At 58.9% G+C, this 55,777-nt stretch carries 52 protein-coding genes, 2 pseudogenes and 1 other annotated feature (1 of these 55 running past the window's edge); of the genes and pseudogenes, 35 read left to right on the forward strand and 19 right to left on the reverse strand.

Annotated elements, in window-relative coordinates:
* The first annotated feature begins 58 nt into the window (after positions 1-58).
* The 4 genes from CKW35_RS17675 to CKW35_RS17690 all read left to right on the forward strand — a co-directional run bounded on the left by CKW35_RS17675 (position 59) and on the right by CKW35_RS17690 (position 1,741).
* Positions 59-352, forward strand: a complete 294-nt coding sequence (locus CKW35_RS17675) for a DUF6555 family protein (protein WP_028697823.1) — start codon at positions 59-61, stop codon at positions 350-352.
* Between the two features lie 212 nt (positions 353-564).
* Complete coding sequence (locus CKW35_RS17680) at positions 565-789, forward strand: DUF2188 domain-containing protein (protein WP_028697822.1); 225 nt, start codon at positions 565-567, stop codon at positions 787-789.
* Positions 786-1,220: a DNA methylase gene (locus CKW35_RS17685; protein WP_028697821.1), complete on the forward strand. Its 435-nt coding sequence runs from the start codon at positions 786-788 to the stop codon at positions 1,218-1,220. Before CKW35_RS17680 ends, CKW35_RS17685 begins: the two co-directional genes overlap by 4 nt.
* A gap of 83 nt (positions 1,221-1,303) precedes the next feature.
* The gene (locus CKW35_RS17690) at positions 1,304-1,741 is read left to right on the forward strand and encodes a response regulator (protein WP_095116504.1); all 438 of its coding nucleotides are present in this window, start codon (positions 1,304-1,306) and stop codon (positions 1,739-1,741) included.
* Here the strand turns inward: CKW35_RS17690 and CKW35_RS17695 are convergent.
* The gene (locus tag CKW35_RS17695) at positions 1,738-2,154 is read right to left on the reverse strand and encodes a low affinity iron permease family protein (protein WP_028697819.1); all 417 of its coding nucleotides are present in this window, start codon (positions 2,152-2,154) and stop codon (positions 1,738-1,740) included. The two genes, CKW35_RS17690 and CKW35_RS17695, sit on opposite strands and share 4 nt — an antisense overlap.
* Positions 2,155-2,319: 165 nt before the next feature.
* On the opposite strand from CKW35_RS17695, the gene CKW35_RS17700 reads away from it, so the two are divergent.
* Complete coding sequence (locus CKW35_RS17700) at positions 2,320-3,654, forward strand: sodium:proton antiporter (protein ID WP_028697818.1); 1,335 nt, start codon at positions 2,320-2,322, stop codon at positions 3,652-3,654.
* A 15-nt stretch (positions 3,655-3,669) separates the two neighbouring features.
* On the opposite strand, the gene CKW35_RS17705 is transcribed toward CKW35_RS17700, so the two are convergent.
* Positions 3,670-4,050 (reverse strand): response regulator, encoded by a 381-nt coding sequence (locus CKW35_RS17705; protein ID WP_028697817.1) that lies wholly within the window; start codon positions 4,048-4,050, stop codon positions 3,670-3,672.
* 142 nt (positions 4,051-4,192) lie between these two features.
* Here CKW35_RS17705 and CKW35_RS17710 point away from each other — a divergent pair, with 142 nt between their 5' ends.
* Together CKW35_RS17710 and CKW35_RS17715 are read left to right on the forward strand one after the other, a co-directional pair.
* Positions 4,193-5,173 (forward strand): IS5-like element ISPa41 family transposase, encoded by a 981-nt coding sequence (locus CKW35_RS17710; RefSeq protein ID WP_014003920.1) that lies wholly within the window; start codon positions 4,193-4,195, stop codon positions 5,171-5,173.
* A 232-nt stretch (positions 5,174-5,405) separates the two neighbouring features.
* Positions 5,406-6,959, forward strand: coding sequence for a sensor histidine kinase (locus tag CKW35_RS17715; RefSeq protein WP_028697816.1), 1,554 nt, complete (start codon positions 5,406-5,408; stop codon positions 6,957-6,959).
* Positions 6,960-7,335: 376 nt separating this feature from the next.
* Here the strand turns inward: CKW35_RS17715 and CKW35_RS17720 are convergent, their stop codons facing one another.
* Positions 7,336-7,620: a general stress protein gene (locus tag CKW35_RS17720; RefSeq protein WP_028699941.1), complete on the reverse strand. Its 285-nt coding sequence runs from the start codon at positions 7,618-7,620 to the stop codon at positions 7,336-7,338.
* A 136-nt stretch (positions 7,621-7,756) separates the two neighbouring features.
* A complete protein-coding gene (locus tag CKW35_RS17725; RefSeq protein WP_009681427.1) occupies positions 7,757-8,209 on the reverse strand; it encodes a response regulator in 453 nt (150 codons plus the stop codon).
* 267 nt (positions 8,210-8,476) lie between these two features.
* Here CKW35_RS17725 and CKW35_RS17730 point away from each other — a divergent pair, with 267 nt between their 5' ends.
* On the forward strand, positions 8,477-8,755 hold the full coding sequence (locus CKW35_RS17730) for a hypothetical protein (protein WP_028697813.1): 279 nt from the start codon (positions 8,477-8,479) through the stop codon (positions 8,753-8,755).
* Between the two features lie 57 nt (positions 8,756-8,812).
* Here the strand turns inward: CKW35_RS17730 and CKW35_RS17735 are convergent, their stop codons facing one another.
* The 3 genes from CKW35_RS17735 to CKW35_RS17745 are packed head-to-tail and all read right to left on the reverse strand — an operon-like array spanning position 8,813 to position 11,620.
* On the reverse strand, positions 8,813-10,138 hold the full coding sequence (locus CKW35_RS17735; protein ID WP_028699940.1) for an SDR family oxidoreductase: 1,326 nt from the start codon (positions 10,136-10,138) through the stop codon (positions 8,813-8,815).
* A gap of 32 nt (positions 10,139-10,170) precedes the next feature.
* Complete coding sequence (locus CKW35_RS17740; RefSeq protein ID WP_028697811.1) at positions 10,171-10,404, reverse strand: PLDc N-terminal domain-containing protein; 234 nt, start codon at positions 10,402-10,404, stop codon at positions 10,171-10,173.
* 13 nt (positions 10,405-10,417) lie between these two features.
* Positions 10,418-11,620, reverse strand: coding sequence for a zinc-dependent alcohol dehydrogenase (locus CKW35_RS17745; RefSeq protein WP_028697810.1), 1,203 nt, complete (start codon positions 11,618-11,620; stop codon positions 10,418-10,420).
* Positions 11,621-11,826: 206 nt separating this feature from the next.
* Between CKW35_RS17745 and CKW35_RS17750 the strand changes: the two genes are divergently transcribed.
* Complete coding sequence (locus tag CKW35_RS17750; protein ID WP_028699939.1) at positions 11,827-12,135, forward strand: hypothetical protein; 309 nt, start codon at positions 11,827-11,829, stop codon at positions 12,133-12,135.
* A 1-nt stretch (position 12,136) separates the two neighbouring features.
* Here CKW35_RS17750 and CKW35_RS17755 read toward each other — a convergent pair.
* Positions 12,137-12,436 (reverse strand): annotated as a pseudogene (locus CKW35_RS17755) (integrase core domain-containing protein); the annotation flags it as partial.
* A 61-nt stretch (positions 12,437-12,497) separates the two neighbouring features.
* Here CKW35_RS17755 and CKW35_RS17760 point away from each other — a divergent pair.
* A complete protein-coding gene (locus CKW35_RS17760) occupies positions 12,498-13,874 on the forward strand; it encodes an IS30 family transposase (protein ID WP_081259058.1) in 1,377 nt (458 codons plus the stop codon).
* 7 nt (positions 13,875-13,881) lie between these two features.
* Here CKW35_RS17760 and CKW35_RS17765 read toward each other — a convergent pair.
* Positions 13,882-14,810 (reverse strand): annotated as a pseudogene (locus CKW35_RS17765) (IS3 family transposase); the annotation flags it as partial.
* Positions 14,416-14,532, reverse strand: a sequence feature (AL1L pseudoknot). It overlaps the preceding pseudogene by 117 nt.
* Before the next feature lie 181 nt (positions 14,811-14,991).
* Here CKW35_RS17765 and CKW35_RS17770 point away from each other — a divergent pair.
* Positions 14,992-15,846, forward strand: coding sequence for a hypothetical protein (locus tag CKW35_RS17770; protein ID WP_049275214.1), 855 nt, complete (start codon positions 14,992-14,994; stop codon positions 15,844-15,846).
* Between the two features lie 155 nt (positions 15,847-16,001).
* On the opposite strand, the gene CKW35_RS17775 is transcribed toward CKW35_RS17770, so the two are convergent.
* Positions 16,002-17,123 carry a YiiX/YebB-like N1pC/P60 family cysteine hydrolase gene (locus tag CKW35_RS17775; RefSeq protein WP_028699936.1) on the reverse strand — a complete coding sequence of 374 codons (1,122 nt, stop codon included), beginning with the start codon at positions 17,121-17,123 and terminating at the stop codon, positions 16,002-16,004.
* Positions 17,124-17,209: 86 nt separating this feature from the next.
* Positions 17,210-17,782: a hypothetical protein gene (locus CKW35_RS17780; protein WP_028699935.1), complete on the reverse strand. Its 573-nt coding sequence runs from the start codon at positions 17,780-17,782 to the stop codon at positions 17,210-17,212.
* Between the two features lie 388 nt (positions 17,783-18,170).
* On the opposite strand from CKW35_RS17780, the gene CKW35_RS17785 reads away from it, so the two are divergent.
* Positions 18,171-19,082, forward strand: a complete 912-nt coding sequence (locus CKW35_RS17785) for a CAAX amino protease (RefSeq protein WP_028699934.1) — start codon at positions 18,171-18,173, stop codon at positions 19,080-19,082.
* 88 nt (positions 19,083-19,170) lie between these two features.
* Here CKW35_RS17785 and CKW35_RS17790 read toward each other — a convergent pair whose 3' ends face one another.
* The 3 genes from CKW35_RS17790 to CKW35_RS17800 form a co-directional block, all read right to left on the reverse strand.
* Positions 19,171-21,651, reverse strand: coding sequence for a DEAD/DEAH box helicase (locus CKW35_RS17790; protein WP_028699933.1), 2,481 nt, complete (start codon positions 21,649-21,651; stop codon positions 19,171-19,173).
* On the reverse strand, positions 21,652-22,446 hold the full coding sequence (locus CKW35_RS17795) for a Hachiman antiphage defense system protein HamA (protein WP_028699932.1): 795 nt from the start codon (positions 22,444-22,446) through the stop codon (positions 21,652-21,654).
* A 533-nt stretch (positions 22,447-22,979) separates the two neighbouring features.
* Positions 22,980-23,633: a YciC family protein gene (locus CKW35_RS17800; RefSeq protein WP_023048888.1), complete on the reverse strand. Its 654-nt coding sequence runs from the start codon at positions 23,631-23,633 to the stop codon at positions 22,980-22,982.
* A gap of 167 nt (positions 23,634-23,800) precedes the next feature.
* Here CKW35_RS17800 and CKW35_RS17805 point away from each other — a divergent pair, with 167 nt between their 5' ends.
* The 5 genes from CKW35_RS17805 (at position 23,801) to CKW35_RS17825 (ending at position 28,248) form a co-directional block, all read left to right on the forward strand.
* Positions 23,801-24,571 (forward strand): DUF2076 domain-containing protein, encoded by a 771-nt coding sequence (locus CKW35_RS17805; protein ID WP_070086613.1) that lies wholly within the window; start codon positions 23,801-23,803, stop codon positions 24,569-24,571.
* Between the two features lie 159 nt (positions 24,572-24,730).
* Positions 24,731-25,210 carry an NYN domain-containing protein gene (locus CKW35_RS17810; RefSeq protein WP_016489324.1) on the forward strand — a complete coding sequence of 160 codons (480 nt, stop codon included), beginning with the start codon at positions 24,731-24,733 and terminating at the stop codon, positions 25,208-25,210.
* Positions 25,211-25,219: 9 nt separating this feature from the next.
* Positions 25,220-25,825, forward strand: coding sequence for a PolC-type DNA polymerase III (locus tag CKW35_RS17815; RefSeq protein ID WP_016489323.1), 606 nt, complete (start codon positions 25,220-25,222; stop codon positions 25,823-25,825).
* A 124-nt stretch (positions 25,826-25,949) separates the two neighbouring features.
* The gene (gene yedA, locus CKW35_RS17820) at positions 25,950-26,870 is read left to right on the forward strand and encodes a drug/metabolite exporter YedA (RefSeq protein WP_023048887.1); all 921 of its coding nucleotides are present in this window, start codon (positions 25,950-25,952) and stop codon (positions 26,868-26,870) included.
* Positions 26,871-26,925: 55 nt separating this feature from the next.
* The gene (locus CKW35_RS17825; RefSeq protein WP_060518539.1) at positions 26,926-28,248 is read left to right on the forward strand and encodes a DEAD/DEAH box helicase; all 1,323 of its coding nucleotides are present in this window, start codon (positions 26,926-26,928) and stop codon (positions 28,246-28,248) included.
* A 34-nt stretch (positions 28,249-28,282) separates the two neighbouring features.
* On the opposite strand, the gene CKW35_RS17830 is transcribed toward CKW35_RS17825, so the two are convergent.
* The 3 genes from CKW35_RS17830 to CKW35_RS17840 all read right to left on the reverse strand — a co-directional run bounded on the left by CKW35_RS17830 (position 28,283) and on the right by CKW35_RS17840 (position 31,505).
* Positions 28,283-29,524 (reverse strand): TIGR03862 family flavoprotein, encoded by a 1,242-nt coding sequence (locus tag CKW35_RS17830; protein ID WP_016489320.1) that lies wholly within the window; start codon positions 29,522-29,524, stop codon positions 28,283-28,285.
* A gap of 148 nt (positions 29,525-29,672) precedes the next feature.
* Positions 29,673-30,587 (reverse strand): histone deacetylase, encoded by a 915-nt coding sequence (locus tag CKW35_RS17835; protein WP_095116507.1) that lies wholly within the window; start codon positions 30,585-30,587, stop codon positions 29,673-29,675.
* A 231-nt stretch (positions 30,588-30,818) separates the two neighbouring features.
* Positions 30,819-31,505, reverse strand: a complete 687-nt coding sequence (locus CKW35_RS17840; protein WP_016489318.1) for a histidine phosphatase family protein — start codon at positions 31,503-31,505, stop codon at positions 30,819-30,821.
* 179 nt (positions 31,506-31,684) lie between these two features.
* Between CKW35_RS17840 and CKW35_RS17845 the strand changes: the two genes are divergently transcribed.
* From CKW35_RS17845 to CKW35_RS17860, 4 genes are all read left to right on the forward strand, one after another.
* A complete protein-coding gene (locus CKW35_RS17845; RefSeq protein ID WP_023048884.1) occupies positions 31,685-32,254 on the forward strand; it encodes a GNAT family N-acetyltransferase in 570 nt (189 codons plus the stop codon).
* Positions 32,255-32,350: 96 nt separating this feature from the next.
* A complete protein-coding gene (tesB, locus tag CKW35_RS17850; protein ID WP_016489316.1) occupies positions 32,351-33,220 on the forward strand; it encodes an acyl-CoA thioesterase II in 870 nt (289 codons plus the stop codon).
* A complete protein-coding gene (locus CKW35_RS17855; RefSeq protein WP_016489315.1) occupies positions 33,217-33,807 on the forward strand; it encodes an HAD family hydrolase in 591 nt (196 codons plus the stop codon). The genes tesB and CKW35_RS17855 overlap by 4 nt, the downstream gene beginning before the upstream one ends.
* 310 nt (positions 33,808-34,117) lie before the next feature.
* Complete coding sequence (locus tag CKW35_RS17860) at positions 34,118-35,128, forward strand: NAD(P)-dependent alcohol dehydrogenase (protein WP_016489314.1); 1,011 nt, start codon at positions 34,118-34,120, stop codon at positions 35,126-35,128.
* Positions 35,129-35,207: 79 nt separating this feature from the next.
* Here the strand turns inward: CKW35_RS17860 and CKW35_RS17865 are convergent, their stop codons facing one another.
* On the reverse strand, positions 35,208-35,909 hold the full coding sequence (locus CKW35_RS17865; RefSeq protein ID WP_095116510.1) for a FadR/GntR family transcriptional regulator: 702 nt from the start codon (positions 35,907-35,909) through the stop codon (positions 35,208-35,210).
* Between the two features lie 261 nt (positions 35,910-36,170).
* Between CKW35_RS17865 and CKW35_RS17870 the strand changes: the two genes are divergently transcribed.
* The 3 genes from CKW35_RS17870 to CKW35_RS17880 all read left to right on the forward strand — a co-directional run bounded on the left by CKW35_RS17870 (position 36,171) and on the right by CKW35_RS17880 (position 40,687).
* Entirely contained in the window at positions 36,171-37,523 is a 1,353-nt protein-coding gene (locus CKW35_RS17870) for an MFS transporter (RefSeq protein ID WP_016489312.1), read from the forward strand.
* Between the two features lie 19 nt (positions 37,524-37,542).
* On the forward strand, positions 37,543-38,898 hold the full coding sequence (gene gudD, locus CKW35_RS17875) for a glucarate dehydratase (protein WP_070086784.1): 1,356 nt from the start codon (positions 37,543-37,545) through the stop codon (positions 38,896-38,898).
* A gap of 397 nt (positions 38,899-39,295) precedes the next feature.
* Entirely contained in the window at positions 39,296-40,687 is a 1,392-nt protein-coding gene (locus CKW35_RS17880) for an amino acid permease (RefSeq protein WP_016489310.1), read from the forward strand.
* Between the two features lie 68 nt (positions 40,688-40,755).
* On the opposite strand, the gene CKW35_RS17885 is transcribed toward CKW35_RS17880, so the two are convergent.
* Entirely contained in the window at positions 40,756-41,619 is an 864-nt protein-coding gene (locus tag CKW35_RS17885) for a LysR family transcriptional regulator (RefSeq protein ID WP_060518531.1), read from the reverse strand.
* A 280-nt stretch (positions 41,620-41,899) separates the two neighbouring features.
* On the opposite strand from CKW35_RS17885, the gene CKW35_RS17890 reads away from it, so the two are divergent.
* From CKW35_RS17890 to CKW35_RS17940, 11 genes are all read left to right on the forward strand, one after another.
* Positions 41,900-43,432 carry an MFS transporter gene (locus CKW35_RS17890; protein WP_016489308.1) on the forward strand — a complete coding sequence of 511 codons (1,533 nt, stop codon included), beginning with the start codon at positions 41,900-41,902 and terminating at the stop codon, positions 43,430-43,432.
* Between the two features lie 849 nt (positions 43,433-44,281).
* On the forward strand, positions 44,282-44,548 hold the full coding sequence (locus CKW35_RS17895) for a hypothetical protein (RefSeq protein WP_016489307.1): 267 nt from the start codon (positions 44,282-44,284) through the stop codon (positions 44,546-44,548).
* Positions 44,538-45,302: a DotI/IcmL family type IV secretion protein gene (locus CKW35_RS17900; RefSeq protein WP_016489306.1), complete on the forward strand. Its 765-nt coding sequence runs from the start codon at positions 44,538-44,540 to the stop codon at positions 45,300-45,302. Before CKW35_RS17895 ends, CKW35_RS17900 begins: the two co-directional genes overlap by 11 nt.
* 2 nt (positions 45,303-45,304) lie before the next feature.
* Entirely contained in the window at positions 45,305-46,318 is a 1,014-nt protein-coding gene (locus CKW35_RS17905; RefSeq protein ID WP_016489305.1) for a DotH/IcmK family type IV secretion protein, read from the forward strand.
* Positions 46,315-47,748, forward strand: coding sequence for a DotG/IcmE/VirB10 family protein (locus CKW35_RS17910; RefSeq protein WP_016489304.1), 1,434 nt, complete (start codon positions 46,315-46,317; stop codon positions 47,746-47,748). Before CKW35_RS17905 ends, CKW35_RS17910 begins: the two co-directional genes overlap by 4 nt.
* A 10-nt stretch (positions 47,749-47,758) precedes the next feature.
* On the forward strand, positions 47,759-48,382 hold the full coding sequence (locus tag CKW35_RS17915) for a hypothetical protein (RefSeq protein ID WP_016489303.1): 624 nt from the start codon (positions 47,759-47,761) through the stop codon (positions 48,380-48,382).
* Between the two features lie 14 nt (positions 48,383-48,396).
* Entirely contained in the window at positions 48,397-48,981 is a 585-nt protein-coding gene (locus tag CKW35_RS17920) for a hypothetical protein (protein ID WP_016489302.1), read from the forward strand.
* A 37-nt stretch (positions 48,982-49,018) separates the two neighbouring features.
* Positions 49,019-49,399, forward strand: a complete 381-nt coding sequence (locus CKW35_RS17925) for a hypothetical protein (RefSeq protein WP_016489301.1) — start codon at positions 49,019-49,021, stop codon at positions 49,397-49,399.
* A 72-nt stretch (positions 49,400-49,471) separates the two neighbouring features.
* A complete protein-coding gene (locus CKW35_RS17930; protein WP_024717374.1) occupies positions 49,472-50,218 on the forward strand; it encodes an HNH endonuclease in 747 nt (248 codons plus the stop codon).
* A gap of 63 nt (positions 50,219-50,281) precedes the next feature.
* Positions 50,282-53,344, forward strand: a complete 3,063-nt coding sequence (locus CKW35_RS17935) for a type IV secretion system protein IcmB/DotO (RefSeq protein ID WP_016489299.1) — start codon at positions 50,282-50,284, stop codon at positions 53,342-53,344.
* Between the two features lie 11 nt (positions 53,345-53,355).
* Positions 53,356-55,777, forward strand: partial view of a hypothetical protein gene (locus CKW35_RS17940; protein WP_023047877.1) — the 5' portion only. 518 nt of this gene lie beyond the right edge of the window; 2,422 of the gene's 2,940 nt are visible here — the first part of the coding sequence; the start codon lies at positions 53,356-53,358; its stop codon lies off the right edge, out of view.

The raw sequence follows: 55,777 nt of genomic DNA on the forward strand, positions 1-55,777 counted from the left end.
ATTGAATTTTTACGCGTACATCCCCCTCTGTAAATTTGGGTCAAAGGGAGATACTCACGTGCCTGGGCAGCAATTATTTGTTATCGATTACACACTCCATGGCGAGAGCCGGGCGTTCATTATTCGCTTGGAAAAAATGGACGATCCCGTGGCCTGGCACTGGGCTAGTTGCGATGCCGGTGTTGGCATCATCCCGCGATTCAGTCAGCAGAACATCAAGCTGGTCAGTCGTCCAATGGCAGAGGGCTATGGCATCGCGAACGTGAAGTGGCGACTTGCCGGCAATGGCCCTGAATTCATTCCCCAACCTATCGATGTCGGCAAATTTTCAGGTGCTGGAGAAGGTGCCTGAACCCCTGAGGCCGGCCACTTTTTTGGAGATGTTGCTATGCAGCCTAAAACCGAAGGCTCTGAAGAGAAAGGCCCAAGCGACTTACCTTTCATTAACGATCCGGAAAAGCCCACGTCGCCTCCTTTGAATGACGCTGATGCCACTGAAGCAGCCGAGGCAGAGGAAGACATTGAGGATGACGGCCAACCCATATGAGCCAGGAGGAGCACACGATGGACAATTACCACCTCAGCCCTACAGCAAATGGATGGGAATTGAAGAAAGCCGGTGCTGAACGCGCCTCCAAGCGAGCGGCGACTAAGCATGAATTGGTCAGCGCCCTCGCAGATTTCTTTGATGGCAAGACGGCATCGGTGAAGATCCATAAGGCGGATGGCACTATCGAAGAGGAGCGCACCTACCCACGATCTGCTGACCCGCGCCGTAGTAAAGGTTGAAGACCGTAAATGCCTGTGATCTCGGCATCGAAGTCACGGATGTCGGGGGTGTGTTCAGGTGGTTGATGGCCAGCTTTCTCATGGGCAAGCGCATACGATCTACTGTCGCCTTGAGGGCGTACCGGATACTTGTCGATCAGCAGGGGCTTGATACGCCGCAAAAGCTTGCGCAGGCCACACATGCGACCCTTGTGAGGCTGCTCGGGCAGGCTGGGTATGCGCGATACGATGAATCCACTGCCCGACGATTGCATGCCCTTGGTAAGAAGGTAGACGCGGAATTGGGTGTTCAACTTGAGGCGCTGCGGGACGATCCAGGTTGTGAGAACTTCAAGCGCTGGCTGCTAAGCTTCGAGGGTATAGGCCCTAAGACGGTGGAGATTTTCATGCGAGAGGCGCTTGGCTATTTGTCAGTGTCGGAAGGCCATTGAGCGGATGACGGCGATTGGCCTCCATCGACGCGCGTCCAGATGAGTGGAACACTCAAAGAATCAATTATGGACTGGAGAGGGTGATGAAGCTTGACATCGAGAGTTTATCGCTATCAGGGAAGACAGTAGTTGTCGTGGAAGATGATCCAACGCTTCAGACCCTGCTGGTGGAGATCCTAATCGAGTTGGGCGCCGCCTGCGATGCCTTCGATAACGCCGAAGACGCTTTGATTCACTTGATGGGACTTGGGAGCGACTGCTCGTTGATCGTCGCCGATCACGGTGTTCCTGGAAGCATCAAAGGCATGGAGTTCATCTCCATGGCCCACGAAAGGTGGCCAAGATTACCAGCCATTCTCACCTCGGGCTATCAGCTTGATCCATCGCAGGTCACCCCACCTGTCACTTACCTGTTCAAACCATGGTCAATTGACGAGCTCGCTGAAGCTATTAACCAGGTGCTCAGCTCTGCAAGTGTTCCGCCAGCTCTGCCCGCATCGTCCGACCATAACGCTCTTTAGCGCTGCAGGTTGTCTCGATCTGCATCGTCCGCCCGCTGCTCGCTAGACATTTGGTGGGGCGTCTCGCAGTGGCTGCCCATCGCCTGATATTCCTTGCGAAGTTTATGGATTTCTCGATTGTCGAGTGCTTCAAGATCGAGCACCGACTGCTCTGCGGATTTTGTAGCACGGATAAGCTCGTCGAGCTTCACGTGGATGATGTCGTTGTCCCGGTTCTGGGTATTCTGAATCAGGAAAACCATCAGGAATGTGATGATGGTGGTCGACGTATTAACGATGAGTTGCCAGGTGTCGTTGTAGTGAAACCAGGGCCCGGATGCAGCCCATGTGGCAATTAGTACCACGGCGATCAAGAAGGTACTCGGTTTACCGGCGTGGTTAGCGAGCGATTGGCAGAACTGGGCGAATTTCATGACGATAACTCCAATGCGACCTATCGGTTTTGACAGCAGAGGAGCGCTGAAATCTTTTTTTACATTTCGCCGTGATGATGGACGAACGTAGTAAGTGCAGCGGAACGACGTGTTTAGCCAGAAAGTCAAAAAATAATCGAAAATTCTCCCAAGGCTTCTGCGCAGATGACCTTCATCGTCTGGTTCGCCATGCTGGGTGCAGTGCTCCTGCTACTCTCGCTTTCATCCTCGTACCTGCGCTGGATTCCAGTTACAACGTCCGTTGTGTGCCTTGGCTTAGGTATGGCTCTGGGAACATCGGGCCTGGGTTTCCTACAGCTCGACTTGAGCAAGTCGAGTGGCTGGATGGAGCACCTCACCGAAGTCGCGGTGTTGTTTTCGCTGTTCTTCAGTGGCCTGAAGTTGCGCTTGCCCTTGCACAACCGCAGCTGGTTGAGCGCTTTCTATCTGGCGGGGCCGGTGATGTTGCTCTGCATCGGTGGGGTAACGCTGGTGCTGCATTACGGCCTCCACCTGGGGTGGGGAGTGTCCGTTCTGATTGGAGCTATCCTGGCACCCACAGACCCGGTGCTGGCAACCCTGGTACAGGTGGTTGATGCCCAGGACGATGATCCTGTCCGTTTCAGCCTGTCCGGTGAGGCAGGGCTCAACGATGGAGTGGCTTTTCCCTTCGTCATCCTCGGCCTGTTCCTGCAACAGGATACCGGGCAAGCCTGGTTCTCTAGCTGGCTCCTCAAGGACATGCTGTGGGCAGTCACTGCAGGTCTGCTGCTGGGCTATTGGATGGGGCGTGGCTTGGGCAAACTCACGCTTTTCTTGCGTTTGCGCAACGACGACAGCACCGTGTCGCCCAACGACTATCTCGCCCTTGCCCTGATCGCGCTGGCTTATGTGAGCGCCGAGACTATTCAGGCCTATGGGTTTCTCGCGGTGTTCGCTGCGGGCCTCGGTTTGCGCCAGGCGGAGGTTCACACCTCAAATAGCCCCGAGGATCCAGCTGCCGAGCATCTAGTACAGCCTGTGGTAGGACACCAGCATGTCGCGCCGGAGCTGGCCGTCAAAGGTGATGTGGAAGGGCTCGATGACTCACAGGTGGCAGCGGGGATAATGTTGGGGGACATGCTGGCATTCGGTAGCTTGATCGAGCGGGCACTGGAAGTGTTTCTCGTCACCATGCTCGGGGTAGTGCTCATTGAACATTGGGACTGGCGGGCAGTGCTGGTAGCCGGCGCCTTGTTCTTTGTCATTCGCCCCGTCAGCATTCTGCTTTTCCCGGCTCGGGGAATGCTGGATATCCGTCAGCGCGGGCTTCTGGGGTGGTTTGGCATCCGAGGTATCGGCAGCTTCTACTACCTGTTCTATGCCCTCAATCATGGGCTGCTTCCCACCTTGGCCGCACAGAGCATTAGCTTGGTTTTGTCGGTGGTGGCGTTGAGCATTCTGCTACATGGATTGAGCGTTCAACCGCTGCTAGCCAAATACGAAGCATGGAAGGGGTAGGCAGCGTTCTTTGGATCAAGCTTCTACTTGCGGCGGGAGCGTTACTAATTTGTTGATCAGCGAGGCGAGATCAGAAATCTCCCAAGGTTTGGGGAGAAATGCTGTCCGAGCAGGCAGCAAACCGGTGTCGATTACTGCGTCGCCCGAAGTCAGAATCACTGGCAGGGTAGGCCATCGACGCCAAATCTCGTGTGCAAGGCCTAAACCGTCCATGCTTCCAGGCATATGAATATCGGTCATCACCAAGCTAGGGACATCCTTATTGCAAAGGTAATGCAACGCCTCGTCAGCATTTGCGCAGCACGTCATAGCAACGGCGTAGAGTGACGAGAGGCTCTCGGCAGTTAGGTCTCTCAGGAGGTCGTCGTCTTCCACAATGAGGATGGTTTTCGGCATGTAAGGTTTGCTCGCGGGTCATATGCATTAGGGCTCTGGGCCTCTACGCCGTTGCTCCTGGGCGATAAGTGGTGCCCTAGGGAATCTCCGAACAAGCCTTCAGTTATGCGAGAATCCCCGCAACACCTGATCCGAGCCGCCCATGAGCCAGATGAGCTTTTCCGACTTTGAGTACGCCGGCAAGCGCAAGCAAACCCGCCGAGAGCGCTTCCTCGCCGAAATGGATCAGGTGGTGCCCTGGGCAGGCCTGCTGGAGCTGATCGAACCGTTCTACCCCAAGGCCGGCGGCGGTAGAAAACCCTATCCTCTGGAAACCATGCTGCGCATCCATCTGTTGCAGAACTGGTTCTCCCTGAGCGACCCGGCCATGGAAGAAGCGCTCTACGAAATCACGCCCATGCGCCAGTTCGCACGCCTGACGCTGAGCGCGCCAATCCCCGAAGACACCACGATCATGAACTTCCGGCACTTGCTGGAGAAGCATCAGCTCGCACCGGCAATCCTTGCGGTCATCAATGGTTATCTGCAGGAAAAAGGCCTGTCGCTGCGCCAAGGCACCATCGTCGATGCCACCATTATTCATGCCCCCAGCTCGACCAAAAATAAAGAAGGCAAGCGTGATCCCGAGATGCACCAGACCAAGAAAGGCGGTCAGTATTTCTTCGGGATGAAGGCGCACATCGGTGCCGATGTCGAGTCCGGCCTGGTGCATCACGTCCATGGCACCGCTGCCAATGTGGCCGATGTCACGCAGGTGGCTGAACTGCTGCATGGCGAAGAAAACGCCGTGTATGCAGATGCCGGTTACACCGGTGTCGAAAGGCGCGAAGAGCATGAAAATCGGGGGGTGATCTGGCAGATTGCAGCGCGTCGCAGCACCTATTCCAAGCTGAACCAGCGCAGCGTACTGTACAAAGCCAAGCGCAAGATCGAGTTCTGCAAGGCTCAGACACGGGCCAAGGTCGAGCATCCGTTTCGCGTGATCAAGCGGCAGTTTGGTTACGTGAAAGTACGTTTTCGTGGGCTGATGAAAAACACGGCTCAGTTGACCACGCTGTTCGCCCTGGCAAACCTGTGGAGGGTTCGAAAACAGCTCATGGGTATGGGTGAGGTTCGCGTTTAACACGGAGAACCGGTCGAAAAAGCTCTCCGTACATGATTTTTCGGTCACTTTTCGTCCAATGACGCTGTAGGTGCCTGGAAAATTGCAACTTGCCGCGGCTGCACGACAAGTTGATCGGAGCATCCCTAGGCGCCGTCATGAATTAGCGGCTATGGTAGGAAAGCGGTAAGCGAAACGACTGTACGCTCTGAAAGGATTCTGGGCGTTTCCCGTTATTGCGGAAGGGAAGACTATGCAGCAGCTACCAGTGGACGAAACCATCCGAGCGGCATTGAAGAAGACTCATGCGCGCTTGCACCGCCAACATGAGCTCGTGGTCGAGTTTGGCGTAATGTCCCTGAAGGCTGCGGACTTGGATCTGTTGCTGACCCGTGCATGTGAAGTAGTCGCTGAAGGGATGAGCACTCGTTTTTCCAAGGTGCTCCAGCCAGCAGAGGACGGGGAAGGGGAAGGGTTTGTTCTGACCCACGGCGTTGGCTGGGATGCTTCTGACATCGGGCGGGCAACCGTGGGCGGCGATGTGGCTAGTCCCGCAGGCTATGCATTGGCCACCTACAGGCCCGTACTCTCGAATCATTTGGGTATGGAAAACCGCTTTCGAACGCCGGAACTGCTGAAAAAATATGGAATCGAGCGGGCCATCAATGTCCCGATCCGGGGTTTGCTCAGCCCGTTTGGTGTACTGGAAGCCGACAGCAGCAACGGGGACGATTTTGTAGAGAGCGATCTGGTATTTCTGGAAGGCATCTCGAACGTCATTTCCATGGCTGTCGAAAGAATATCTGCAGGCGTGGATGTTCCAGTTCCCGACCCTTATTCCGAGACCATTCTGAACGCAAGCCCTGACTGGGTGGATATCTTGGCCCCGAACGGCGAGATCGAGTTCATGAATGAAGCCGGGCTGACATTCCTGGATACCCAACTGACCACTGTTAAAGGTCAGCGATGGTATGACTTGTGGCCTGAGGAGTCGCGATCATTTGTTTGGGAGGCGGTAGCTAAAGTCAGCGCTGGCGAAACCATGAGGTTCGAATCGTACTGCCCAATCGCTCCCGATGAACCCAAATGGTGGGACGTGACGGTGGCGCCGATCCTCGGAGCGGACGGCAAGGTCGAGCGAATGATTGCCGTATCGCGAGATATCACCGAGCGTCATCAATATGAGGCTCAATTGCTGTCGCTCATCGAGGCTCAGAATAGCAAGCAGAACCGAAGCGACCTCTATCTCGAAGAGATCCACCATCGCGTCAAGAACAGCCTTCACCTGGTAAACACACTGCTGTTGCTACAGGCCAATCTCACGCCCGATGCAGCGGTTAAATTGCAGCTTGAAACCGCTGCAGGCCGAGTAGTGACCATTGCCACGGTTCACGAGCGGCTGTACCAGGCTGCCGAAGATCAAGAACTTCGTGCGCGTGATTACCTCACTGCTCTGTTGGGGGATCTGGGCAGAGCCTTAGCCGAGCGCAAAATTGTGCTGGACGCTGACGAGTTCGTATTGCCTTCAGAAAGAATGGCGCCCCTGGGACTGGTAATTTCTGAACTGATCACCAATGCCCTCAAGTATGGTAAGGGCAACATTGAGGTGGCCGTCAAGCATGCCGGCGACCATGCGCTACTCACCGTCAGGGATGAGGGCGACGGCTTCCCTGATAATTATCCAAAGCCGACAGGTACGGGGCTTGGCATGCGATTGGTCAAAAGCTATTCCGGTTACGGTAGCGCGGCAGTGGAGGTTGATCGGCAGGATAGTAAAAGCTGTATCCATGTACGCTTCAAACTTTAGGCGCGCCTGCACACACCGATGGCACTTAGCCAAATGCGTATGGTCGTAATGAGGCTGATTCGAGACCTGGGATCATCATTGGAGGAGTAGGGTATGCGTAACTGGGGATGGCTGATGACTGCGGTAGGTTACGCTGGGCTTTCAGGAATGTTAGCCATAATCGGCGTTGCGGTTTCAGGGTTTCACAACCTCACTAGCGAGATGCTAGGGGTGAGCCTGTTGCTAGCGGCAGCGTCATTGGCGCTGGTGTTCGTTGGTGGTCGTCTTCGAGCGAGAGGCAAACCCTTGTTGCCCATTTCGCTGTCTTCTTAACACCGCTTTCATTTTCTCTAAAAGTGGCCAGAGTGCCATGCACCCCGGCCTGGCTCATTTCAAGTTAACGGTTCTCGCTACCGCGACCGCCGCCGTGGCTGTTTTGCCCGCCTTTACGGCCAGCCTCCGAGGCACGCTCACGGTCGTTGGCAAAGTTGCCGCCTGAGCTCTGCCCGCCTTTACGGCCAGCCTCCGAGGCACGCTCACGGTCGTTGGCAAAGTTGCCGCCTGAGCTCTGCCCGCCTTTGCGACCTGCCTCCGACGCTTTCTCGCGATCATTGGCAAAATTGCCAGGATTGTTCTGAGCAGTACCACCTTGATGGCCACGATTGGTTTGGTTGTTAGCCATGATCTTTCACCTCATGTCGTCACACAGGAAAGTCTGTGTTCAACTCGGACGTCCTGGGGCGGGGTGTTTACTCAGTGGGTTTTGGCCAAGGCCGACGGGTTGCGCGAAAGAACCGGTGCAGGCGTGTGTGGCGTCCTTAAGCTTTGTTCGCGAACGTTTGGGAAAGATCAAGCTTGGCAGACGCCGACCTCCCACCCCCGTCGGCGTGGTTCAGCTGAGCGCAGAGCAGTTCCTGGAGCTGGGTTATTGGCCACGGCTTAGGAAGGAACTCCGCACCTGGCGGCAACACTCTCCCTGCAAATTCGTAGTATCCGCTCATGACAATGATGCGCGTCTGAGGTTTTTGCTGGCTTGCCATCCAGGCAAGATCAACCCCATTGAGTAAACCAGGCGTTTGTACATCCGTTATCAGCAGCGTCCAATCTTGCTTCCTCAACGCCTCATTACCGTCATCGGCAGTCGCCACCGCTGTCACCATGGCCCCCCATTCTTCCAGGTACAGGGTCAAAAGCTCTCGAATCATGGGTTCGTCCTCAACGATGAGAACAGTTGGGCGAATTATCTTCGCAGCGGAAAGCAGCTCTTTCATATGTGTACTCGGACATGCGGCTGCAGGAAGGGAGGGACATCCAGGTCTGCTTGCTTTCTTCCAGCAAGACGTAGCAGCGCGCCATCACTACGACATCGCTAGCGTTCAAGAAATTCACTCCAGCTTGAGTCAGTGCCATACATTCCCATCCGTGAGCGGATCTATAACGGGGGCGACCATCTGGACGCATCCATGCCGCTGACACCGCCCTACTGAACCTCTGCAATCTGCGTGACTCAACCCTCCATCAGCGTATGAGGCCTCCTGATGCGAACGCTCGAGAAAAACCTGTCTGCCGCCCAATTGCTGAAGCTCAATTGTTTGGCGGTTTGGTATCGGATGCTTGAAGACAGGGCATTGCGCATGGACTCGCCTGACGACTATCACGAGGAACTGCTTCGCCAGGCCGATGAGATGGATCGTCGAGGGATTATCTGCTGGCAGGAATGGCGCGATCTTCGTCTGGAGGCTGACGTTGCTTACCTGAGAGCGGTAGCAGGGGAGGACTATCACCCGGTTAAACCCACGAGCTCGTCAGCAGAGTAGGGATCGAACGTGATCTCGCAATGAAACCACGCTCATTCCTCTGTAAGCAGATCTTCTCTATCTATCCCTGCGTCGTGAATGTGTGAGTGTAAAACCCACAAGGATTCCCAGCGCCGCTGCGCCGATCAGCAGGGGCGTTTTATCTTTTGGCTTCCTCCAACCTCCTTCGATACCCCTCCCGCCACTTGGAGGCTCAAAGAGGTTGCCTGATGATGCTTCGGCTATGGGGCTGCGATTTATCCCCCAGCGCGACAGCCTTCCTGACAACAGAGGCAGGCCTGGTATCAGGTAGCTGGCCAAATGCGCGAGGCGCGCCGCAGCGCCAACCGTGGTGTGAGCACGAGGCGAGATTGCGCAGGCCACCATAGCCTTCGCCACCATTTCGGGATCGTATATGGGGCCTGGTGGTGTCAGCGCGTGCCCTGTGTAGTTGCCGCCGTCTCGGAAGCCAGGTGTGTCCATGACTGCTGGATAGATATCGCAGACATGGATGTTGGGATATTCAGTCAGCTCGCCTCGCAATGCCTCGGTCAGTCCACGTAAGCCGAATTTGCTCGCCGAATAAGCGGCGGCGTAGGGCTGGGCCACCCAGCTGCCCAGCGACAGCGTGTTGATGAGCGTGCCGTTACCCTGAGCCTTGAAGTAGGGAAGGGCGACGTAGGCACCTCGCAGGTAACCGATCAGGTCAGTCTGGATGACCTGCTCGTGCGCCTCCAACGGCGTTTCTTCGAAATTGCCGACCGCGCCGACCCCGGCATTGTTGACCCAGATATCGATCCGTCCATGTCCAAAGTCTGCGGCCTGAACGGCAAGCGCTTGAACCTGGTCGCTGTGGGTAACGTCGGTCGTGATCGCTATGGCGTCCGTACCGCAATCGGTGCATTCATCCAGTACGTCGAACAACGCCTCTTCGTCGCGTGCGGCGAGTACCAGGCGAGCACCTTTGCACGCAAAGGCATGCGCGGCTGCTCGGCCTATGCCGCTGGATGCGCCGGTGATGACCACGACCTTGCCGCGCAGAGGCCCTTTGAGCGGAGCGCCACGGACAGGCGCTTCTCGTTGCGCACCCGAGGCGCTGGGGTCAAGGGGGGCAACGGTTTCGCTGGCCTCGATCCGCGAGAGCTCAAGAGAGGTGCCATCGATCAGGGTCAACGTCAGCCCTTCCACCGTGCCTGCCTCCCGGTTTGGAAATACGGGCTCACCTTCGGCATCCAGGCTGTCGTAGATGAAGCGCGTACCTTCGAGCCAGCCCACGGCGGTGAGAAGCTCAGGGCCGAGATAATACTTCCCGTCTTGAAAGAAGCCGGGGAACTGATGAGCGCGCTCCACGTTTTCCACGCGATAGCGTTTGCCTGATTTCATGCCTGTCGCTTGATTGATCATGTTGAAACCCCTGTAAGTGGAGCTCGGAAATGTCAGCCTTTGCTGTGCTCATCGGAAGTGGGCCCGGTGCCTCGCTTGATGCCTCGCGGGCCGGCAACGCCCCAGATACCCAGGCCAACCAGCGGTAGCGCGAGTATCAGCAGAGCCCAGGCCGCTTTGACTGCATCTGACTTGTCGCTTCTGAAGACGCTGACGATGGCCCACAGATCGATCAGTAAAAGGATTGCCGCGACGGCAATCCAGAAGTAGCTGGCGATACCGTTCATGTGCTTGACTCCTCTACACGAAGTCAGGGCCCAAGGCGCCCGCTGCCGCGCCTGGCACGAGGATGACCTTGCGACAGTTGTCCTGCTTCTGATCGAACATTTTGTAGCCCATGGCCGCTTCTTCGAGGGCCAGGCGGTGGGTGACGATCAGCTCTGGTTGCAGGCGTCCTGCCTCGATGTGTTCAAGAAGTTCAGGCAAATATTTCTGCACATGGGTCTGGCCCATCTTGAAGGTAAGGCCTTTGTCGAAGGCATCGCCGAACATGAACGCGTGGATGAAGCCGGCGTACACACCGGGGACGCTGACAACGCCACCACGACGCACTGCAGCAATGCTCTGGCGCAGCGCCTTGCCGCTGCTGCCTTCGATCTTCAGCGCCGTCATTACCGTTTCGGCAGTGCTGCCTTTGGCCTCGAATCCGACCGCATCGATCACCGCATCGACCCCGCGCATGCCTGGAGTCTGACGGATGATGCTGTCGGCTGGATCGTCGTCCTGCTCGAAGTTGATGGGTATGACGCCGTAAGCCTCGCGGGCGTAAGCCAGGCGGTAGCCGTTGTCATCGACCATGAAGATGGTCTGGGCACCGAGCATTCGCGCACAGGCGGCGCTCAGCAAGCCCACCGGCCCGGCGCCGTAGATCGCCACCGATGACCCTTGGCCTATTTCGGCATTGATGACCGCCTGCCACGCGGTCGGCAGGATGTCCGAGAGAAACAGTACCTTGTCATCGGCCAGCTCGGTGGGCACTTTGAACGGGCCGACGTTGCCCTTGGGCACCCTCACGTAATCCGCCTGGCCGCCAGGGATACCGCCATAGAGATGGCTATATCCAAACAGCGCGGCGCCTGGGGGAATCCCCTTCTTGTTGATGATCGCACCACGACCTGTGTTGGTGGTTTCACAGGCAGCAAACAGATCGTGCTGACAGAAGAAGCAACTGCCGCAAGCGATCACAAAGGGAATCACTACGCGGTCGCCGATCTGCAGATTGGTGACGGCACTGCCAGTATCTTCGACGATGCCCATGAACTCATGGCCGAAGATATCACCCGCTTCGGTTTCTGGAATTTTGCCTCGGTAGAGGTGCAGGTCAGAGCCACAAATGGCCGTGGCGGTGACCCTGAGGATGATGTCGTCTTCGTGCTCGATGATGGGATCGGGGACGTTATCGACCCTGACGTCGTGTGCTCCGTGGTAGGTGAGCGCTCTCATGAGGGTAAGCTCCTGCAGGCGTTTTTCCGTGGTAGGTATGCAGGGGAAGCCAGGACAGATGGCAAAGTTCAGCCCAACAAGTCCGGTGGTACTTAAAACTCATTCTCGACGCCACCATTTCAAGCTGAACATTCCTGATCACACCGGTATCGAACGATCTGAGCCCGTGCCACAAGAGCCAGGCCGATTAAACGAGGGGCGGGGCGATGGACGACACGATGTTGGCATTCATGGTGTTCGCTGCCTCACGACCTGAAGTGCTTGAGCAGGTACAAGCGCTTACAGAAGCGGAGGCATTGGAGGCTGGCGAAGCACTCCCGGATCTGCGTGAAACCATGGCCGTTCAGATCCTCACTGCTGAAGCCAAGGCTCAGCGCAAAACCCTGGCCACGCTCGTTGAGGTGATTTTGGGCAAGGTCGTCATCGAGCCCGATACGGCCACCAATCCCGGTGCCTCCAGCCTTGAAAAATACAACCTGAATCGCCCCGGGTTTCGTGGAGGCCGTTTCGTTTAAGTCAGGCCGCAATGGCCTGACCTGCTTGTTGCTGGTGGAAGTTTGCCTCAGCCTCCGCAGGCGGGATATAGCCGATTGAGCTCAGCAACCGCTGGTGGTTGTACCAGTGCACCCATTTCAAGGTCGCCATCTCAACAGCCTCGCGGCTCTTCCACGACTGGCGGTAGATCAGCTCGGCCTTGTACAGCCCGTTGATAGTCTCAGCCAGGGCGTTGTCATAGCTGTCGCCCTTGCTGCCAACTGAAGGTTCAATGCCGGCCTCTGCCAGTCGCTCGGTATAGCGGATCGAGACGTACTGGGCGGATTCAACCGGTCGTCGCAACACCTTGATCGAGGTGTTTATGGGGCGACCCGCAGGATGGATGCAAAAATTGACTGGGCGGGGAGCGATGCGTTCTCCAGGTGCACCCTCACTTCGTAATGAGATCGAACGGCTATTTTGGGTGCAGATTGAAACAGGCATCACAAGCGAAAAGGCAGCACATGCCGTTGGCGTATCAACAGCGGTAGGTACACGCTGGTTCCGTCATCGAGGCGGGATGCCATTATTCATGTCGAATCACATATCAGGACGATACTTATCGTTTGCAGAGCGAGAAGAGATTGGGCTGCTTCGAGCGCAAAGTGTTGGCGTTCGTGAGATCGCCCGTCGCCTTGGAAGAAGCCCATCGACAATTTCACGGGAGCTGACACGCAATGCTGCTACCCGTTGCGGTCGGCTTGAATATCGAGCGTCAGTAGCGCAGTGGAAGGCAGAACTGGTGGCCAAGAGGCCGAAACCAGCGAAACTGGTCACTAACCCGCGACTGCACCAGTACGTACACGACCGCCTTGAGGGCAAGGTTCAAGACGCCGATGGTCGTGAGATTTCTGGGCCTCGGCAAGCACCCTTCAAAGGCCGAAATAAACCGCATCGCAGTGACCGTAAATGGGTCAATGGCTGGTCGCCTGAACAGATTGCCAACCGGCTCCAGCTCGATTTTCCGGATGATGAATCCATGCGCATTTCTCATGAAGCGATATATCAGGCGCTCTACATTCAGGGTAGAGGAGCTCTCAAGCGCGAACTGGTGAGCTGCCTGCGCTCAGGACGAGCATTGCGCGTGCCGAGAGCCAGAGCGCAGGCCAAAGTGTGGGCACACGTCAGCGAGGACGTCATGATCTCCAGTCGCCCAGCTGAGGTAGAAGATCGGGCTGTGCCCGGGCATTGGGAGGGTGACCTGATCATCGGTCTGAACCGTTCTGCGATTGGAACTCTGGTCGAGCGCTCAACTCGATTTACCATGCTTGTCCATCTGCCTCGCGAGGAAGGTTATGGGCTAATTCCCCGCACGAAGAATGGCCCGGCGCTGGCTGGCTATGGGGCTGTTAGTATGGCCAATGCATTGAAGAAGACGGTGGCTGAGCTTCCCAGCGAGCTGTGGCGATCTTTGACCTGGGATCGTGGAAAGGAGCTGTCGGATCACGCTCGATTTACCATCGAGTCCGGAGTAAAGGTTTTCTTTGCTGATCCACATAGTCCTTGGCAGCGCGGCACCAATGAAAATACGAACGGCCTTCTGCGGCAATACTTCCCGAAAGGCACTGACCTCTCTCGTTGGAGTGCCCAAGAAATACAGGCGGTAGCTCACGTACTTAACACTAGACCTCGAAAAACACTCGGCTGGAAAACACCTGCCGAAACACTGAATGAGTATCTGAAGTCTGTACAACAATCCAGTGTTGCGACGACCGGTTGAATCCGCCCTGGCTGCCACGGTCGCTGTGATGGATCAGGCCACCCGTACGATGTGGCTGGCGGGCATACAGGGCTTGCTCCAGGGCATCCAGCACGAAGTCGGTCTTCATGCTGGTACTGACTCGCCAGCCGACGATACGGCGTGCAAAGACGTCGATCACGAACGCCACATACAGCCAGCCCTGCCAGGTCGACACATACGTGAAGTCCGATACCCACAGCTGATTTGGGCGGTCGGCATGGAATTGGCGCTGCACGCGATCCAGCAGGCAGAGCGACTTGTCGCCGGCCACCGTTGTGCGCAGGATCTGGCCGCGCCTGATGCCCTGCAATCCAGCCCGACGCATCAACCGCTCTACCGTACATCTGGCCGCCTCGATACCTTCTCGCCTGAGTTGCTTCCAGACTTTCACTGCGCCATAGCACTGCATGTTGGTGTCCCACACCCGCTGGACTTCCAGGGTCAACGCGTCATCACGCTTAGCACGGCAGCAGCGTAGTGCCGGGTTGCGTTGCTGTGCCGCGTGCCTGCGGTAACCGGACGGGGCGATTTGCAAGACACGGTAAATCGACTCGACCCCGAGACGGTCACGATGCTGATCGACGAATGCCCTCAGGACTTGGTGCGGCGGTCGAGCTCCGCCTGGGCAAAATACGCACTGGCCAGGCGCAGGATCTCGTTGGCTTTGCGCAGCTCGCGATTCTCTCGCTCCAGGGCCTTGATGCGCTCACGCTCTTCACTAGTCTGACCGGGGCGCTGCCCCACATCTGTCTGCTGGCGACGAATCCAGCCATGCAGGGTTTGCGCGGCACAGCCAATCTTCGGGGCAATGGCCTCAATGGCCGCCCACTCGGAGGGGTAGTCATTCAGGTGTTCCAGAAACATGCGCACGGCACGTTCACGGACTTCAGGGGAGCAGGTCGTAGTCTTTCTCATGGCCTCATCTTCTCAAGAGTTGAGGCCTCCACGAAACCCGGGGCTATTCAGAATAGATTGTCTGCGATGATGTCATTAAGCTATGATCGTGAAATTACTTATCAAATACGCTAGAGGATCCCTTTGAGGATATTGATCCCTTTGAGGATATTTAGTGCTTTCATTGTCTGAGCCAGTGTGAATGAATAAGCCGGTTAAATTTCTAAAATTTCTTTGGTCGCCTCCGCAGTCTGTCGAGATGCTTATCTGGATGGTTGTGCCATTACTTTTGTTCTTCCGTCAGACATATGTTTACGGGTACAGAGCTATTGATTATTCTCTTCAGGAAAATTTTGGATTAATTATTGTTTCTACGCTATTTATCCTTTTTCCAATATTCTTTAGGCAAATATTCTCAAGCTTTCCTTTGGAGTTTTTGCTGAAAGGTAAGGCTTTCCATCAGGCATCTGCCAGTCTAGAACATAATGTCCCACCAAGGGTTGGGGATGGTTTAGACGGTAGCCATGCAAAGCGTTCTCGCGTTGCAAGCGGAGCGGATCTCCTGTTTGATCAGGCTGAAAATTCCCGCAATTTGGCCAGAAGCATTTATGGGCGTGCTGGCGTATATCTACTTCTCGGTATATTGGTGGCATTTTCCGGCCTTGCTTTTTTCTATATCCAGACGCCCGTTTTAAATGAGCCGGGTCAGCTGATCGATAAGCTGCTGCTTTTGGCGCCAAAGTTCGGGATACTGTTCTTTATTGAGTTTGTTGCTTTCTTTTTCTTGAGGCAGTATCGATCGGCTATGGATGAGTTTAGGTATTACGAGTCGATCGCAAGAAGGCGGGAGGAAGTCAGCGCGCTGCTCATACTCTCAGCTGAATCCGAGCCGAAGATCAATTTGATGGAGCTTCTGAAAAGCGACTGCTATTTCTCAAAGATTTCCGCACTTGAGAAAGATCAGTCTACAGAGATCCTTGAAGCCAGAAAGCTGGAGAAGGGTGAACTTGAGCTCTTGGAAAAAGTCGTAGATACGCTTGCTAAAGTTAAGCGCTGAGGATAAATAGGCTGCCATTCCTTTTGGCGATTCCAGGTTCTCGGAAGGGCGGCGTCACCCCATCGGCATTCGTGTAGAGGCTACATGCTGATAGGTGGCGCATCCAAGTGTCTGCTTTCGTAGCATCCCTATCAGCGCAACCCCTGTGATCTTATTCAGATTGGGCGATGTCCATCCAACAACTCTTGCCCTTGGCGAACCACAGATGCAACGGTCTCAATGGTTGAATTCAGATTTTGGGCCTCTTCCGGCATTCTAAGACTAAGGTAAGTGTCCCGAATTACCGATACTCGGATAAGGATTTCCTTAAGCATATTGTTGTAGAGTCTTATCTGTAGCCAGAAAAAATTAAGATTTTTTTCTTTATATAGCTGCGAAAGCTGATATTGCATTGTTCCAAACCTTCGGAAAAGGCCAGGCTCCTTTTCAAGCTCGTCGTCGATATAGTCGCCAGGATCTTCAATTTGCCTAAGTTGATGTATGAGGAGTTTGCTGCTGTATCGATGCGGGTTGTTTATTGATTCTATTTTGTAGAATTCAAGATAACCGCTGCTCTGCATGAATTCAGATATTTGTTGGTCGTACTCTGGGTGAGCAAGCAGGAAGCTGTTGACATCATCAAGCGCTTGGATATCCCATTTTTTAGCCAGTTCCTCATTCTCACCTACTAGATGTCTGACCTTGCCTAGCCAGTCATAGGTTTGCCGCTGATGCGTCTGGTTTGGATCCTCCGTCATCGCGAAGGTAACCTCTGCTTCGCTAGCAGGCCTAACCACCCCTGGAACGGGCTCAAAGGCTTGACACAGCGAGAGTTGTCTCGGAGTGCAGAACGCGGGATTTCTCAAATTGATGAGATTGAAGTTTGCGTGTTCAAAGGACTTAGCTACCAAGCGAGAACAGAACTGTCGTTCACTTTCCTTGTGCCGCAGTAGCGATCTCGCTCTTACCGTGATTGCCTCATTGACCGAGTAAAGACTTCCAACCTTCGATTGTGCATAGTCGCATATAGCGTTTACCTCTTCTTCGGAAAGTGGCCGTTTGGCGCGTAGTACAAGAATATCAGTTGCTTTGTCAAAGATCAGGCGCTGTGGACTTTTGGAAAACACACCATCGAGAGTAGCTTCGATTGTGGTTCCTCCGATGTAAAGGGCAGCATGAGAGTATCTGCTTGCGGTGGCGGCTCGGATCCCCAGACTGGTGAGGCTCTTATCACCGGTCAGAAGGATATCGGCACGGCGGAGCAGTGAACGCTCTAGGATGAATTTATTGGAAGACATCGAAAGTCCTTCTTCTAGTTCTCAAATATGATTTTAATTGAGGGGTAGTGACGAAGGCCACGATTGGCATTTCTGCCGCCTGCGGCTCATCGGCGCCTAGTCCTGGTATGGCCGGAGACATGGTGCGATCTCACCGCCACGGGGCCATTGCGGGTGTTTCGGATGTGACCGCTTCGAACGTGTCCACTGACATGCTGAAAGATCGGCCAATCGGGCAGGAATGACAGCCCCTGTGTGTGGTGCCTGTAAACCTCAGGCATGTATTTCTTCAGGTACTCCTCCAGCGAGTCCTCTGCCACCTCGAAGTTGTAGACCCGCCAGTAGGCCTCGACCAGGTCTCGGTTTCGACGAAGGTAGTAGCGCTCGAGCCATCCTGGGTTATCCGTCTCGTATTCGTATTTTGCCAAGGCAGCAGCGTCGCTCAGCGATGCCTTGAAGCCCTCCTTCCAAGCCAGGAGCAGCATCAGGAGCACGCCTACGACGGCCATGTGATCTTTGTCGTAGATGAAGAAGTAGACGGCTGCCGGCGAAGCAAATCCGAATGCCAGCCAGCCAATAAGAGTGAAGGGAAAGAACAGGATCGGAGCAATGAGCAGGACAACCGCGGAGACGAACCAGGCTCCGAGAACGCCCGACAGCTTGAGCCAAATGTTCGGCATGAGTTCCCTCTGATCAACCAGTTCTGAGCCTGAAGGCCTAAACGAGCGTTACGAAGTGATGGCTATATGGTGGCAGGTCGATGGTAGCCTAACGGCTGACTAGCAAGGAATACGTGAACGATTTAGGGCGCTTTTTAGGTGCAGGAATGGCGGTTTGGAAGCGGGATGATAACGGGGGAGGCGACGTGTACGAGGGGGTGAAATGAGTACTTATATTCCAGAAACGAAAACCCCGGCTCGAGGCCGGGGCGGGTGTTTCGTGGTCTTTGCAAGGAGTCGTAAGCTTTCGCTCATTGGAGCTCAATGCCAACCGTTTCTCAATCCTACGAGCGGTTGACACTGATGTCAACCCCCTTTATACAGGCACCTGGCCAGTAGGAAGCCGAGCATGCCTCACACCATCCAGTATAGACCCCAGCTGATCGACCACCTCATCAGCTCTCACCGAATCGCCAGTTACAGCAAGGTATTTTCGACCAGCAATGACGCTGAGCTAGTGGGGGCCTACCTGTGGAACTCGCACGTTTGTGGGGTTCTCTACCCCCTGCTCAGCGCGGCGGAGGTCACGTTACGGAACTCGATTGACACCGCCCTGACGGCTGATCTTGGGAAATTTTGGTGGAAGGCAAAGACGCTTAAGTACAAGAGCTTTACTCCCGGAGGCCAGGTGCCCGATGCGGTCGCGAAACTGACTAAAAATTTCGGGTCAGCCTTCAACACCGCCTGGTACGAGCGCAAAAGCCGGCAGGTCAGTGGGCAGCCAGACCACCAAGAGGTCGTATCCAAAACGGAATTTTCCACGTGGGAATTCGTTCTGGACAACGAATATATGGGTAACAACCTTATCTGGCCGAAGAATCTTGGGCGGGTTTTCAAGGGCCAGTGGCCAACGAGTCAGGCGAGCGCCATGCTGGCCGGGTGCAAGGATCAGGTTGCGCCGGTACGGAAGTTCCGAAATCGAGTGTTCCACCACGAACCCGCTTGGAAGCGCTTCAACGTCAATGATGAACACCAAGCAGTGGCCCACCTGCACGAGAAAATCAGCAAAATCACTGAGCTGATCTCATGGATTTCGCCCGAAAAGATCGACCTTCTAGAGAGATCCGGGGTGATCCGAACGGCCTACCGTGCCTGCTCCGTGGCCGAAATCGAACGGTTCAAGTACCAGTCCAAGACGAGCACGGTCAACAGCATGGTCAAGCTCATCAAGGTTGCAGAGGCTGCAAGCGCTGGAAATGAGGTTATGAAAATCGCGTTATATGGAAAGCGGAAGGCGGTCTATACCCTTCAGGCTGACTGATAGGTGTTCTGCTGGCCGCCTCCGAGTCCTGCCCGCCCTCCCGGTATCAACCAGGCCAGCGGGCATCATCCTTCAGCTCTCTGTGGAGCTACGCCGACTGCTCTGGCACAGGTTTCAAGTTCAGCTGGGCTTCAAAGATCAGCAGGTCACTTTCTTCGTTCCGTCTCATCAGCCCGATTACATGGGAGCTGACCTCGATCTCACCATTCGCATTCATGCGCACATACCGAGGGTATCGATCAAGCAACAGTTCGGATAATCCGCGACTATACCCCTCGCGAATCAATTTGATTTTTGATTCATCGTCGGTACCGTACTTCACTCGCTTGTAGAAGCTAGGCTCTACGGCGCCCACTCCATTGAGGATCTCAAGGAATCTGAAGATTTTGTTGTCAAAAAAGTCGTCTTCGTCTTTGAGCCTTACGATTGCGAGATTGACTCGTTCTACGTCGTTCTTTCGTGAAATTCTTACATAGTGAGCACTATGGCTATTTTTGTACTTGGTGTCGCCCCAGCTGGACACGTATACATAGTCAGTGCCTTTCGTTTGGGGGAGATCTTCCCAGTATTTTAACGTGTGTCTGATGATTTGTTTTGTAGTGCGTTTTTTTAGTTTCCAATCCAGGAACATTGCGTAAAAGTCCAACGCTGCCTGATTTTTTAGGCGCAGCATGTCGCTATTTTTTGTTCCTGCATGAAACTTTTCGATGAAGCAAGTCTTGATGTCGGTTAAGAGCCGGTCGGCGGTATTGATTGGCCCATTCGCCTCGAGTGATAGGCTAATGGCTTCGTCCACGTCTTCTTCTGAGGCAAATACGTCGATTTCGCTGACGCTGTTGGCGATCATTAAGCGGCCAACCTCTGTCTTTACATATTTGCATTCTTCGCCAGTGACAACGCCTGGCTGAAGGTTTTCAAGCCTTGATACCGCGTCCTTGTGGCGTAGGGCGGCCTTGTCATCACTTATGTCAGCTGCTTCGAGGAGAACATTGTTGACCGTGTCTTCGTCTTCTTTCGAGACGTTTACGGAATTTTCGTAGAACGTCTTGAGGTTCGCTCTCTTGTGGGTGTATTCATCAACACCCAAAAGGTAAATGCTGGATTCAAGCTTTTGCAGCGCAGAACCCGCCTTGGGGTCAAATACCTCACTAAATCTGTTTACCCGACCAATCAAATTTTTGAACTGTGATGACGTCAGGTTTCCTATTCCTTTGGAGTAGTCAAATATAAACAGTCGCTCGATTGGTAAATTTACTCCTTCAAGCAACGTTGAGTTGCATACCAGGTATTTCATCGCCTTGGACTTATTGAACAGATTTTCAAGATAAAGACGGATGGTATCTGGGATTGAACCGTGATGGTACATCACACCCTTTCGTAGGCAAGCGATGAGCCGATAGCGCTTGTCGAACGTTTCCTCGAGTTCGTCGCAAGCTGTTTGAACCAGTGGGCATTCAATGTTTGGCAAGCTCTCGGCTAGTTCGAGCGCAAATTGCTCGATCCGTTTTTTCGTGTTTCCGTAGATAATGTTCTTGGCAAGGGATTCATTTTTAATAAGGTCAAAGCAGTTCTTGTGCTTGCGATCTAAGTCAATCCAGTGGTTAAGGAAATGATCATAGAGCTTAAGCTTTCCATCATCCTTTCCGGTTCTGAAGTCCCTAACAAGGAAACGCTCGGATTTTATATACTCATCAATCCTGAATCCCTTCGGTGTCATGTCCAAGTAGCGAACACGAACATTAAGCTCATTGCAAAGGAATGGAGTTAGAAACTTGAAGGAAGTGTCGGGGTTGCGAGCTCCCAAAATACATAGCATCGTGGCCAATAGTTCGTTGCGGCTATCGCCCTGGAGGAGGTTGTGCGCCTCGTCCACGAACACCATGTCGAATTTTAAATAACTATGCTCGTTAAGCATGCGATTCAGTCGTTCTTGAGTCAGTACAAAAACGCGGCAGTTTCGCTCAGGAGAATACATCTCGGGGTGCGTGATGACTTTGCCCATGTCGTTGATGTCAGCATAAATCAACCGCTTTTTTGTCTGAGCCAGTAAGGCTTTTGAGGGTACAAGAATGAGTACACGTTTTTCAGGGTTGTCTCTAACGGACTTAATGATCAGCTCTGATTTGCCGTAAGAGGTCGGAGCTACTACAACTGATGAATTTTCATACTCAGCTTGTACGAAAGTTCTCAAGGTGTCCTGCTGCTCTGTAAGCACCATCTCTTGATCGCGGAAGGTATCTACGTAGCTACTTACGATGTTCTGGATAAAAGAGTTGCTCAGCCGTTCATCTTGCTCAAACGACTTTCCGATAACGGCAGAAACTGGGAGAAGCCCGCTGTTCACGGCTACGTCGTAAAGAGGCTCGTATCGGCCAGTAAGGTTTCCATAAAGCAGGGTGATTCGATAACCTAGGCGCTTAATTTCTGCCGCGCTGTGATTAAGTAGTAATACAGCGATAGCGAGAAGTTTTACAGTTTCCCCATCGGACATTTCATGACCGCGCAGAAGGTTCATGTAAATGTCTTTGAAACGGGTTTTTGCTAACTCCTTGATGGTGAGCTCTTGCATTTAGCATCCTGCCTCTGTGCGAAGGAAGTCTTCTAGCTTCTGAAGCGTTCCTTTCTGAAGCGATAGCACTAGAACGGTTTTGAATATCGGGTTGGCTATCAGCTTGTTTGTGAAATGTTCGACTGTCTTCTCTTCTACTTTTCGCGTCGCATCGTTGAATAGCGCAGATACCAGAACGACATTGTTGTCTGAGGCAACAGCAGTGTTCAGGTAGGCGTTGTCACCCTCTAGACCTAGAATCTCAAGAACTGATTCTTTGTAGCCTTTACTTTCATTGATTGATTTCTGGGCGGCATTGATCGCGTTGTGCCAATGGTTCGTCTCGGCCTCGGCAAGTCGGCCCTTTAAGTCATCTCGAGCCTTGGCCAGCAATGCGCTAGTAGCTGCGCAAGAGGTTCTTGTGCCTGCTCCGCCCGACTTTACCTCGGTGATCCACACTTCATTCGAAGCGGATTCGTACAGGACGAGGTCAAAGCCTTTCCTGATGTGTTTTTCTTCCATGTTGAAGAGCGGGGAAATGACATCGAAGCTATCGAGCTTTTTAAGAATGATCACGTGTGCCAGGAGTTCTCCAAGCATACCAATTCGCGTCTTATCTTCTTTAGTCGAATAGCGATCCCAGAATGATTTGAGGGTGGCTGCATACTTGAACATGATTGAGCTGCGGCTGGCGAGATCGGCGCCATGGCAGATACGCGTTAGGTTGTCTCGTATCGTGGTCTTTAGCTCATCAGAAAAGTTTTCAACACAGCACACTGCGTACTGACCGGTTTGCTTGAAAATTACGCCATCCATAACACGATCTTTCCAAAGGGGCCGCAGCCTTTGCTTTCCCCATCGCCGTAGGCGACAGGACTCGAGGATCTGGCAGAAGAATCAGCTCCCCGGTGAGCGTCTGCGCTCGCGATCAGAGAGGCAATTCACGGCAATCAATGCCATGGAGGCACTGTGCCATTTAGTAGGAAGTATAGCGAGAGGTGTCTTTCACACCCCGAGATTTTCCCGCTCCCAAACTTAGCGTGGATTACCGTTTTAGGGTGAGGGGCGCGGGGTGTCAATCGTTGTGGAGCTGGATGCAGTCTGCGCACATTTTGGCTGTCAATATGTCCTCAAAATACCTGCAGAAGCGTCAATCCAGGGCGAATCCATTGACAGTCAATCACCGTCAATGGGTATGCGGGAGAAACCCAGGTTTTCTGCTGGTTTGAGCGTGTCAATCTATGCATCGCAGTTGCGATGCTGGCCATTACTGGCCGGACGACCCGCTGGTGGCCGAGGCTACAGCACGGGCCAAGCCCAGGGGGACGTGACCGTAGCCGGGCCGGTGGTCAGTCGGCTTCACCTTCCAGCAGCATGAACAGGCGGTACAGCACCACAGTGCTGAACAGCTGCAGGAAGCCGCTGAGGCTGTCCATGGCCAGCTCCATGCCGGGCGATGGCTCGGGGAACGCCATCAGCAGCAGCCCGTCGATCAGCCAGATCGGTGCCAGCACTGCCAGCACGCAGATCATGATGCGCATGAAGTGCCCGGTAGTCATGCGGGCGCTTTCGCGCATCGACTGCACCACCGGCAGGCCGCGCAGCACCAGCAGGTACTCGGCGAACACCAGGTTGATCATGATCCACACGCCCGGGAAGATGAACAGCGCAAGGCCGGCCATGATCAGCAGCGAGCTGATCAGGATCAGCAGGGCCAGTTGTGGCCATAGTTGCAAGGCGCGGGCGAACAGGTCGCGCTTGCCGATGTCCTGGCCGTTGCTGCGGGTGTGCAGGTAAAGAATCAGTGCCGCACTGTACAGCGGGTAGAACAGCAGGCTGACCAGCATGCCGTAGGCCGGCGATGCCTGGTCGCCCATCTGCCGGTACAGCAGCTGGGTGAGCAAGGCTTCCAGCACCACCAACGGCAGGCACAGCTGGAGAATGTTCGGCAGGTGGCGGCGGAAGAAGTACAGGGAGTCGCGCAGAACGCTCAGCGGATTCATCAGTCAACATCGCATGGCAGTAAAAACAGGGGCATAACTTTAGCCCAAAGCAGGCGGGGGGCTGTCACTTGCTGAAAAAAGTTTCACGGCGCCGGTGATTGAATCCTGTGCCGCTACACCCCATCTTTGACGCTGTCCGTTGTCACGCTACCCCACGAGGTCGCCCCATGAACACTGAAGAACAAACCCTGATCGACGGCCTGTTCGGCCGCATCAAGCAAGCCGAAGACCCGAACCAGCCGCGTGACGCGCAGGCCCAGGCGTGCATCGAGCAACACCTGCGTCAGCAGCCGGCGGCGCCTTACTACATGGCACAGGCAATTCTGGTGCAGGAGGCGGCAATCAAACGCCTCGACGAGCAGAACAAGCAACTGGAGGCCGAGCTGAAGCAGGCCCGCGCCCAGGCCGAGGCCGCACAAGCCGGTAACAGCGCACCAGGCAACGGCGGCGGTGGCTTCTTGTCCAGCATCTTTGGCTCGGGCGGGCGCAGTGCGGCCCCGGCTGTGCAGCCTCAGCGCCCTTCGGCGCCGCCTGCAGCATCCGGCGGTGGCTGGCGCGAGCCGTCGGCCCCAGGTTTCTCCCAGCCTCAGCCTCAACCTCAGCCGCAGCAGCCTGGCTTTGGCGCTGCGCCGGCGCGCAGCGGTGCCAGCAGCTTCCTCGGTGGGGCCATGCAGACCGCAGCCGGTGTGGCCGGTGGTGTGTTGCTGGCGCAGGGCATCAGCAGCCTGTTCAACCATAACTCGCAGCCGGAAGAGGTGGTCGAGGTGATCAAGGAAGAGCCAGCACCGGCCAGTGACAGCGGCGGCTGGAACGACCAGGGCGGGCAGCAGCAGGTGGCTGACAACGGTGGTTGGGGCAGCGACCAGGGCGGTTATGCCGACACCGATTACGGCAGTGACGATGGCGAGTTCTTCTCGGACGACGACTCGTACGTCTGACAGGTCTGGCATACTGCTGGCAATTCTGGGGGCGCTTGGCGCCCCTTCGCGGGCACGCCCGCTCCCACAGTGACATGTACGACACCTGTGGGAGCGGGCGTGCCCGCGAAGGGCTGCGCAGCAGCCCCCGGTATCCCAGGCCAGACATGAGGTTCCCAGGTGAAAAAGATCGCGCTGTTCGCCGATGTGCAGAACCTCTACTACACCGTGCGCCAGGCGCACGGCTGCCATTTCAACTACACCGCGTTGTGGGCTGACGTCAGCCGTGAAGGCCAGATTGTCGAAGCGGTGGCGTATGCCATCGACCGTGGCGACAGCAAGCAACAGCAGTTCCAGCAGATTTTGCGCAACCTTGGTTTCGATGTCCGCCTCAAACCCTTCATCCAGCGCAGCGATGGTTCGGCCAAAGGGGACTGGGATGTGGGTATTACCCTGGATGTGATCGACGCGGCCAGCCGGGTCGACCAGGTGGTGCTGGCCTCTGGCGATGGTGACTTCGACCTGTTGCTGGAACGGGTGATCCAGCGCCACGGTACAGAGGCCGTGGTGTATGGCGTGCCTGGGCTAACCGCCTTGTCGTTGATCCGTGCGGCCACCCGCTATGTGCCCATCGAGGGTAAGCTATTGCTCAAACATTGAGGCCCTTTGATGGAACGTATTGCTGTAATCGACTTTGAAACTACCGGCATCAGCCCTGGCGCTGGCTGCCGCGCTACCGAAGTGGCGGTGGTGATGCTGGAGGGCGGGCGCATTGTCGAGCGCTACCAGAGCCTGATGAACGCCGGTGTGCCGGTGCCAGCCTTCGTCGCCGGGCTGACTGGCATTACCACCGCCATGCTGCGCAGCGCGCCGCCGGTGGACAAGGTAATGAACGAAGTCGCCGAGTTCGTCGGGGTCACCCCGTTGCTGGCGCACAACGCTGCCTTCGACCAGAAGTTCTGGGACTACGAGCTGAGCCGCATTGGCCGTAGCCGTAGCCAGTCTTTCGCCTGCTCCCTGCTGCTGTCCCGGCGCCTGCTGCCGATGGCACCGAACCACAAGCTGGGCACTTTGACCCGCTGGGCCGGCCTACCGGATACCGGTACCGCGCACAGGGCCATGGCCGATGCCGAGATGGCCGCCAACCTGCTGCAACATTTGGTAGGCGAATTGCGCCAGGCCCATGGTGTACAGCAACTCTCGCACGACCTGCTTTGCCGTCTGCAGAAGACCCCGGCTGCGAAAATGCGCGAAGCGCTGGCCAAATACCGTTAGGCAACACTGCCCCTAAACCGGACGCACCACAATTGTGCCGCTCATTTGCGCCCGTTCTGTAACGTACCTTGACCCAGGCAGGCCGTTAGACTGAATGACCCGTAAACGGATTTCGAGTTTTCCCATGCCTGCCTCCCGTCGCTTCCCGTTGTTGCTCATCGGTGCTTTCCTGGCCTTGTACCTGGTCTGGGGCTCTACCTACCTGTTCATTCGCATTGGTGTGGAGAGCTGGCCGCCGATGCTCATGGCCGGGGTGCGCTTCCTGATTGCGGGTGGTCTGCTGTACGGTTTTCTGCGCTGGCGTGGTGCGCCGGCGCCGACCTGGGCGCAGTGGCGGGCGGCAGGGGCAATCGGTTTTCTGCTGCTTAGCTGTGGCAACGGCGGCGTGACCGTGGCCGAGCATGCAGGGGTGGCATCGGGCGTGGCGGCGCTGGCAGTGGCCACAGTTCCCTTGTTCACCTTGCTGTTCGGCCTGTTGTTCGGGCACCGCAACTCGAGATTGGAGTGGGCTGGGATCGCCCTGGGGCTGGTAGGTATCGGCCTGCTGAACCTGGGCTCCAACCTGCAGGCAAGCCCGATGGGTGCGGCGCTGATTGTTTTCGCGGCGGCGTCGTGGGCGTTCGGTTCGGTGTGGAGCAAGACCTTGCCGTTGCCCCAAGGGCCGATGGCCAGCGCTGCAGAAATGCTGGTGGGTGGCGCGGCGCTGTTGCTGGGCAGCGTGCTGTCTGGCGAGCGTATGACGCAGATGCCGACTGCGGCCGGCTGGGGGGCGTTGGCCTACCTGGTGTTCTTCGGCTCGATCCTGGCGTTCAGTGCCTACATGTACCTGCTCAAGCACGTACGCCCGGCGGCGGCCACCAGCTATGCCTACGTTAACCCGGCGGTTGCCGTGCTGCTGGGCATTGTCTTTGCCGGCGAACAGATTGGCGCCGAGGAGTGCGTGGCCATGGCGGTGATTATCGGTGCGGTGGTGCTGATCGGCCTGCCACAGTGGCGCAAGGCACCTGCGCCTGCGCAGCCGTTGGAAGGCGAAATCTGCAAGTAGGCCGGGGTGATGCGGTAAACTTGCCGCCTTCGCTGAACCCCCTGACGGTATTGCCATGAATTTCGCCAAACTCGGCCTGATCGAACCCCTGCTGCGCACGCTGCAGCAGCTGGACTACACCACCCCGACCCCGGTGCAGGCCAAGGCCATCCCCGCCGTGCTGGCCGGCCGCGACCTGATGGCCGCGGCCCAGACCGGCACCGGCAAGACCGCAGGCTTTGCCCTGCCCGTGCTGCAGCGCCTGGCACTGGAGGGCGAGAAGGTGGCCAGCAACTCGATCCGCGCGCTGGTGCTGGTGCCTACCCGTGAGCTGGCCGAGCAGGTGCACAACAACGTGCGCGAGTATGCCGAGAACCTGCCCCTGAGCACTTACGCGGTGTACGGCGGCGTCAGCATCAACCCCCAGATGATGCGCCTGCGCCGTGGCGTCGACCTGTTGGTGGCCACCCCGGGCCGCTTGCTCGACCTGTTCCGGCAGAATGCGGTGAAGTTCAACCAGGTGCAGACGCTGGTGCTGGACGAAGCTGACCGCATGCTCGACCTGGGCTTTGCCGAAGAACTGCAATCGGTGTACGCCGCGCTGCCGCGCAAGCGCCAGACGCTGTTGTTTTCTGCCACGTTCTCTGACCAGATTCGCGTACTGGCGGGGCTGGCGTTGAATGACCCGCTCAGTATCGAAGTGAGCCCGCGCAACGCCACTGCAACCAGCGTCAAACAGTGGCTGGTGCCTGTGGACAAAAAGCGCAAGGAAGACCTGTTCTGTCACCTGCTGCGCAAACAGCGCTGGAGCCAGGTGCTGGTGTTTGCCAAGACCCGTAACGGTGTCGACCAGTTGGTGTCGCGCTTGCTGGCCGAAGGCGTAAACGCCGACGGCATCCACGGTGACCGCCCGCAGGCCACCCGCCAGCGGGCGCTGGACAGCTTCAAGGCCCGCGAGATTCAGGTACTGGTGGCGACCGACGTGGCGGCCCGTGGCCTGGATATCGACGACCTGCCGCTGGTGGTCAACCTCGACCTGCCGATCGTCGCCGAGGATTACGTGCACCGCATCGGGCGTACCGGGCGGGCGGGTAACAAGGGCGAGGCGATTTCGCTGGTGTGCGCGGATGAAGTGCAGTTGCTGGGGGCTATCGAAGTGCTTACCCGGCAGACCCTGCCACGCCATGAAGAACCGGATTTCATCCCTGATCACCGGGTGCCGATGACCGACGCCAGTGGCCAGGTGATCAAGAAGCCGAAGAAACCCAAAAAGCCGAAAGAGAACAGCGCCAAGCGCGGGCTGGGGCGTTGGATGGACAGTGGGGAGCCGGAGCCGGCAGTGAAGGCGGTGCGCAAGGTGCCGAGCTTCAATGGTGGGCCGCGTAAGCGTAAGCCTTGAGATTGATGGGGCCGCTTTGCGGCCCCAAAATTTGTCAGGAAACCCGCGTAACCCACTCCGCCGCCGCCCGCCCGGCACGCAACCCGCTGGCAAAGCAAGCCGTCAGCAGGTACCCCCCGGTCGGCGCCTCCCAGTCCAGCATCTCGCCGGCACAGAACACCCCCGGCATGCTTTTGACCATCAACCCCTCATCCAGCCCCTCGAAGCGTACCCCGCCGGCACTGCTGATTGCTTCATCCAGTGGCCGCGTACGCACCAATGTGATCGGCAAGGCCTTGATCGCCTGGGCCAGCGCCAATGGGTCGGCAAAGGTCGCCTGATCGGTCAGCTCGCGCAGCAGCGCCGCCTTGACGCCATCAATGCCCAGCTGGCTGTGCAGATGCTTGGCCATGGAGCGCGAACCGCGTGGCTTGGCCAGTGCCTGGGCAATTTTGTCCACAGGCTTGTCTGGCAGCAGGTCGAGCAGCAGTACCCCTCGGCCTTCGCGGTTGATGGCTTCGCGCACCGGTGCCGACCAGGCATACACCAGGCTGCCTTCAACACCCTGCGCGGTGAGGATGAACTCGCCTTTGCGCGGCGCGCTGCCGGGGACGCTGAGGGCAATGTTCTTCAGCGGTGCGCCCGCGAATTTCTCCTTCAACAATGCGCTCCAGCCATCCACCTCAAACCCGCAGTTGCTGGGCTGCAAAGGCGAGATATCCACAGCCCGTTCAGCCAGTAATGGCTGCCAGGCGCCATCCGAACCCAATCGCGCCCAACTGCCGCCACCCAGCGCCAGTACCACGACTGCAGCCTGCACCGCGCGCTCGCCCTGTGGATAAGCGATCCGCAAGGCACCGTCGGCATTCCAGCCCAACCAACGGTGGCGGGTGTGGATAACTACCCCGCAGTCGCGCAGCCGCTTGAGCCAGGCGCGCAGCAGGGGGGCGGCTTTCATGTCGGTGGGGAACACCCGCCCCGAGGTGCCGACGAAGGTTTCGATGCCCAGGCTGTGAATCCACTGGCGCAAGGCTTCGGCGTCGAAGCCGCGCAGCAGCGCCTCGACTTCGCCCTGGCGCCCGGCATAGCGTGAAACGAACGCCGGGTACGGCTCGGAGTGGGTGATGTTCATCCCGCCAACACCCGCCAGCAGGAACTTGCGCCCCACCGAAGGCATGGCGTCGAACACCTCGACCGCCAGGCCTGCCTGGGCCAGTGCTTCGGCAGCCATCAGGCCGGCGGGGCCACCACCAATAACGACGGCGAGAGGAGGGGAGGCGGGGTTCAGATCGGACATGGTGGGCAGCAGGCTGTGGAAAAGATGCGCATTCTAGCGCAGCGCTGCCCATGGAAGCACTGGTCAAAAAATGATCATAGTTCTGCAGGCCTTGCGTACAAAGGGCTACAGCGCCTTTCCCGCAGGTTATCCACAAGCGGTTCCACAGTCACTGTGAACAACCGATGACGCGTGCCGCGCTGTGGTGAAGGATGCCATGGCGCCTGGCCAACGCTTCGCGGTCCTTGCTGTAGCCGCCGCCGATCACGCCAACCACCGGGATGTCACGGCCCAGACAATGGCGCAGCACCGCTTCGTCACGGGCGGCCAGGCCGGCGTCAGTCAGTTGCAGGTAGCCAAGGGCGTCGTCCTTGTGCACATCGACGCCGGCGTCATACAGCACCAGGTCGGGGTGATAGAGCGGCAGCAGGTAGTTAAGGGTGTCGTCCACCACCTTCAGGTAGGCCGCATCGCCCATGCCACGGGGCAGGGGAATGTCCCAGTCGCTCTGCGCCTTGCGGGCCGGGAAGTTCTGTTCGCAATGCAACGACACGGTGATGGCCTCGGGGGTGTCGTGCAGGATGCGCGCGGTGCCGTCACCCTGGTGCACATCGCAATCGAAGATCAGTACCCGGTGTACCCGGCCAGCCTCCAGCAGGTAGCGGCTGATCACGGCCAGGTCGTTGAAGATGCAGAAGCCGGCGGGGTGGTCGTAATGGGCATGGTGGGTGCCACCGGCGAGGTGGCAGGCGATGCCATGTTGCAGCGCCATCTCGGCGGTCAGCAGCGAGCCACCCACAGCCCGCACCGTGCGCCGGGCCAGGGCTTCGCTCCAGGGCAGGCCGAGGCGACGCTGGTCCTCGCGGGACAGGTCGCCGTTCATGTAACGCTCGATATAGCCACGGTCGTGGGCCAGGGCGAGGATGTCGTTGGGGCAGATGTCCGGGCGCAGCAATGCCTGGTCGGTGGTCAGCCCGCTGTCCACCAGGTGGTCATGCAGCAGGCGGAACTTGTCCATCGGGAAGCGGTGTTCGGCGGGGAACTCCGGGCTGTAGTCTTCGTGGTAGATCAGCGGCAACGGCATGGGTGGGGTCGCAATCAGGGCCAGTGCTGATCTTGCCATGACGGGTGACTGCAATGGGAGTACCTGTTTTTTTCGCCGGTACTGGCCCTTTTGTGGGAGCGGCCTTGTGTCGCGATTGTGCTGCGCAGCAGCCCCAAAAATTCAGCGCAAATGCACAAGTTGCTGGGGCTGCTGCGCAGCCCAATCGCGACACAAGGCCGCTCCCACAGGGATCGCGTTTACGTTTGAGGGCTATTTTCCTGTGCTGGCCAATACGCGTTGCCAGTCGGGTTCGTTCAGTCGCCCGAGGATGCGTGCCTTGCCATTGCCATCCACCGACACGAACAGGGCACTGGCATAGCCACTCTCGCGCTCGCCACCCGCAACGTTCTGCTGGCGGGCGAAATGGTCGATGCAGCCATTGTGGGTCACCAGCACCAGGTTGTGGCCGGGGCGCTTGCGTGACAGTGCTTCACTGGCGAACTGGTTGTCACAGCCTTCCAGCCAGTTCTCGCTGGCCACCGCCTGGCCGAGGATGAAATGCGCGGTTTGCCGGGTGCGCAGTTTCGGGCTGCTAAGCATATCGGCGTTGTCAAGGCCCAGTTGGTGCAACCCTTGGCCAACGCGTCCGGCGGCCTGGCTGCCGGCCACGGTGATGCCGGTGGGGTCGCCCAGGCAGGGGCCGGGGGCGCTGTCGCAGCGTTCGGCGTGGCGGATCATCACGATCACTGCGCCGTCGGCCCAGTCCTGCAGCAGGCCGCTGTCACTCAGTTGTTGCTCGTTACCAAGGTCCACGATATGCGTCCTCGTCGCCAGCCAGGTGGTCACCGCCGCCACGACCATGCAAAGCCCAAGGGCGGCACCGAGGGCTTTGCGTGACAGGCGCCGCTTGCGCCGGGCGTGAATGGCAGGGTGTCCCAGGGTGTTGCTCGATAGCATGTGTTGCTCCGTTGGCGGTGCCGCGGTTGGCGCGGAGGTGGATGGCAGCATCCTGCCAAGTGGCCTGTCGGGGACCGGTGAAGGGCGTGTGAAAATTGCATTTGGCTGCTGCCGGCTGGGTGAACCCCGCGCCCGCGCCTACGCTGTAAACTGCAAGGCGGTAAACCGGAGCAGGCACGATGACCCCCATTCTTGAACTGGAAAGCGCACGGCTGGTGCTGCGTCAATGGCATGACGATGACTTGCGCGAGTTCGCCGCGCTGTGCGCCGACCCACAGGTGATGCGCTATTTTCCGGCGCCGCTGACGCGTGTTGAGGCGGCAGCGTTGATCGGCCGGGTACGCGGGCATTTCAATGAGTACGGCTTTGGCCTGTGGGCCTTGGAGCGCAAGGACAGTGGCGCATTCATCGGCATGACCGGGTTGCTCAATGTCAACTTCGACGCGCCTTTTGCCCCGGCGGTGGAGATCGGCTGGCGCCTGGCACGCCGCCACTGGGGCCTGGGCTTTGCCAGCGAGGCGGCGTGGACCTGCCTGCGTTGTGCTTTCGCCCAATTGCGCCTGGAAGAGGTGGTGTCGTTCACTAGCGAGAGCAACTTGCCGTCGCAGAAGGTGATGCAGGCCATCGGCATGCAGCAGGACCTGAACGGCAGCTTCGAACACCCCCGCCTGCCCGTGGGGCACCCGTTGCGCCCGCATGTGCTGTACCGCATCGACCGCGCGCTTTGGGAGCGCACCCTGCGCGCCTGAATGCACGGCCATGCCCGGTAAGAATGACAAACCCTGTATCATTTGCCTTCATAACGAGCGCTGTAGAGACGTGTTGCCTTGCGAGGAGAACCCCCAATGAGTCATGTGTTGGACGACCTGGTCGACCTGTTGAGCCTCGAATCCATCGAGGAGAACCTGTTCCGTGGACGCAGCCAGGACCTGGGCTTCCGTCAGTTGTACGGTGGGCAGGTGCTGGGCCAATCGTTGTCGGCGGCCAGCCAGACAGTCGAGGACGCCCGCCATGTGCATTCGTTGCATGGCTACTTCCTGCGCCCGGGCGATGCCAGCCTGCCGGTGGTGTACTCGGTGGACCGCGTGCGCGATGGCGGCAGCTTCAGTACCCGACGGGTGACGGCGATCCAGAAGGGCCAGACCATCTTCACCTGCAGCGCGTCGTTCCAGTACGACGAGGAAGGTTTCGGGCACCAGGCGCAAATGCCTGACGTGGTCGGCCCGGAAAACCTGCCCACCGAGGTGGAGCTGGCCCGCGCCATGGCCGACCAGTTGCCCGAGCGTATTCGCGACAAAGTGCTGTGCGCCAAGCCAATCGAGATCCGCCCGGTCACCGAGCGCGACCCGTTCAACCCCAAGCCCGGCGACCCGGTGAAGTACGCCTGGTTTCGCGCCGACGGCAACCTGCCCGACGTACCCGCCCTGCACAAGTACCTGCTGGCCTATGCCTCGGACTTCGGCCTGCTGACCACGGCGTTGCTGCCGCATGGCAAGTCGGTGTGGCAGCGCGACATGCAAATCGCCAGCCTCGACCATTCGCTGTGGTTCCATGGCAACCTGCGCGCCGATGAGTGGCTGCTGTACGCAACAGACAGCCCCTGGGCCGGGAACTCCCGCGGTTTCTGCCGCGGCAGCATCTTCAACCAGGCCGGGCAACTGGTGGCATCGTCGAGCCAGGAAGGCCTGATTCGCCATCGCAAGGACTGGGCATGAGCCTGGGCGAGGTGCGTCACTGGGTGTTCGACATGGACGGTACCCTGACCGTGGCCGTGCATGATTTCGACGCCATTCGCGTGGCGTTGGAGATACCCGCCGAGCACGACATCCTCACCCACCTGGCGGCGTTGCCGGCAGACGAAGCGGCGGCCAAGCATGCCTGGTTGCTGGAGCACGAACGCGACCTGGCGGTAGCCTCCACGGCGGCCACCGGGGCGGTGGAGCTGGTGCGCGAGTTGGCCGGGCGCGGGTGCCGGCTGGGCATCCTGACCCGCAATGCCCGCGAGCTGGCGCATGTGACGCTGGAGGCCATCGGCTTGGCAGACTGCTTCCCGGTGGAGCACATTCTTGGGCGTGACGAAGCGGCGCCCAAGCCAAGCCCGGATGGGCTGCTGAAAATTGCCGGTGCCTGGGGCGTGGCGCCGAGCGAGCTGGTGATGGTGGGGGATTACCGGTTTGACCTGGACTGCGGTCGTGCAGCGGGTGCGCGCACGGTGCTGGTGAACCTGCCGGATAACCCATGGCCGGAGCTGGCGGACTGGCATGCGGCCGATTGCCGGGCACTGAAGGTGATGCTGGGCTGATTTTGTGTTGGCAATGCGGGCCTCTTCGCGGGCATGCCCGCTCCCACAATGGCACTTGCTCCCTGCGCGACAGCGCAGCCCAACTGATTTACTGATTTAGCAATGACTTTGTGGGAGCGGGCTTGTCCCGCGAACCCCGGCGCAGCCGGGGCCATCCATCGCGTCGCCTGCTTCGCGGGGCAAGCCCGCTCCCACAGGTATTGCGCGAGTCTCAGGGCTGTGGTGCCCCTGTGGGAGCGGGCGTGCCCGCGAAAGGGCCGAACCTGTCTATGCTGAACCCCATTCTTTCCTCTGATACGGAGACCCACCCATGACCAGCAAGGCCATCTACGTACAACCCGGCGGCGGCTACGACAAGGTCGAGGTCGGCACAAGCGAGGCCGCTGCCCCCAAGGCCGGCGAAATCACCGTGCGCCTGCACGCCAGCTCCCTCAACTATCACGACTTTGCCGTGGTCAGCGGCATGTGGGGCCCGAGCGAGCGGCGTATCCCCATGGCCGATGGCGCTGGTGAAGTGGTTGCGGTGGGCGAAGGTGTCAGCGAGTTCCAGGTGGGCGACGATGTGGTCAGCACCTTCTTCCCCGACTGGCTCGACGGCCAGGCCAACGTCGAAGGCTTTGGCAGGGTACCCGGCGACGGTCTCGATGGTTATGCCCGTGAGCAGGTCACTGCCCGTGCCACCGCGTTCACCCTGGCCCCCAAGGGCTTCAGCCACGCTGAAGCGGCTACCCTGACCACCGCAGGCCTCACCGCCTGGCGTGCGCTGATGAGCGACGACCACCTCAAACCTGGCGACACGGTACTGGTGCAAGGCACCGGTGGTGTGTCGATCTTCGCCCTGCAGTTCGCCAAGCTGGCTGGCGCCACCGTGATCGCCACGTCGTCCAGCGACGCCAAGCTGGAGCGCCTGAAGGCCCTGGGCGCCGACCACCTGATCAATTACAAGAGCACCCCGGCTTGGGGTGAGAAGGTGCGCGCGCTCACCGGCAACCGCGGTGTCGACCATGTGATCGAAGTGGGCGGCCCGGCGACGCTGGAGCAGTCGATGATTGCCGCGCGCATCGGTGGGCATGTGTCGCTGATTGGCATCCTTACCGGCGTGGCCGGTCAGCTGCCGCTGGTGCAGGCGCTGGTGCGGCAGATTCGTCTGCAAGGTGTGCTGGTGGGCAGCCGCGCCCAGCAGCAGGCGATGGTGCGGGCGATCGATGCCAACGGCCTGCGGCCGGTGGTGGACAAGCACTTCGAACTGGAGCAGATCGTCGAAGCGTTCCGCTACCAGGAAAGCAACCGGCATTTCGGCAAGATCTGCCTGACCTGGTGAAGGCTGGACTCCCAAAGGCCCTGCCCATACGCGGGACCTGTGTGAGCGGGCGCACCCGCGAAGGGCTGCGCAGCGGCCCCTAGCCCGGCAGCAAACGGTCGCGGCTGTTGGACAGGTGCAGGCAGACCGCCGCCCTCGCTGCGTCCGGGTCTTGCCGGCGGATGGCATTGAGGATTGCCTCATGCTCCAGGTTGGCCAGATACGCCTGCCGCGCCAGCTTCGCCCCCCCGCGTTCGGCCAGGGCTATGCGGTTGCGCGGGATCAGGCTGTTGCCCAATTGCAGCAGCATCTCGGTGAAGTACAGGTTGCCGGTAGCCTCGGCAATCAGCAGGTGGAAGCGTCGGTCGGCCTCGATACAGCTGTCGCCGGCGGCTGCCAGGTCCTGATAGTCATCCAGCGCCTGGCGCATGCGCACCAGGTGCCCCTCGTCACGGCGCAGCGCAGCCAGGGCGGCGGCCTGGCCTTCCAGGCCAATACGCAGTTCCAGCAGGTCACGCACATTCGCCGCGCTTTCCGCTGCCATACGCAGCCCGGCCTGGGCCTGGCGCGCCATCACGAAGGTACCGATGCCGTGGCGCGGCTCCACCAGCCCGGAGGCCTGCAACTTGGACAAGGCCTCACGCACCACCGTGCGACTGACCCCGTGCTCGCGCACCAGCGTGTTCTCTGAAGGCAGCTTGTCGCCCGGCTTGAAGGTGCCCAGCAAAATCTGTTGGGTCAGGCTGGAGACAAGGTCATGGGCGCGGCTGTGGCCGTGCTTGCGGGCGTTTTCGGGTTCCATGCTGTGATCCGTTTCGCGCTTAACTTGTACGACAAGTTAAACCATCAAATTATTTTTTGCCGATTTTTTGTGCCTTCAGACTGCTGTTTAGCTTCGCTGTTTTTGAAAGATCGCAGCATGTTTACATTATGACAGCTTGTATTTTGCTTTTTTACCGACATTGTTGATCTTGTCGTACAACATCGCCACGCATATGCTCATCCCCACTGCCATGTCAGACAACCCAGACCCGCACAAAAACAATTAGTGGGAGATTTGCAAGTGAACGACACCCTCACTCCGTCTGCCCGGCACGACAGTGACGCCTTGGCCAGTGCCGTGGCCAAGGTCAAGCGTCATGTCCTGCCGCTGTTTGTCATCATGTTCATCGTCAACTACCTCGACCGCGTCAATATCGGTTTCATCCGCCCGCACCTGGAAAGCGACCTGGGCATCAGCGCTGCGGCCTATGGCTTTGGCGCCGGCTTGTTCTTCATTGGTTATGCGTTGTTCGAAGTGCCTTCGAACATGTTGCTGCAAAAGGTGGGGGCGCGGCTTTGGCTGACCCGCATCATGTTCACCTGGGGCTTGGTAGCCACGGCCATGGCCTTTGTGCAAAACGAAACCCAGTTTTACGTGCTGCGCTTTCTGCTGGGGGTTGCCGAGGCGGGCTTCTTCCCTGGGGTGATCTACTACTTCACCCGCTGGCTGCCAGGCGCCGAGCGCGGCAAGGCGATTGCCATCTTCCTCAGCGGTTCGGCGCTGGCTTCGCTGATTTCCGGGCCGCTGGCCGGGGCGTTGATGCAGATTCAGGGCCTGGGTATGCATGGCTGGCAGTGGATGCTGTTCATCGAAGGCATGGCCTCGGTTGCACTGTGCTTCTTCGTGTTTTTCTGGCTGGATTCCAAGCCGCAAGATGCCAAGTGGTTGAGCCAGGCCGAGCAGGACGCGCTAGTGGCCGCCATCGACCGTGAGCAACGTGAGCGTGAAGCCGTTGGTACAGTCAAGGCATCGGCCTGGACCCTGCTCAAGGATCGCCAGATCGTGCTGTTCTGCGTGATCTACTTCTGCATTCAGTTGACCATCTACGCTGCCACCTTCTGGCTGCCTAGCATCATCAAGCGCATGGGTGACCTCAGCGACCTGCAGGTCGGCTTTTTCAACTCGATCCCGTGGCTGATCTCGATCCTGGCCATGTACGCCTTTGCCGCTGGTTCTGCGCGCTGGAAGTTCCAGCAGGCCTGGGTAGCCGGTGCCCTGTTGGTCGCCGCCATCGGCATGTTCATGTCCACCACCGGTGGGCCGGTGTTCGCCTTTGTCGCCGTGTGCTTCGCGGCCATCGGGTTCAAGTCGGCATCGTCACTGTTCTGGCCGATCCCGCAGGGTTACCTGGATGCCCGCATCGCGGCGGCAGTGATCGCCCTGATCAACTCGGTCGGCAACCTCGGCGGCTTTGTTGCCCCCACCACCTTCGGCCTGCTGGAGCAGCAGACCGGTTCGATCCAGGGTGGGCTGTACGGCCTGGCCGTGACCTCGGTGCTGGCGGCCATTGCCATCTTCTTTGTACGCACTCGCCCCAAGGGCGCCCCTACCGATGACCTCAAGGCCCCCTCGGCCCTGGGCCATACCCACTGATGACTGCGAGACAACAATCATGACTATGCAGACCAATCCCGCCGTTCATACCAGCACTCCGGTGGTCACCGACCTGCGCGTTATTCCCGTGGCCGGCCATGACAGCATGCTGCTGAACCTCAGTGGCGCCCATGGCCCGTATTTCACCCGCAACGTGGTAGTGCTGCGCGACAGCGCTGGCAATACCGGGCTGGGCGAGGTGCCTGGCGGTGAAAACATTCGCCAGACCCTGGAAGACGCCCGCAACCTGGTGCTGGGCCAGCCGATCGGCCACTACCAGCGCGTGCTCAATGCCATGCGCCAGACCTTTGCCAGCCGTGACTCGGCTGGTCGCGGCCTGCAGACGTTTGACCTGCGCATTACCGTGCATGCGGTAACGGCCATCGAGTCGGCACTGCTCGACCTGCTTGGCCAGCACCTCAACGTGCCTATGGCGGCCTTGCTGGGCGAGGGGCAGCAGCGCGATGCGGTGAAGATGCTGGGTTACCTGTTCTACATCGGCGACCGTCAACACACCGACCTGGCCTACCGCAATGAGGCCGATGCCGATGACGACTGGTTCCGCGTGCGCCACGAGAAGGCCTTGACCCCGGAAGCGGTGGTGCGTCTGGCCGAAGCGGCCGAGCAGCGCTATGGCTTCAGCGACTTCAAGCTCAAGGGCGGTGTGCTGCGTGGCGAAGAGGAGATGGAAGCAGTGACGGCGCTGGCCGAGCGCTTCCCCGAAGCCCGTATCACCCTTGACCCTAACGGCGCCTGGTCACTGAAAGAGGCCATTGCCCTGTGTCGCGACAAGCATCACGTACTGGCCTATGCCGAAGACCCCTGCGGCGCCGAGAACGGTTACTCGGGCCGTGAGGTGATGGCCGAGTTCCGCCGTGCCACCGGCCTGCCCACCGCCACCAACATGATTGCCACCGACTGGCGGCAGATGGGCCATGCGATCCAGTCGCAGGCAGTGGATATTCCGCTGGCCGATCCGCACTTCTGGACCATGCAGGGCTCGGTGCGGGTAGCGCAGATGTGCAATGACTGGGGGCTGACCTGGGGTTCGCATTCGAACAACCACTTCGACATTTCGCTGGCGATGTTCACCCAGGTGGCGGCGGCGGCGCCGGGCGAGATCACCGCAATCGACACCCACTGGATCTGGCAGGACGGCCAGCGCCTGACCCGTGAGCCGCTGCGCATTGTCGACGGGCATGTGCGGGTCCCGGCCCGGCCGGGGCTGGGGGTGGAGCTGGATGAGGACCAGTTGGCCAAGGCCCATGAGTGCTACCGCAACATGGGGCTGGGGGCGCGGGATGACAGCGTGGCGATGCAGTTTCTGATCCCGGGCTGGCGCTTCGATCACAAGCGGCCTTGCCTGGTGCGTTGAGGCGGTTACAGGCCCGCAGTGCAAAGACAGCCCCGGGTGACCGGGGCTTTTTTGTGAGTAGCTGAAATCGCCTGGGCCGGCACTGGCAACCCACATCCAGATGAAAAACAAAAGCTCCAGATGGCGAGGTGGCGCGATCGGGCATGCCATTCGCGACATCTGGCGGTAATGGAACTGCCCTGTCGTGATCGAACAGTTCCGGGGCGTTCTCGTGTAATTTCCCGCAGCCCTGCAAGGCTTAAATGAAGCCCGAACCGCACGGACATGTTGCTCTGTGATGCGCGCCAAAGATCAACAACAGCGCGCGAGCAACCTGTCGACTTACTGATTTGAAAGGAGATATTTTCGCCTACACCTGCCCGTCCATCCTTGTGTCAGCAAAAAGAGAACAACATCAATGAGCACCGTGGGATCTGATGGCAACCTTGCACAAGGTTTCAAGCCTCGTCATGTAACGATGCTGTCCATCGCCGGCATCATCGGCGCCGGACTTTTCGTAGGCTCTGGCCACGCCATCGCGGCGGCCGGGCCAGCTACCATAGTTTCTTATTTCGTGGCCGGAACCCTGGTGGTACTGGTCATGCGCATGCTCGGCGAAATGGCCGTGGCACACCCTGATACCGGGTCATTTTCCACCTACGCCGACCAGGCCATCGGCCGCTGGGCCGGTTACACCATTGGCTGGCTGTACTGGTGGTTCTGGGTACTGGTGATCCCTATCGAAGCGCTGGCTGCCGGGCATGTGTTGAATGCCTGGTTCCCGCAGGTGGACAGCTGGATCTTCGCGCTGGCTTCGGTGCTGCTGCTGGCCTGCACCAACCTGTTCAGCGTGGCCAAATACGGTGAGTTCGAGTTCTGGTTCGCCATCCTCAAGGTTACGGCGATTCTGGGTTTCATCGGCCTGGGCTTTGCCGCGTTGATGGGCTGGTTGCCTAACCGCGAGGTCAGCGGCCTGAGCGGGCTGATGGCTGAATATGGCGGCTTCGCTCCGAAAGGTTGGTCGGCGGTGGTGGGTGCGTTCATCACCGTGATGTTCAGCTTCATCGGCACCGAGGCAGTGACCATCGCCGCGTCCGAGTCCAGCGACCCGTCGCGCAACATCGCCAAAGCCACCCGCTCGGTGATCTGGCGTATCAGCACCTTCTACATCCTGTCGATCTTCGTGATCATCTCGGTGGTACCGTGGAACGATCCGCAGTTGGCAGTGGTGGGCTCATACCAGCGTGCGCTGGAAATCATGAACATTCCCAACGCAGCGTTCATGGTCGACCTGGTGGTGCTGGTGGCAGTGACCAGTTGCATGAACTCGTCGATCTACATTGCTTCGCGGATGATGTATTCCCTGGCCAAGCGCGGTGACGCCCCGGCCTTCCTCAACAAGACCTCCAAGGTTGGCGTACCGCGCGCTGCCGTGTTTGGCAGTACCCTGATCGGGGCAGCTATCGCCGTTCTCAACTACTTCGCGCCAAAGGGGGTGTTCGAGTTCCTGCTGGCCAGCTCTGGGGCCATCGCCCTGCTGGTGTACATGGTCATCGCCATCTCGCAGCTGCGCATGCGCCGCCGCCTGGAGCGGGAGAACACCGAGCTGAAGTTCCGCATGTGGCTGTTCCCGTACCTGACCTGGGCGGTGATCATCTTCATTGCCGGGGCCTTGGCGGTGATGATGTACACGCCCGAGCACCGGGTAGAGGTAAGTTCTACGTTGGGCCTGGCGATCGTGATTTCCTTCCTGGGGATCGTTACCTCGCGCGGCCATGTGCAACCTGTGGGGGCGCGGTCGATGGGGTGATTCAGTTCACCTGGCGGTAGGGCGAAGGGCACCCGAGGATGGGTGCCCTTTGTTTTTCAGGGCGACGGTCAGGCCGTCATCATCTCGATGTACCTCATCACCGCCGGCGCTTTCTCGAAGCGCCGGTGAACCAGGCTTAGCCACGAGCTAGCTTGGCAATCGACGACCCGCCGGTAATTCACCTGTGGCAGGTTGATGCGCTGCACCACCGATTCCGGGACGACGGCAACGCCTTGCCCCAGTGATACCAAGGTAATCACTGCCACCAGGCTGCCGGGTTGTGGGCCAAGCCTGGGGACGAAACCACCTTGCGCGGCCACTTCCAGCGTGCCGGAAATTTGCTCGGGCAGGATGAAGGATTCGTTGGCCAGGCGCGAGGCCGGGATCTGCGGCATTTCGTTGATACGCGAGCTGGCGGGCAGGGCGAGGACGAAACCTTCCTGGTGCAAGGCGATGGCTTCCAGTTCGTCAGGCAGCTCCATCGGTGAGCGCACGTAGGCAAGGTCGAGCAAGCCGTCGCGGACCATGCCGGGCAGTTCGGCCATGGGCAGTTCACGGATATTCAGGCGCACGCCAGGGCAGGTTTCGCTGTAGCGGCTGACTTGCTGCTGGAGCATGCCCGAGTAGGCGGCTGAAGCCACGTAGCCCAGTTCGATACGCCCGCTTTCGCCACGGGCGGCCTTTTGTGCGCCCAGTTGCGCCGCATCGAACTGACGCACGGCGTGCTCCGCCTCGATCAACAATGCCTGGCCGGCGGCGGTCAGGTTGACCTCGCGCTGGCTGCGCTCGAACAGGCGTACGCCCAGTTCGCGCTCCATGTCCTGGATCTGGCGGCTGAGAGTGGGCGGGGCGATCCCCAGTTGCTCGGCGGCACGGGTGAAATGACCGTGACGGGCGACGCAGAGGAAATAGCGGAAATGGCGGATTTCCATGGGTGTTACCTACAGGGTAATGACGCAGGCCGCCGGGGCTAACAACGCTTTGGGTTGGCGGCGTTATGGTTGAGGCCAACACTACAAGGCTGGTGGCTTGGGGGTAAAGGCCGCTTGTGGAATAGCCGGGCACTGCTTTGCAGGGGGCTGCACCGCTCGCGAAGGTTAGGCAAAACCTGTGGGAGCTGGCTTGCCTGCGATGGGCTGCAAAGCAGCCCCCGGCGATGCTGCAATTTGACCGTACCGCCAAGCCAACCCGCTCTGCTTCCGGAGCCTTATCATGCCCTCTGCACGTTTCACCCTGCTCACTGCCTCCTTGGTCTGCGCTCTGATCATTCTCGACACCAACATCGTCGCGGTCAGTCTGCCCAGTATCGCCCGTGACCTGGCGGGCTCGTTCGCCGATATCGAGTGGGTGGTCAGCGCCTACCTGCTGGCTTTTGCTGCCTGCCTGCTGCCTGCCGGTAGCCTGGCCGACCGCTTCGGCAGGCGGCGCATGCTGCTGCTCGGCCTGGTGCTGTTCGGCATCGCTTCGTTGGCTTGTGGTGCAGCGCCAAGCCTGTTGTTCCTTGACATGGCCAGGGCCGCCAAGGGTGTGGGGGCAGCGTTGTTGCTGACCTCGGCACTGGCCGCCATCGGCAACCGCTTTCATGAGCCGCAGGAACGCATGCGCGCCTGGGCCTTCTGGGGTGCCTGCATGGGTGCCACCATCACCTTCGCGCCGCTGTTGGGCGGGATAATCGCCAGTACCTTGGGCTGGCGCTGGATCTTCTACATCAACCTGCCGTTGGTGGCAGTGCTCGCGGTCATGGTGCTGTACAGCGTCGATGAGTCTCGCGACAGTGCGGCGGCCCGGCTCGACCCATGGGGCAGCCTGACTTTCGCCGGCGGCCTGGGTTACCTGATCTGGGCGATGATCGATGCCAGCCAGGTGGGCTGGGGCAGTGCGCAAACGCTAGGTAGGCTGGTGATCAGCGCCTTCCTGTTCGGCGTGTTCGTCATGGTCGAGCGCAGCCAGCAGCGGCCAATGATCGACCTGCGGCTGATGCGCAGTGCGCGTTTCGTCGGTGCCTTGCTGGGCATGTTCGCCTACGCCGCTTGCGCCCAGGTGATGATGACCCTGCTGCCGTTGTACCTGCAGAACGGCCTGCAGCTGTCGGCCCTGGCCGCGGGTGCGGGCATGTTGCCATTCGCCGTGGCCATGCTGCTGATGCCGCGGGTTGGCATGCGCCTGGCCGCGCACTGCAGCGCTGCGCAGGTGTTTGCGCTTGGGCTGATGCTGGTGGGGGTAGGCAACCTGTTGTGTGCCTGGGCTGCAAACCATGGCGGCTACAGCGCGTTTGCAGTGGCCAGCCTGGTGCTAGGTGCGGGCGCCGGGCTGCTCAATGGCGATACGCAGAAGAACATCATGGCCTGTGTGCCCCGTGAGCGTACTGGCATGGCGTCGGGGCTGAGCACCACCACGCGGTTCGGCGCGATCGTGCTGGCAATAGGTGTACTGGGCGCAGTGCTGGCCGCCCGTACCGGCCAGTTGATGAAGGAGGCGATGGCAGTGGTGGCCCCAGCGCACCTGGGAGAAGTTACAGCGATGGCCACGCGAGTGGCTGCCGGTGACCTGGCCGCCGCGTTGGCCATGCTGGATCCCGCCTTGCGTGCCGAGGTTGCTCCCTTGGCTCGGCAGGCGTTCATCGGTGGTTTTGAGAGCGTGCTGCACGTCGCAGGCATTGCCGCCATGGTGTTTGCCATTGTGGTGGGTGTGTTGCTGAGCCGCCCGCCAGTGCAGCTGGAGGCGTGGGCAGAGCACGGTGCGTGAGCCCTCACGCGGCGTTACAGGATAGCGTTTTGCAATTATTTCTCCCGGGCCCTCAACTATTTCGAACGGCGAATGTCATTGATTGCGGGCCTGTTGAGTGATGCCAAAGTGCAATGAGCACCATCTGCCGTCCTGATGGCAAAAAGCCGCTATCGCACAAAACTGTGTAGATGGTGGAAAATCACGTTTTCGCCATACCAAGGCAGTACCTTGGGTAGAAGAAACCGCCCTTGAGCATCGGGCGATTCCGCCAGCGGTTGCCGCAATCTACTGTTTGGTGTGTGGCTTAAAAATGGATTTATCCCTTGTTTTACAAGGGTTTTAGTAAAAGTAGCGCTCAGTTCTATGGATACTCACGGAGGAGGGCTGGACCAAGATTCAGGTTTGTCATGGAGGATACGCTGCAAACCCCGCCATCAACCCTGCCGATCTTCCTGATCAGGTGCTGGAGATCACGGTTTACGTGGCCTTCAGGGCTTTTCGCACATTTTTCCGACCGCTGACTTCAGCCATTTTAAATGTCCGAATGGTCAGGTTTTGCACATCGAAAATATAGGTCGACGGTAATTTTTTAGAGTAGGCCGGTCAGCGCTGTTGTGCATGCCGGCGAGGTGCAGTAAACACCACCTAATTCGTTGATTTCCTCAGTGTAATCAGGGCTATAGCCCTGATTTTGGCGTGGCCGTATTGGCCGGCGCCCCGCTTTGATTTTGGGTATTTAGCGTCAAAAGCTTTTACATGGGTGTGCAGAAATGCGTCGCGGATTGCAGGTATTAACCCAATCTGTCAAAATTTCGCTGTTGCACATTTCTAAGTCTTGGATGAAAATGCTGCTTCATGGAGCGAGATATGGACGAACTGGGACCAACCACAACGTCATGGGGCAGCGGTGCGGGCGAGGATGTGGATGTTCGCGCGCTACGACGCTACAACCGGTTGCTGGGTGTTTTGCTGGATATCGGGGAGTGGGCCTGCATCGGCTTGCTGCCTTGTGTAGCGGTGGCCGCCATCTGGCTGGTGACGCAAACGAATTTTGAAAATGTCGTGTTCTATGACGGAACCGACTCGATTTGCATTTACGACGGAACGACAGGGGAAATCCGCAATGTCGAGTAAGGAAACCCAACACGGAACCCCTGATGGTGATGCGCCGCAGGCCCGGCGGGGCACCGATGAAGAAAAGCTGCTGGAGCTGGCACTGGACGAAACGCCCGGTGAGGCCGCAGCCACCGTCAGGGAAGTCAAGCGTCTGCAGCTGGAGTGCCTGGATCTCAAGCGCCGTAACAAGCGCGTCTGGGGGCAGCTGCTGGCCCTGACTTGCGTGTTCGGCGTAACCATCGCGGCGGTGGTGTTCTGGTACCCGAAGTACCGCTGGATTCCGACGATTGACAACCATGCCATCTGTGAAGTCTCCACTGAAAGCAACCCGCGCGTCACCCCTGCGACGCTGGCCGAGTACGCCAAGGATGCGGTGGTCAACTCGTACTCCTACGACTATGTGAACTACCGCTCCAACCTCAATGCCGCAGGTGCGCGCTGGTACACCGATGAGGGGCGCAAGGCCTTCCTGAAGACGCTTGACGATTCAGGCAACCTGGAGCGCGTGCTCAAGGGGCGGATGATCCTGCGGGCCATGGCCACCCAGGTGGCCCAGGTCGAAGAAAGCGGTGTGCTGGCGAGCGGGCAGAACTACTGGGTGGTACAGGTGCCGATTGCCATCGAGTTCTATGTCGGCGGTGATCAGCAAGCACGCTCGCGCCAGGATTTCCTCGCAGCCGTAACCATCGTCCAGATCCCCGCTTCGGCCACCAACACCAAAGGCATCGCCGTCGATTCTGTTCAGCTGTCGCCGTACACCTCAAGGAAGTGACCATGAAGAAGCATCTGATCGCATCGTTGCTTGCGAGCGCTATCGCCATGCCGGCATTTGCCAACGAGGCGCCAGAAGCGCCGGCCGCCCAGGGTGGCATGGGGCAGATTGGCGCGACGCAAGCTGGCGAAGCTCCGCCCCAGCCACCGATGAATGGCCTGGGCCGGCAAGTATCCAGTGTTGCTCAAGTGGTCTACCCGCGGCCGGAAGATGTCATCAGCGACACGGTACAGGACGTTCAGGATTCGCAGCTGACGTCGTCGCAGGTAGAGCTGATCAAGCAGCTATGGCTGGAGCGTGAAAAGCAGAAAGCCACGGCCTACATAAGCCCGGCCAAACCTGTGACCCGCACGCTTGCACTGAACCTGGACCCGGGCGTGTCGCCACCCATCGTTCGCCTGAGCAAGGGGCAGCAGTCGTCGATCGTGTTCTCCGACTATGCCGGGCAGCCATGGATGATTCAGAACGTGTCGATCAACCGCGAACTCTTCAGCGACGGGCGCGAGCGAGGCGGTCAGAACGGACAGAACGGCACTGCCGCACCGACCAACATCCTCACCCTGGACCCCGCCACAGCGGCGGCCTACGGCAACGTCACCGTCACCCTGCGCGGGCTGGCCACGCCCATCATCCTGATCCTGGCTGCCGGCCAGGAAGAAGTGGACATGCGCGTGGATGCGAAGGTACCCGGGCGTAATCCGGATGCTGCGGCTTCTGTGGCAATGCTGAGGATGCCGGGTATCGATGATGCGCTGACCTACTTCCTGGATGGTGTGCCGCCGAAAGAGGCCAATCGCCTGAAGGTGACCGGGCTGGAGGGCGTCGAGGCCTGGAGCTATGGCCCGAACATGTACGTGAAAGCCAAGGCTGATGCGCAATACCCGGCCTACACCAACGCTGCGCGAAGCACCACCGGTGTGGCGGTGTATCGCTACGCGGGCCTGCAGAACAGCGTCACGTTCACGACTGGCGGGCAAGCCGTAACCGTCTTCATCGAGCAAGGGAATCTGCAATGAGTGATCACAACATGCCGCCGAACGACTCGGGCTTCGATGAAGAGGACGAGCACCTGGTAGCCGACCGCGACGGGCCGGCTGGCTCGCACGTGAAGAAGGCGCGCAAGTCCGATGAGATGCAGCGCAATCTGCACGCCGTGTTCGGTTCCGGTGTGGGCAAGGTGTCGCTGATCGCGGCCGGCCTGGTGGTGCTTGCGCTGGGGGCGCTGGCCTACAACGGCATGACCAGCAAGGACGAACCTGTCGGCAAGGCCTCTACGGTGGATGTCCCGCGTGCACCGCAGCCCGAGGTGTCGGTCGACCCTATTTCCGCTGCCGAGGCGGAGCGTCGCAACCAGCGAAGCTCGCTGGAGGCCGAGCAGGCTGCCGAGCGCGGCATGTCGTACCAGCCTGGCTTCGACCCCAATATCGTTCAGTCCACCGGCAGGGATGCTGCCCGTGGCCAGAATGCCCAGTTCAATGTGCCCGGGCAGCCGTACAACGATGCCAGCATGCAGCCGCCGCCGATCTATGTCGGGGCGGGGCAGCCGCCCCGCGAGGCCGCCCAGAACCAGCGCGCCGGCGCGAGCAACGCACAGTCTGATGAACAGGAACGCCTGCGCCTGGAAGAGCAGCTGAAAAAGGCCGAGCAGCAGCGCGACCTGTACGTCAACGAGCTCAAGGCCGAGACGCTCAAGTCGATCAAGCAACTGATGGGTGAGTCTGAAAGCGCAAAAGGCTTCGCCGAAAAAAGCAGCTTCAGCACGGTCAGCTATTACCCGACCGAGCGTGCTGGCAGCAGCGAACGTGATGGCGTGTTGCGTGCCGGCAACGACAAGAACAAGAAGGACCCCAACGACATCGAGGCCGTGGGTGACACCGACCGGGAGTTGCTCATCAAGACCGGTACCATCATGTACGCCACGCTGGATGCGGAGGTCAACACCGACGACGGCGGCGACGTGCTGGCAACCATTCGTGGCGGCAAATGGAACGGCTCCAAGCTGATCGGCAAGATCGAACAGGCGCCGGACAACATCCGTGTGAAATTCACCATTCTGGCGCCACCGGTGAACGATTCCCGCCCGACCATGCGCATCAGCGCCGTGGCGCTGCGAGAGGATGATGCCAAGCAGGGTATTGCCGAGACCAAGGACCACCACACCATGGAGCGCTACTTCGCCCTGGGGGCTGCCTCGCTGCTGTCTGGCTACGGTCGGGCTTACCAGCAGACGGCAGGTACCACGATCATCAGCCCCAGCGGTGTAGTGGCCCAGACCACGACCGAGCCTTCGACCAAGCAGGTCATCGGTTCGTCGGTGGGCGAGATGGGTACCGCGATCGCGTCGGAAGTACGCCGTGGGTTCAACCGTCCGGCTACCTACGCAACACCTGCGAACAAAGGCTTTGGCCTGTTCTTCCTGCAAGACGTTCACGATCAATCTCGATAAGGAGTTCGACATGAAGAACTGGTCATTCGGAAAACTCATAGGCGTTTTTGCCGGTAGCTTCGTGGCGCTGATCGTGGTCGCCGTGGTCGTGATCAAGGCCTCCTCGTCGCCGGTCGCCAAGGCCAAGCGCACAGCGCAAATCCAGGCTCAGTCGGCACAACAGCCACGCATGGATGTGCTGAGCATCGAGCTGGCCAAGTCCAGGGAGCAGGCGCAAGCGGCCCTGCAAGCCCAGGAGAACAGTGAAAAGCAACTGAAGATCGTGCGTGAGGAATCGCAGCGCAATACCCAGCTGCTGCTGAGCCAGATCAAGAACCTGGATAACAGCATGTCCCAGCTGGCCCAGCGCATGAACAGCTACGAGCAGAACCGTCAGCGTGTGGAAATCGTCAAGCCGCCGCGCAGGGCGCCAGCACCTGCCGCGTCGCAGGGGTACGCCAGAAGCGCTCACCCGATTCCGCAATCGAGTGGCTACAAAGTGCAGGCCGTGGTCGGGCACCGGGCCTGGGTGAAGAATGGTGAGAGTGAAGACAGCGTAAAGGCCGGCGACACGTTGCCACCGGTGCAGCGCGAATTGAAGGTGCTTTCAGTTGATCGCGACAGCGGTATTGTAGTGACTTCACCCGCTCTTTAAACAAGGACGTTGCCATGGCGGCCGGATTTGCCGATCTAGTAGATGTATTGGTCAATATCGGGAAAGTAATCCCGACGGCGATCATGATGTGCCAGGGTATTGCCGCACTTATCGGTCTTTACCTGACAGGTGCTGCGTTGATTGAAATCTGGGGTGTTACCCATGACAACGCATTGAAGTATGTAGCCGGGCGACAGCGTTTTTCTGTCGGCTCCGCCTGTGTGCAACTGGTGATCGGCTCTATTTTGCTGGCCATTGGCACACTGGAGTGGATGGGGATCATGTCGCGAACGTTGACCGGGGATTATGCCAACTCGCGCATGTTGTCCTATTCCTCTACCGGCACCACGTTGCAGCAACAGGCACAACTGGCCACGCTCGCCCTGCTGGGCATCATGCAGGTGGTCGGTCTGATTGCCATGGTGAAAGGTTGGTTGACGGTAAACGGTTATTACAACAATCAAACTCAGGCCGGCCTGGGGACCGCCAGTGGATGGATCATCGGCGGTGTGCTGGCGTGGAACTTCAAATGGTTCAGCGATGTACTCAACAACACAATCGGATTCAATCTGGTTGGACTTTTCACGCCGTGGTCGTAACGGCTTTTCGAAATATGAAACCCAAGGAGCGTCACTCATGAAAGCACTCAAAACCCTGAAAGCTGCTTACGATTCGGCCAAAGTTCGTGCGACCACTGCAGTTATCGGTGCCCTGGCAGCACCGTCGGCATTTGCCATTACCAAGACTGACCTGACCCAGGACACCTCGGGCGGCAAGACCGCTGACGACGTGATGACCAACATCGACAATACCGCTCAGGGCGGCGCCACGCTGCTGATCTCGCTGGTGTCGATTGGTGGTTTCGTGGTCGTTGCCATTTCGCTGTACACCCTGTGGAAAGCGTCGAAGGATGAGCGTGAAAAGCCGATGTCGGCCATTGTCGGCCTGTTCATCGGTGGCCTGATGGCGGGTGTCGGCACCGTGATGTGGATCATGCGCAACACCATGGTCAACTAAGGCTGCGCGCCGCTGACCCTAAAGCGGGGCGCCAGGCCCCGCAATTTCCAGACAGTTTCGGGGATATCGGACGTGAGCGAAACAAACTCTGCGCAGGGCAGGGCAGTGACTGTGCCCACGCTGGCGAGTGGTTATGTCAGCCGTACTGCCAACCAACCGGTATTCGGCGTGCGCCGGCCACTGTGGCGCTCTGACGATGATCAACGAAAACTGTTCAGTGAAGCGCACAACACACTGCGCACTTCGGTGTGGCAACGCGACAATTACACCTGTCGCTTCTGTGGTTTCAAGTCTGCCAAGTTTCAGGAACTCCATGCACTGGATGGCAATGCCGACAATTGCACCAAGGACAACCTGATCACCGCGTGCAACTTGTGCCGCCAGGTTCATCACCTGGGTGCCTGCGCCATGAATGGCACCGGTTTTTTCGTGGCAGTTCAGGAATTGACACAAACCGAGATCAACAACATTGCCCGGTGCATCTATGTCAATGAGTTGCTCGGCGACAGGGCGGTCAACGAGAAACTGACCAGCCTGTTGGCAGCGTTCCAGTTTCGCGGTGGCGACACGCTCAAGGACGTATTCGGCGGAGAAGTGATCACGGTATTGAGTGTGGCAGAAACCCTCGCAAGCAAAACACTTGTCAGCGATGAAGAATATGAAAGACGTGCTGAATGGTTGGCCCCGCTGCGGCTGTTTCCAACCAAGGGCGCGTTCAAGGATGGGCAGCTTGAATATTACGCGGCCAATAACCGCGCCTTGTTCCTGCCCGGCAACTGGTCGGCATTGACCGGCCAGCTACTGAAGCAATTCGCTTGATGCAACCTGAAGCAGAGCTGATCAGCCTCGCCATTGAGAACCTTACACAGGAAGAACAAGGAAATGTTTAACAAACTCGAGGCGGTGATCCTGACGGTTCTGAGCCAGCTCAAGGCAGACGTGCAGGACTATTGCGACCTTGAAACGGTCGACGGTGGGCAGTCCATCGTCGCCAACGACGGTTCACTGGCGTCCATCGTACGTTTCAACGGCACCAAGAGCGTACTGGGGCGCGAACAGTTCGAGCGCCTGGTGAGCCTGCTGGAAGCGTCGCTTTCGGTGTACTTCAAGGTGCGCGGCCATCACCTGCAGATTGTCTTCAGCCGCGACCTGGATGCGACTGCGCCGCTGGAGCAGAACGCCTCGCAGCAGGCAGCAACTGCCGAGCGGTTGAACCTCAACGTGCGGCACCTGATCAACGAGGGCGTGAGCAAGTACGCCCAGTATGTGTATGACGAAGAATGCTACCTGGTGTTCTGGTCGCGGCCCGCGCTGCTTGACCAGACCGAACGGTCGATGGCGCGCGAGGCGCTGAACGAGTTCAGGAAGGCATCGGAATGGCCGGCCACCGCCGAAGCGCAGAACCTGTTGCGGCCCATTTCCTACCTCAAGGACCGCCACCTTTCCTTTGTCACCAAGATTTCCGAAGACCTGACGTCCCCCGAGTTCGGTTGCTCGGCGGATGTGCTCGACGTCAGTGAAGCAATCCGCGCCATCCGCGCGAAGGTGAACCCCGACATCACGCCGCGTACCTGGAAGCCCTACATTCCGGGCAGCGCCATTCCGATGCGCTGGAAGACCAGCAAGCGCAGTGGGGACATGTCAGAGTTCATGTACCCCACGCTGCCCAGCCAGATCATGGTCACGTCGGCTGAAATCGGCAGTGGCGAGCGCACCAGTCTGCTGCCCGACCCTACCAGCGTGCGGGTTGGCTCGCGCGTGTATGCGCCGTTGCTGATGTCGATTCCACCGGCAGAGCCGCAATACTTCAACACCCTGTTCAACAGCCTCAACCGCGCGGAAACCCAGGAAAACGGTGTGTCACGCGCCTTGCCGTATTCGGTGTCGATCATGCTGTCGTCCGATGGCATGAGCGTGCTGGCCTGGAAAAGCCTGTTTGCCCAGTTGCTTTCGGTAACCTCCGAGCAGAACCGCAACATCAACCTGGCCACCAAGGAGCTGCGCGAGCGGGTGCGTGACGGTGAGTGCATGGTCAAGCTGCAGGTTGCCGCCATGACCTGGGCCAGCCCGGACGAGAAAGGCGTGAAGGAGCTTGCGCTGCGCAAGTCGAAGCTCTGGCGCACGCTGGAGTCGTGGGGCCAACCGGTGTTCATCGAGCGTACCGGCAACCCGATGCAGGCGTTCCAGTCCAACTGCCTGGCCTTGACCACCAAGCATCTTGGCGACCCTGCCGCAGCGCCGCTTGGCGATGCCGTGGCCATGCTGCCGCTGACCCGGCCAGCCTCGCCGTTCCAGGAGGGTTCGACCATCTACCGCAGCCTGGACGGCAAGATCCTCAAGTACCAGCGTTTCTCGTCTCAGCAGACCACCTGGATCACGCTGATCGCAGGCAAGCCGGGTTCGGGCAAGTCGGTGCTGATGAACAACAACCACTTCGAATCCTGCCTGATGCCGGGCCTGACCGGCCTGCCTTACATCGGCATCACCGACATCGGGATTTCCTCGTCCGGTTTCTGTGACCTGGTGCGCGACAACCTGCCCCCCCGGCTTCATCACCTGGTGGTGTACAAACGTTTGCAGAATGCCAGGAAAGACTGCATCAACCCGCTGGATACGCCGTTGGGCCAACGTTATCCACTGCCGAAAGACCGTGAGTTCAACAAGAACTTCCTGACCATTCTAGTGACGCCGCCCGAGCGCGAAAAACCCTATGAAGGGATGAGCAACTTCGTCGGCCGGATGGTTGACCTGGCCTACCGGCGCAAGGACGACAAGATCGAGCGGGCCAGCCCGGAAACCTACAAGCCGGGGCACAACGATGTCGTGGATACTGCCGTGGCGCAGCTTGGCTTCCGGATTCTTCCGGCGACCACCTACTGGGAGCTGGTCGACGCGATGTTCGATGCCGGCATGGTGTACGAGGCAGAGGTGACCCAGCGCTACGCGGTGCCAACCCTCAATGACCTGGTGGCGGTGGCGTCGACCGAGGAGGTGCGGGCCGAATACGAGGGGTCCGGCGAGGTCGGGCGTAGCCTGGTCGACGCCTTCATCCTGGGTATCCGCGAGGCGGTGGGTGACTTCCCGGTGTTCTCCGATCACACCCGCTTTGACGTGGGCAGTGCCCGCATCGTGGCCCTCGACCTGCAGGACGTGGCGCTGCAAGGCTCTGCATCGGCGAAAAAGCAGACGGCCTTGATGTACATGATCGCCCGCCAGTGCTTCATGAAGAAGGTGGCCTTCTCGAAGGAGGACTTCCCGTTCTTCACCGAGAAGTACCTGCCATTCTACGAGCGCCTGGTGGCGGACCTGGTGGATGAATACAAGGTCATGTGCATGGACGAATTCCACAAGACCGGTGGCCACGTGGGCTTGCAGGAGCAGATGCAGACCGATGGCCGTGAGGCCCGTAAGTGGAACATGGAGATCATCCTGGCTTCGCAGTTGATGGAAGACTTCGGCCAGCTGACCAAGATCGCCACGGCCACCTTCATCCTCGACTCGGGTACCAAGGAGACCCGCGACTGGCTGCGCAAGAACATCGGCCTGTCCGACACCGAGGAGCATGCGCTGGTCAACTTCGTGCACGGGGCCAACAAGCATGGCTGTACCTTCCTGGCGCGCTTCGAAACCAAGAACGCCACCTACAGCCAGCTGTTCACCATGTCTGCAGGGCCGATGCGCCTGTGGGCACTGACCACCACCGCCGAGGACCGGAAACTGCGCACCATGCTCTACGAGCACATGCCGCGCCCGGACGCACTCGCATTGCTGGCCCGCCGCTTCCCGTCGGGTGGCTGCAAGGACATGGTGGAGCGGCTCAAGCGCGAGACGTTCAAGGATGTCGAGTTCGTCGATGACGACATGGAGCAGTCCGTGATTGCGCGCATCGCCAAGGATCTGGTCGCTGACTACATCAGCGCCAGTGCATACGAAGACGTAGTGTGAGGGAGTGACAGATGGCTCAGTACAAGGGCGCATCCCGTCAGCATGAAGTCAGCACCAGCCGGCGGCGCAAAGACACGCGCCTGGCCGGGCAGCGCTTCAGCGATTTTTTCCAGTCTGCTGATGGCGCAGTGTTTGGCACCTTCGCGCTGCCGATCCTGGCGCTGGTTTCGATCAAGGTGCCCTTCTCGGGTGAGCTGCTGTTGCTGCTGGCCTGGGTGTTCAAGCGAAAGTTCGTCGATGTCGAAAACCGTGCCTTCGATTTCCCTTACCGGGTACCCAAGCTGGCGGATGTCAATGACGGCTCGTACAAGGGCAAAAAGAAAGGCGAGGGGGTTACCCTTTTCGGCAATGACCTGGAGACCCGGGAGCAGATCTACGCCGGCGACAGCGACCTGAGGACGCACCAGCTGGTGTTGGGCACCACGGGCTCCGGTAAGCCGCAGCCCAAGCATGCCAAGGTGCTGACGCCGGGCGGTTGGGTGGAAATGGGCCGCATCCGGGTCGGAGACAGCGTGTGCACGCCCGATGGCAAGCAGGCTGCGGTGCTGCGGGTGATCGAGCAGGGCGTTCAGCCGATCTGGACGATTGCCACCCGCGACGGCCGCAGGGCCCAGGCCACCGGTGACCACCTGTGGCGAGTGCTTACACGCGGCGAGGATGGTAGCGAAGCAGCGCACACCGTGACGACCGATGCCATCCGTGAGCTGATGGGGCGTGGCGTGGTGGTGATGCTGCCCAAGGTGCGCAAGAAGCGTGGGTCTGCCAAGTTCAATGGCTGGGCCGAGGTGTGGAAGGTAGACGCTGCCGGGCAGGCGCCCTGCCAGTGCATCGAGATCGATCACCCACACCACCTGTATATCACCGACGACAGCCTGGTCACCCATAACACCGAGCTGTTGCTCGGCATCGTGTTCAACGCCCTGGTGCAGAACACGGGTTTCATCTACGTCGACGGCAAGGGTGACCCCAAGCTGCAGAAGGAAATCTTCCGCCTGTCGCGCTACCTCGGCCGCGAAGATGACCTGTTGATCATCAACTTCATCACCTCTGGCCGCGACTTCGTCGAGAAGCAGGTCGACAAGGTGACCAACAACATGAACATGATGGGGAATACCTCGTCGGGCATGTTGATCGAGCTGATCGTGTCGCTGATGGATGACTCCGGTGGCGGCGGCGACATGTGGAAGGGGCGGGCGATCATGTTCGTGGCAGCCCTGACGCGGCCGCTGACCTATCTGCGGGACAAGGGTCACATCAACCTGTCCCCCGAGAAGTACCTGGAGTACTTCGAGCTGAACGTGATCGAAGAACTGGTGTGGGAGCACGGCGGCAAGTACGGCGAGATGTTCGATGTGATCGTGGCCCCGCTGCGCTCCTACCTGCTGACGCTGCCGGGTTACCAGAAGGCGAAGTTCAAGAAGCAGGAAACCAAGACCCTGGAGCAGCACGGCTACATCGTCATGCAGCTCGGGCGGATCTTCAACGACCTGACCTTCAACTACGGCCATATCTTCAAGACACGCGTCGGTGACGTGGACTTCTACGATGTGGTGATCAACCGCCGCTTGCTGGTGGTGCTGCTGCCGGCGCTGGAGCGTGCACCTGACAGCATGCGCATGCTTGGCAAGATGATTGTAGGCAGCATCAAGCAGATGATGGCCGGCTGCCTGGGCAACCGGGTCGAAGGGGTGGTACGCGAAATCATCGACAGCCGGCCAACGGGCTCCAAGTTCCCGTTCTATACCATCCTCGACGAATATGGCTATTACGCCGTGGTCGGCTTCGCCGTGGCCCCGGCCCAGGCGCGTAGCCTGGGCTTCAGTGTCACCTTCGCGGCGCAGGACTTTTCCTCGCTGAAGAAATCCAGCGCCGAAGAAGCGGATGCCACCTGGGAAAACACCAACATCCGCGCCGTCGGCCGCCTGACCTCGGGCACCGAATCGGAAACCTGGCGGCGCGTGCAGGGCGCGGCGGCCGAGTCTTCGCAGGCCATGCTGGGTAATTTCGAACGCACTGCGGGGAACGAAAAGCTGCGCCAGTCGGACAACATCGGCATCGAGCAGCGCAGCCGGTTGAACTACGACGACGTTGCCATGCAGGAAAACGGCGAGTTCACCTTCCTGGTCGGCAAGAAATCGCAGAATGGCAAAACCGGCGGTGTGGCCCTTATCCGCGGCATGGGCTTCTACACAGCCGGCCCGGCACCGAAAGAAATGCGCATCAACGATTTCATCCCGGTCGAGCCGCCCGAGCCGTCAGACCTTCCGCAGAACAGGCAATCGCGCCAGGCATTTGTCGACAGCCTGAAAGATGGCTCGTTCGCCAGGCGGGTGCGGGCGGTGGTCAAGGGCGACCCTACCTTTGCCCGTATGCACAGTGCGTTCGAACACAACTACGCAGACCCCGACCGGCCACTGCTGGGTAGGCTGGATA

It is taken from the genome of Pseudomonas sp. Irchel 3F3, from assembly GCF_900187545.1.
Classification (GTDB): domain Bacteria; phylum Pseudomonadota; class Gammaproteobacteria; order Pseudomonadales; family Pseudomonadaceae; genus Aquipseudomonas; species Aquipseudomonas fortuita.

What these genes read in the sequence shown, in the direction of transcription:
- CKW35_RS17680 (WP_028697822.1), top strand. Translation starts at nt 565, where the DNA reads ATGGACAATTACCACCTCAGCCCTACAGCAAATGGATGGGAATTGAAG.
- CKW35_RS17690 (WP_095116504.1), top strand. Translation starts at nt 1,304, where the DNA reads ATGAAGCTTGACATCGAGAGTTTATCGCTATCAGGGAAGACAGTAGTT.
- CKW35_RS17695 (WP_028697819.1), bottom strand. Translation starts at nt 2,154, where the DNA reads ATGAAATTCGCCCAGTTCTGCCAATCGCTCGCTAACCACGCCGGTAAA.
- CKW35_RS17700 (WP_028697818.1), top strand. Translation starts at nt 2,320, where the DNA reads ATGACCTTCATCGTCTGGTTCGCCATGCTGGGTGCAGTGCTCCTGCTA.
- CKW35_RS17705 (WP_028697817.1), bottom strand. Translation starts at nt 4,050, where the DNA reads ATGCCGAAAACCATCCTCATTGTGGAAGACGACGACCTCCTGAGAGAC.
- CKW35_RS17710 (WP_014003920.1), top strand. Translation starts at nt 4,193, where the DNA reads ATGAGCCAGATGAGCTTTTCCGACTTTGAGTACGCCGGCAAGCGCAAG.
- CKW35_RS17715 (WP_028697816.1), top strand. Translation starts at nt 5,406, where the DNA reads ATGCAGCAGCTACCAGTGGACGAAACCATCCGAGCGGCATTGAAGAAG.
- CKW35_RS17720 (WP_028699941.1), bottom strand. Translation starts at nt 7,620, where the DNA reads ATGGCTAACAACCAAACCAATCGTGGCCATCAAGGTGGTACTGCTCAG.
- CKW35_RS17725 (WP_009681427.1), bottom strand. Translation starts at nt 8,209, where the DNA reads ATGAAAGAGCTGCTTTCCGCTGCGAAGATAATTCGCCCAACTGTTCTC.
- CKW35_RS17730 (WP_028697813.1), top strand. Translation starts at nt 8,477, where the DNA reads ATGCGAACGCTCGAGAAAAACCTGTCTGCCGCCCAATTGCTGAAGCTC.
- CKW35_RS17735 (WP_028699940.1), bottom strand. Translation starts at nt 10,138, where the DNA reads ATGATCAATCAAGCGACAGGCATGAAATCAGGCAAACGCTATCGCGTG.
- CKW35_RS17740 (WP_028697811.1), bottom strand. Translation starts at nt 10,404, where the DNA reads ATGAACGGTATCGCCAGCTACTTCTGGATTGCCGTCGCGGCAATCCTT.
- CKW35_RS17745 (WP_028697810.1), bottom strand. Translation starts at nt 11,620, where the DNA reads ATGAGAGCGCTCACCTACCACGGAGCACACGACGTCAGGGTCGATAAC.
- CKW35_RS17750 (WP_028699939.1), top strand. Translation starts at nt 11,827, where the DNA reads ATGGACGACACGATGTTGGCATTCATGGTGTTCGCTGCCTCACGACCT.
- CKW35_RS17760 (WP_081259058.1), top strand. Translation starts at nt 12,498, where the DNA reads ATGCAAAAATTGACTGGGCGGGGAGCGATGCGTTCTCCAGGTGCACCC.
- CKW35_RS17770 (WP_049275214.1), top strand. Translation starts at nt 14,992, where the DNA reads ATGAATAAGCCGGTTAAATTTCTAAAATTTCTTTGGTCGCCTCCGCAG.
- CKW35_RS17775 (WP_028699936.1), bottom strand. Translation starts at nt 17,123, where the DNA reads ATGTCTTCCAATAAATTCATCCTAGAGCGTTCACTGCTCCGCCGTGCC.
- CKW35_RS17780 (WP_028699935.1), bottom strand. Translation starts at nt 17,782, where the DNA reads ATGCCGAACATTTGGCTCAAGCTGTCGGGCGTTCTCGGAGCCTGGTTC.
- CKW35_RS17785 (WP_028699934.1), top strand. Translation starts at nt 18,171, where the DNA reads ATGCCTCACACCATCCAGTATAGACCCCAGCTGATCGACCACCTCATC.
- CKW35_RS17790 (WP_028699933.1), bottom strand. Translation starts at nt 21,651, where the DNA reads ATGCAAGAGCTCACCATCAAGGAGTTAGCAAAAACCCGTTTCAAAGAC.
- CKW35_RS17795 (WP_028699932.1), bottom strand. Translation starts at nt 22,446, where the DNA reads ATGGATGGCGTAATTTTCAAGCAAACCGGTCAGTACGCAGTGTGCTGT.
- CKW35_RS17800 (WP_023048888.1), bottom strand. Translation starts at nt 23,633, where the DNA reads ATGAATCCGCTGAGCGTTCTGCGCGACTCCCTGTACTTCTTCCGCCGC.
- CKW35_RS17805 (WP_070086613.1), top strand. Translation starts at nt 23,801, where the DNA reads ATGAACACTGAAGAACAAACCCTGATCGACGGCCTGTTCGGCCGCATC.
- CKW35_RS17815 (WP_016489323.1), top strand. Translation starts at nt 25,220, where the DNA reads ATGGAACGTATTGCTGTAATCGACTTTGAAACTACCGGCATCAGCCCT.
- yedA (WP_023048887.1), top strand. Translation starts at nt 25,950, where the DNA reads ATGCCTGCCTCCCGTCGCTTCCCGTTGTTGCTCATCGGTGCTTTCCTG.
- CKW35_RS17825 (WP_060518539.1), top strand. Translation starts at nt 26,926, where the DNA reads ATGAATTTCGCCAAACTCGGCCTGATCGAACCCCTGCTGCGCACGCTG.
- CKW35_RS17830 (WP_016489320.1), bottom strand. Translation starts at nt 29,524, where the DNA reads ATGTCCGATCTGAACCCCGCCTCCCCTCCTCTCGCCGTCGTTATTGGT.
- CKW35_RS17835 (WP_095116507.1), bottom strand. Translation starts at nt 30,587, where the DNA reads ATGCCGTTGCCGCTGATCTACCACGAAGACTACAGCCCGGAGTTCCCC.
- CKW35_RS17840 (WP_016489318.1), bottom strand. Translation starts at nt 31,505, where the DNA reads ATGCTATCGAGCAACACCCTGGGACACCCTGCCATTCACGCCCGGCGC.
- CKW35_RS17845 (WP_023048884.1), top strand. Translation starts at nt 31,685, where the DNA reads ATGACCCCCATTCTTGAACTGGAAAGCGCACGGCTGGTGCTGCGTCAA.
- tesB (WP_016489316.1), top strand. Translation starts at nt 32,351, where the DNA reads ATGAGTCATGTGTTGGACGACCTGGTCGACCTGTTGAGCCTCGAATCC.
- CKW35_RS17855 (WP_016489315.1), top strand. Translation starts at nt 33,217, where the DNA reads ATGAGCCTGGGCGAGGTGCGTCACTGGGTGTTCGACATGGACGGTACC.
- CKW35_RS17860 (WP_016489314.1), top strand. Translation starts at nt 34,118, where the DNA reads ATGACCAGCAAGGCCATCTACGTACAACCCGGCGGCGGCTACGACAAG.
- CKW35_RS17865 (WP_095116510.1), bottom strand. Translation starts at nt 35,909, where the DNA reads ATGGAACCCGAAAACGCCCGCAAGCACGGCCACAGCCGCGCCCATGAC.
- gudD (WP_070086784.1), top strand. Translation starts at nt 37,543, where the DNA reads ATGACTATGCAGACCAATCCCGCCGTTCATACCAGCACTCCGGTGGTC.
- CKW35_RS17880 (WP_016489310.1), top strand. Translation starts at nt 39,296, where the DNA reads ATGAGCACCGTGGGATCTGATGGCAACCTTGCACAAGGTTTCAAGCCT.
- CKW35_RS17885 (WP_060518531.1), bottom strand. Translation starts at nt 41,619, where the DNA reads ATGGAAATCCGCCATTTCCGCTATTTCCTCTGCGTCGCCCGTCACGGT.
- CKW35_RS17890 (WP_016489308.1), top strand. Translation starts at nt 41,900, where the DNA reads ATGCCCTCTGCACGTTTCACCCTGCTCACTGCCTCCTTGGTCTGCGCT.
- CKW35_RS17895 (WP_016489307.1), top strand. Translation starts at nt 44,282, where the DNA reads ATGGACGAACTGGGACCAACCACAACGTCATGGGGCAGCGGTGCGGGC.
- CKW35_RS17900 (WP_016489306.1), top strand. Translation starts at nt 44,538, where the DNA reads ATGTCGAGTAAGGAAACCCAACACGGAACCCCTGATGGTGATGCGCCG.
- CKW35_RS17905 (WP_016489305.1), top strand. Translation starts at nt 45,305, where the DNA reads ATGAAGAAGCATCTGATCGCATCGTTGCTTGCGAGCGCTATCGCCATG.
- CKW35_RS17910 (WP_016489304.1), top strand. Translation starts at nt 46,315, where the DNA reads ATGAGTGATCACAACATGCCGCCGAACGACTCGGGCTTCGATGAAGAG.
- CKW35_RS17915 (WP_016489303.1), top strand. Translation starts at nt 47,759, where the DNA reads ATGAAGAACTGGTCATTCGGAAAACTCATAGGCGTTTTTGCCGGTAGC.
- CKW35_RS17920 (WP_016489302.1), top strand. Translation starts at nt 48,397, where the DNA reads ATGGCGGCCGGATTTGCCGATCTAGTAGATGTATTGGTCAATATCGGG.
- CKW35_RS17925 (WP_016489301.1), top strand. Translation starts at nt 49,019, where the DNA reads ATGAAAGCACTCAAAACCCTGAAAGCTGCTTACGATTCGGCCAAAGTT.
- CKW35_RS17935 (WP_016489299.1), top strand. Translation starts at nt 50,282, where the DNA reads ATGTTTAACAAACTCGAGGCGGTGATCCTGACGGTTCTGAGCCAGCTC.